At 47.9% G+C, this 57,671-nt stretch carries 49 protein-coding genes and 5 tRNA genes (2 of these 54 only partly in view); 35 read left to right on the plus strand and 19 right to left on the minus strand.

Going from position 1 to position 57,671, the window contains the following annotated elements; genetic code table 11:
* A protein-coding gene (locus tag DFR28_RS12690; RefSeq protein WP_425455480.1) for an alpha-amylase family glycosyl hydrolase crosses the window boundary here: on the minus strand, window positions 1-131 show its 5' end (the start). The gene continues 1,501 nt to the left of window position 1, outside the view; the window shows 131 of its 1,632 coding nt (coding positions 1-131); the start codon lies at window positions 129-131; the stop codon falls past the left edge of the window.
* Window positions 132-784: 653 nt separating this feature from the next.
* Here DFR28_RS12690 and DFR28_RS12695 point away from each other — a divergent pair.
* Together DFR28_RS12695 and DFR28_RS12700 are read left to right on the plus strand one after the other, a co-directional pair.
* Window positions 785-2,671, plus strand: coding sequence for a glycoside hydrolase family 13 protein (locus DFR28_RS12695; RefSeq protein ID WP_113954743.1), 1,887 nt, complete (start codon window positions 785-787; stop codon window positions 2,669-2,671).
* A gap of 41 nt (window positions 2,672-2,712) precedes the next feature.
* Window positions 2,713-4,233: an MFS transporter gene (locus tag DFR28_RS12700; protein ID WP_113954744.1), complete on the plus strand. Its 1,521-nt coding sequence runs from the start codon at window positions 2,713-2,715 to the stop codon at window positions 4,231-4,233.
* Window positions 4,234-4,251: 18 nt separating this feature from the next.
* Here the strand turns inward: DFR28_RS12700 and DFR28_RS12705 are convergent, their stop codons facing one another.
* Window positions 4,252-5,292, minus strand: a complete 1,041-nt coding sequence (locus DFR28_RS12705; protein ID WP_113954745.1) for a LacI family DNA-binding transcriptional regulator — start codon at window positions 5,290-5,292, stop codon at window positions 4,252-4,254.
* A gap of 358 nt (window positions 5,293-5,650) precedes the next feature.
* Between DFR28_RS12705 and DFR28_RS12710 the strand changes: the two genes are divergently transcribed.
* Complete coding sequence (locus DFR28_RS12710; protein WP_113954746.1) at window positions 5,651-6,904, plus strand: sugar MFS transporter; 1,254 nt, start codon at window positions 5,651-5,653, stop codon at window positions 6,902-6,904.
* Window positions 6,905-6,983: 79 nt separating this feature from the next.
* Here DFR28_RS12710 and glk read toward each other — a convergent pair whose 3' ends face one another.
* Window positions 6,984-7,955, minus strand: coding sequence for a glucokinase (gene glk, locus DFR28_RS12715; protein WP_113954747.1), 972 nt, complete (start codon window positions 7,953-7,955; stop codon window positions 6,984-6,986).
* A gap of 342 nt (window positions 7,956-8,297) precedes the next feature.
* Here glk and zwf point away from each other — a divergent pair, with 342 nt between their 5' ends.
* From zwf to DFR28_RS12740, 5 genes are all read left to right on the plus strand, one after another.
* On the plus strand, window positions 8,298-9,758 hold the full coding sequence (zwf, locus tag DFR28_RS12720; protein ID WP_113954748.1) for a glucose-6-phosphate dehydrogenase: 1,461 nt from the start codon (window positions 8,298-8,300) through the stop codon (window positions 9,756-9,758).
* A gap of 3 nt (window positions 9,759-9,761) precedes the next feature.
* On the plus strand, window positions 9,762-10,487 hold the full coding sequence (gene pgl, locus DFR28_RS12725) for a 6-phosphogluconolactonase (protein WP_170132088.1): 726 nt from the start codon (window positions 9,762-9,764) through the stop codon (window positions 10,485-10,487).
* Between the two features lie 18 nt (window positions 10,488-10,505).
* Complete coding sequence (edd, locus tag DFR28_RS12730) at window positions 10,506-12,308, plus strand: phosphogluconate dehydratase (protein ID WP_113954750.1); 1,803 nt, start codon at window positions 10,506-10,508, stop codon at window positions 12,306-12,308.
* 60 nt (window positions 12,309-12,368) lie between these two features.
* Window positions 12,369-12,995 carry a bifunctional 4-hydroxy-2-oxoglutarate aldolase/2-dehydro-3-deoxy-phosphogluconate aldolase gene (gene eda / locus DFR28_RS12735; RefSeq protein WP_113954751.1) on the plus strand — a complete coding sequence of 209 codons (627 nt, stop codon included), beginning with the start codon at window positions 12,369-12,371 and terminating at the stop codon, window positions 12,993-12,995.
* A 207-nt stretch (window positions 12,996-13,202) separates the two neighbouring features.
* A complete protein-coding gene (locus tag DFR28_RS12740; RefSeq protein ID WP_113954752.1) occupies window positions 13,203-14,174 on the plus strand; it encodes a DUF2333 family protein in 972 nt (323 codons plus the stop codon).
* A gap of 84 nt (window positions 14,175-14,258) precedes the next feature.
* Here the strand turns inward: DFR28_RS12740 and DFR28_RS12745 are convergent, their stop codons facing one another.
* The 3 genes from DFR28_RS12745 to DFR28_RS12755 all read right to left on the minus strand — a co-directional run bounded on the left by DFR28_RS12745 (window position 14,259) and on the right by DFR28_RS12755 (window position 19,973).
* Window positions 14,259-15,653 carry a sugar porter family MFS transporter gene (locus DFR28_RS12745; protein WP_113954753.1) on the minus strand — a complete coding sequence of 465 codons (1,395 nt, stop codon included), beginning with the start codon at window positions 15,651-15,653 and terminating at the stop codon, window positions 14,259-14,261.
* A gap of 228 nt (window positions 15,654-15,881) precedes the next feature.
* Entirely contained in the window at window positions 15,882-17,363 is a 1,482-nt protein-coding gene (locus tag DFR28_RS12750) for an alanine/glycine:cation symporter family protein (protein WP_113954754.1), read from the minus strand.
* A 123-nt stretch (window positions 17,364-17,486) separates the two neighbouring features.
* The gene (locus DFR28_RS12755) at window positions 17,487-19,973 is read right to left on the minus strand and encodes a TonB-dependent receptor plug domain-containing protein (protein ID WP_113954755.1); all 2,487 of its coding nucleotides are present in this window, start codon (window positions 19,971-19,973) and stop codon (window positions 17,487-17,489) included.
* 368 nt (window positions 19,974-20,341) lie between these two features.
* Between DFR28_RS12755 and nhaC the strand changes: the two genes are divergently transcribed.
* A complete protein-coding gene (gene nhaC / locus DFR28_RS12765; RefSeq protein WP_211316991.1) occupies window positions 20,342-21,829 on the plus strand; it encodes a Na+/H+ antiporter NhaC in 1,488 nt (495 codons plus the stop codon).
* Window positions 21,830-21,860: 31 nt separating this feature from the next.
* Here nhaC and DFR28_RS12770 read toward each other — a convergent pair whose 3' ends face one another.
* The 7 genes from DFR28_RS12770 to DFR28_RS12800 all read right to left on the minus strand — a co-directional run bounded on the left by DFR28_RS12770 (window position 21,861) and on the right by DFR28_RS12800 (window position 27,108).
* Entirely contained in the window at window positions 21,861-22,580 is a 720-nt protein-coding gene (locus DFR28_RS12770) for a formyl transferase (RefSeq protein ID WP_113954757.1), read from the minus strand.
* Window positions 22,558-23,070 (minus strand): YehS family protein, encoded by a 513-nt coding sequence (locus tag DFR28_RS12775; RefSeq protein WP_113954758.1) that lies wholly within the window; start codon window positions 23,068-23,070, stop codon window positions 22,558-22,560. The genes DFR28_RS12770 and DFR28_RS12775 overlap by 23 nt, the downstream gene beginning before the upstream one ends.
* Window positions 23,067-23,708 (minus strand): methionine biosynthesis protein MetW, encoded by a 642-nt coding sequence (gene metW, locus DFR28_RS12780; RefSeq protein ID WP_245941759.1) that lies wholly within the window; start codon window positions 23,706-23,708, stop codon window positions 23,067-23,069. The genes DFR28_RS12775 and metW overlap by 4 nt, the downstream gene beginning before the upstream one ends.
* On the minus strand, window positions 23,701-24,852 hold the full coding sequence (metX, locus tag DFR28_RS12785; RefSeq protein WP_113954760.1) for a homoserine O-succinyltransferase MetX: 1,152 nt from the start codon (window positions 24,850-24,852) through the stop codon (window positions 23,701-23,703). The genes metW and metX overlap by 8 nt, the downstream gene beginning before the upstream one ends.
* A gap of 3 nt (window positions 24,853-24,855) precedes the next feature.
* The gene (locus DFR28_RS12790) at window positions 24,856-25,407 is read right to left on the minus strand and encodes a YggT family protein (protein ID WP_113954761.1); all 552 of its coding nucleotides are present in this window, start codon (window positions 25,405-25,407) and stop codon (window positions 24,856-24,858) included.
* Between the two features lie 67 nt (window positions 25,408-25,474).
* Entirely contained in the window at window positions 25,475-26,293 is an 819-nt protein-coding gene (gene proC / locus DFR28_RS12795) for a pyrroline-5-carboxylate reductase (RefSeq protein WP_113954762.1), read from the minus strand.
* Between the two features lie 122 nt (window positions 26,294-26,415).
* Window positions 26,416-27,108, minus strand: coding sequence for a YggS family pyridoxal phosphate-dependent enzyme (locus DFR28_RS12800; RefSeq protein WP_113954763.1), 693 nt, complete (start codon window positions 27,106-27,108; stop codon window positions 26,416-26,418).
* Between the two features lie 72 nt (window positions 27,109-27,180).
* Between DFR28_RS12800 and DFR28_RS12805 the strand changes: the two genes are divergently transcribed.
* Window positions 27,181-28,218, plus strand: coding sequence for a type IV pilus twitching motility protein PilT (locus tag DFR28_RS12805; protein WP_113954936.1), 1,038 nt, complete (start codon window positions 27,181-27,183; stop codon window positions 28,216-28,218).
* Window positions 28,219-28,276: 58 nt separating this feature from the next.
* A complete protein-coding gene (locus tag DFR28_RS12810; RefSeq protein WP_113954764.1) occupies window positions 28,277-29,407 on the plus strand; it encodes a PilT/PilU family type 4a pilus ATPase in 1,131 nt (376 codons plus the stop codon).
* Between the two features lie 122 nt (window positions 29,408-29,529).
* Here DFR28_RS12810 and pyrB read toward each other — a convergent pair whose 3' ends face one another.
* The 4 genes from pyrB to gshB are packed head-to-tail and all read right to left on the minus strand — an operon-like array spanning window position 29,530 to window position 32,760.
* Window positions 29,530-30,447, minus strand: a complete 918-nt coding sequence (pyrB, locus tag DFR28_RS12815) for an aspartate carbamoyltransferase (protein ID WP_113954765.1) — start codon at window positions 30,445-30,447, stop codon at window positions 29,530-29,532.
* Window positions 30,448-30,482: 35 nt separating this feature from the next.
* Window positions 30,483-30,908 carry a Holliday junction resolvase RuvX gene (ruvX, locus tag DFR28_RS12820; RefSeq protein WP_113954766.1) on the minus strand — a complete coding sequence of 142 codons (426 nt, stop codon included), beginning with the start codon at window positions 30,906-30,908 and terminating at the stop codon, window positions 30,483-30,485.
* A 5-nt stretch (window positions 30,909-30,913) separates the two neighbouring features.
* Window positions 30,914-31,816 (minus strand): energy transducer TonB, encoded by a 903-nt coding sequence (locus tag DFR28_RS12825; RefSeq protein ID WP_113954767.1) that lies wholly within the window; start codon window positions 31,814-31,816, stop codon window positions 30,914-30,916.
* Between the two features lie 2 nt (window positions 31,817-31,818).
* Complete coding sequence (gene gshB, locus DFR28_RS12830) at window positions 31,819-32,760, minus strand: glutathione synthase (RefSeq protein WP_113954768.1); 942 nt, start codon at window positions 32,758-32,760, stop codon at window positions 31,819-31,821.
* Between the two features lie 104 nt (window positions 32,761-32,864).
* Here gshB and DFR28_RS12835 point away from each other — a divergent pair, with 104 nt between their 5' ends.
* Window positions 32,865-34,745, plus strand: coding sequence for a dipeptidase (locus DFR28_RS12835; protein WP_211316992.1), 1,881 nt, complete (start codon window positions 32,865-32,867; stop codon window positions 34,743-34,745).
* 17 nt (window positions 34,746-34,762) lie between these two features.
* Here the strand turns inward: DFR28_RS12835 and DFR28_RS12840 are convergent, their stop codons facing one another.
* Window positions 34,763-36,136: an SLC13 family permease gene (locus tag DFR28_RS12840; RefSeq protein WP_113954938.1), complete on the minus strand. Its 1,374-nt coding sequence runs from the start codon at window positions 36,134-36,136 to the stop codon at window positions 34,763-34,765.
* Between the two features lie 102 nt (window positions 36,137-36,238).
* Between DFR28_RS12840 and DFR28_RS12845 the strand changes: the two genes are divergently transcribed.
* From DFR28_RS12845 to DFR28_RS12860, 4 genes are all read left to right on the plus strand, one after another.
* The gene (locus tag DFR28_RS12845) at window positions 36,239-36,463 is read left to right on the plus strand and encodes a hypothetical protein (RefSeq protein ID WP_147251019.1); all 225 of its coding nucleotides are present in this window, start codon (window positions 36,239-36,241) and stop codon (window positions 36,461-36,463) included.
* 311 nt (window positions 36,464-36,774) lie between these two features.
* Window positions 36,775-37,794 carry an OprO/OprP family phosphate-selective porin gene (locus tag DFR28_RS12850; protein ID WP_113954770.1) on the plus strand — a complete coding sequence of 340 codons (1,020 nt, stop codon included), beginning with the start codon at window positions 36,775-36,777 and terminating at the stop codon, window positions 37,792-37,794.
* 220 nt (window positions 37,795-38,014) lie between these two features.
* On the plus strand, window positions 38,015-39,610 hold the full coding sequence (locus DFR28_RS12855; RefSeq protein WP_113954771.1) for an ABC-F family ATPase: 1,596 nt from the start codon (window positions 38,015-38,017) through the stop codon (window positions 39,608-39,610).
* A 17-nt stretch (window positions 39,611-39,627) separates the two neighbouring features.
* Complete coding sequence (locus tag DFR28_RS12860; protein ID WP_113954772.1) at window positions 39,628-40,449, plus strand: alpha/beta fold hydrolase; 822 nt, start codon at window positions 39,628-39,630, stop codon at window positions 40,447-40,449.
* Window positions 40,450-40,454: 5 nt separating this feature from the next.
* Here DFR28_RS12860 and DFR28_RS12865 read toward each other — a convergent pair whose 3' ends face one another.
* Window positions 40,455-41,162: a hypothetical protein gene (locus DFR28_RS12865; protein ID WP_113954773.1), complete on the minus strand. Its 708-nt coding sequence runs from the start codon at window positions 41,160-41,162 to the stop codon at window positions 40,455-40,457.
* Window positions 41,163-41,374: 212 nt separating this feature from the next.
* On the opposite strand from DFR28_RS12865, the gene DFR28_RS12870 reads away from it, so the two are divergent.
* The 19 genes from DFR28_RS12870 to rpoC all read left to right on the plus strand — a co-directional run.
* Window positions 41,375-42,571: a M48 family metallopeptidase gene (locus DFR28_RS12870; RefSeq protein ID WP_113954774.1), complete on the plus strand. Its 1,197-nt coding sequence runs from the start codon at window positions 41,375-41,377 to the stop codon at window positions 42,569-42,571.
* A gap of 135 nt (window positions 42,572-42,706) precedes the next feature.
* Window positions 42,707-43,393, plus strand: a complete 687-nt coding sequence (locus tag DFR28_RS12875) for a phosphoadenosine phosphosulfate reductase domain-containing protein (protein WP_113954775.1) — start codon at window positions 42,707-42,709, stop codon at window positions 43,391-43,393.
* 83 nt (window positions 43,394-43,476) lie between these two features.
* Window positions 43,477-44,442: a biotin--[acetyl-CoA-carboxylase] ligase gene (locus DFR28_RS12880; protein WP_147251020.1), complete on the plus strand. Its 966-nt coding sequence runs from the start codon at window positions 43,477-43,479 to the stop codon at window positions 44,440-44,442.
* Complete coding sequence (locus DFR28_RS12885; protein ID WP_113954777.1) at window positions 44,439-45,176, plus strand: type III pantothenate kinase; 738 nt, start codon at window positions 44,439-44,441, stop codon at window positions 45,174-45,176. The genes DFR28_RS12880 and DFR28_RS12885 overlap by 4 nt, the downstream gene beginning before the upstream one ends.
* A 76-nt stretch (window positions 45,177-45,252) precedes the next feature.
* Window positions 45,253-45,957: an SPOR domain-containing protein gene (locus DFR28_RS12890; RefSeq protein ID WP_113954778.1), complete on the plus strand. Its 705-nt coding sequence runs from the start codon at window positions 45,253-45,255 to the stop codon at window positions 45,955-45,957.
* A gap of 119 nt (window positions 45,958-46,076) precedes the next feature.
* Window positions 46,077-46,152 (plus strand) — tRNA-Thr (locus tag DFR28_RS12895).
* A 129-nt stretch (window positions 46,153-46,281) separates the two neighbouring features.
* Window positions 46,282-46,366 (plus strand) — tRNA-Tyr (locus tag DFR28_RS12900).
* A 38-nt stretch (window positions 46,367-46,404) separates the two neighbouring features.
* Window positions 46,405-46,478 (plus strand) — tRNA-Gly (locus DFR28_RS12905).
* A gap of 101 nt (window positions 46,479-46,579) precedes the next feature.
* Window positions 46,580-46,654 (plus strand) — tRNA-Thr (locus DFR28_RS12910).
* A 215-nt stretch (window positions 46,655-46,869) separates the two neighbouring features.
* A complete protein-coding gene (gene tuf / locus DFR28_RS12915) occupies window positions 46,870-48,054 on the plus strand; it encodes an elongation factor Tu (protein ID WP_113954779.1) in 1,185 nt (394 codons plus the stop codon).
* A gap of 329 nt (window positions 48,055-48,383) precedes the next feature.
* A tRNA-Trp gene (locus tag DFR28_RS12920) sits at window positions 48,384-48,459 on the plus strand.
* A gap of 158 nt (window positions 48,460-48,617) precedes the next feature.
* Window positions 48,618-48,983: a preprotein translocase subunit SecE gene (gene secE / locus DFR28_RS12925; RefSeq protein ID WP_113954780.1), complete on the plus strand. Its 366-nt coding sequence runs from the start codon at window positions 48,618-48,620 to the stop codon at window positions 48,981-48,983.
* 117 nt (window positions 48,984-49,100) lie between these two features.
* Window positions 49,101-49,628 carry a transcription termination/antitermination protein NusG gene (nusG, locus tag DFR28_RS12930; RefSeq protein WP_113954939.1) on the plus strand — a complete coding sequence of 176 codons (528 nt, stop codon included), beginning with the start codon at window positions 49,101-49,103 and terminating at the stop codon, window positions 49,626-49,628.
* Window positions 49,629-49,791: 163 nt separating this feature from the next.
* A complete protein-coding gene (rplK, locus tag DFR28_RS12935) occupies window positions 49,792-50,223 on the plus strand; it encodes a 50S ribosomal protein L11 (RefSeq protein ID WP_113954781.1) in 432 nt (143 codons plus the stop codon).
* 2 nt (window positions 50,224-50,225) lie between these two features.
* Window positions 50,226-50,915, plus strand: coding sequence for a 50S ribosomal protein L1 (gene rplA, locus DFR28_RS12940; RefSeq protein WP_113954782.1), 690 nt, complete (start codon window positions 50,226-50,228; stop codon window positions 50,913-50,915).
* Between the two features lie 214 nt (window positions 50,916-51,129).
* Entirely contained in the window at window positions 51,130-51,654 is a 525-nt protein-coding gene (rplJ, locus tag DFR28_RS12945) for a 50S ribosomal protein L10 (protein WP_113954783.1), read from the plus strand.
* Between the two features lie 120 nt (window positions 51,655-51,774).
* Entirely contained in the window at window positions 51,775-52,143 is a 369-nt protein-coding gene (gene rplL / locus DFR28_RS12950; RefSeq protein WP_113954784.1) for a 50S ribosomal protein L7/L12, read from the plus strand.
* Between the two features lie 242 nt (window positions 52,144-52,385).
* Window positions 52,386-56,480, plus strand: a complete 4,095-nt coding sequence (rpoB, locus tag DFR28_RS12955; RefSeq protein WP_113954785.1) for a DNA-directed RNA polymerase subunit beta — start codon at window positions 52,386-52,388, stop codon at window positions 56,478-56,480.
* Between the two features lie 32 nt (window positions 56,481-56,512).
* Window positions 56,513-57,671, plus strand: the 5' end (the start) of a protein-coding gene (gene rpoC, locus DFR28_RS12960; protein WP_113954786.1) for a DNA-directed RNA polymerase subunit beta'. 3,083 nt of this gene lie beyond the right edge of the window; 1,159 of the gene's 4,242 nt are visible here — the first part of the coding sequence; the start codon lies at window positions 56,513-56,515; the stop codon falls past the right edge of the window.

Raw genomic sequence — 57,671 nt, forward strand, 5'->3', positions numbered from 1 at the left:
TAGTCGAGCTTGTTGATTATTCCTCGGATGTCACCAATGCCGTCGCCGCTGGTATCACAAAAGCTGCGGGGATAGACTTGATAAATCACCGCGCCTCGCCACCAATCTTGATTGATCGAGTGCTGCTTCAAGCTGGTCGCGGATGAGTCGACGGTAACATTAGATTTTTCAACGGCTGATTTCAAAACGAATTTATATTGTTATTGTCTGCAAGGTTTCTTATTTACATTTGGTTGTAGGCCGCTGTCATTTACGTTCGAGCGTGTCCGAACTACTGCGCTTGGTTCGATAAGAACTGTATGTTTTGCGCCATGGCACGCTTGCAATTTCCGCCCCACAGCAACTCGACATCCAAATATTTTTTCAGATTGCATAGTAGTGGGATATTGCGTGATTGGGGAGTCACCTAAGCTCTGAATACGTATGTAAAGAGGTTGATGCTTTATGAATACGTATGTAATCGCTTCCTGCGCTGGCAAGCTGTGAGTAGCATGTGACTATGTTATTGGTAGCGGTACTTCCACCGGGCTTGAATTTATGTGCAGCGTCTCTCAACTTGCCGTACTGTTTAGTGTAAATCTCGATGGAGCAACCGCTACTATGAAACATAATTCATATCGTATGATTTGAATCTCCCTTTAAAATTTGATCCCGTTGGCTGGTTTTGGTCGCGGGATTTTTTTTGATAGTGGTGTGACTCAAGCATTGAGCTTGCCGGTAGAGCAGGCGCCGACATTTAATAACATTGATTCATATTGTGGATCGACGTGGAGTGAGAACAAGCATGTATGACCTAATCAAAACGGCAGTTAGTGGCGGTAAAACGATTCTATTATTGACCCTGCTTATTTTGCCGTTACAAACCTCAGCGGCAAGTGTTGAACGCATAGAGCCCCCGTTTTGGTGGGCCGGTATGGTGAGCAACAAATTACAGTTGATGGTTTCGGGGCCTAATGTTGGCAAAATGCGTGTGTCCACCGCGGCGCCGTTTGTGAAAATTAGTCGACAGTCCGAAGCGCAGAGCCCTAACTATTTGTTTGTCGATCTGGAATTGCTTAACGGTCACACAGCCGGACGTGTAGCATTTGAATTTACTGCAACCGATGGTTCTGTCAGCACGCATGAATATGAATTCAAGCAGCGACGAAAGGACTCTGCGAATCGTACGGGTTTTTCTGCGAAGGATGTTATTTATCTTGTCACGCCAGACCGCTTTGCTAACGGTGATCTGGCTAATGATTCGGTTGCTAGCTTGCGTGAAGCGGCCGATCGAGGTAACCCTGATGGTCGACACGGAGGAGATCTAATCGGATTGGCTGACAATTTGGAGTATCTAAATCAACTCGGTATAACGCAGATTTGGCTAAATCCCCTGCAAGAAAATGATCAAGAGCGTTATTCTTATCATGGTTACTCTGTCAGTGATCTATACAATATTGATGCGCGGCTAGGTGGCAATGCGGCATTACTCGCGGTTACGGCTAAGGCGAAAAGCTTGGGTATCGGTCTGATTATGGATACCATTCCCAATCACATAGGTCTTAATCATTGGTGGATGAATGACTTGCCAAGTAGTGATTGGGTCAATAACGATGGCGAATTTTTTCAAACTTCGCATCGTCATGAAATGGTGCAGGACCCGTACGCGCCGGCCAGTGATAAGCGGGAGTTTAGTGATGGTTGGTTTGTGCCGACTATGCCCGATTTAAATCAACGTAATCCCTACCTTGCAAATTATCTTATTCAAAACAATATCTGGTGGGTTGAATATGCCGACTTAACGGGCCTTAGAGTCGACACTCTGCCCTATGCTGACAAACACTTTACACAAGAATTCAGCAATCGCTTGTTGAGTGAGTATCCCGATTTCAATATCGTCGGTGAGGAATGGTCTACCAATATAAGCTTGGTGTCTTACTGGCAAAGAGGTAAGCGCAATCAAGACGGGTTCGACGCAAATATTCCGAGTTTGATGGATTTTCCATTGCAAGACGCGTTAATTAAAGCGCTGACCGAACCCGCTACTGAACCTAACTCTGCGACGACTGGACTGCTTCGCATACACGGCGTTCTGGCTAATGATTTTCAATACCCAAAGGCTGATGATCTTGTTGTCATTGGTGACAACCATGATATGAGCCGACTCTACACTTGGCTCCACGAAGATATTCGTTTGTACAAAATGGCACTCAGTTTTTTAATGACAACGCGAGGTGTTCCACAGTTATTTTACGGTACTGAGATTTTGATGAAAAACCCCGGCACCGAGGAACACGGTATTATTCGCAGCGATTTCCCTGGTGGATGGCCGGATGATCAGCGCAATGCGTTCACCGGTGAAGGTATGGCCGAGTCTGAGTTGCAGGCCCAAGCGTTTGTTCGAAAGCTACTTAATTGGCGTAAACAAAGTGCAGCGGTTCATTCCGGCGCGCTGGTGCACTACTTACCACGCGATGGTGTTTATACCTATTTTCGGCAAACAGCCGATGAATCTGTGATGGTGGTTATGAATAATAGTGAGCAAGTTAAAGAGCTTGAGACGCAACGTTTCTCGGAGTCGACCCGCGGTTATTCCAGTATGCGTGATGTGTTTATTGGCAGCCAGCAGCGTATCGCTTCGACTATTAAGGTGCCCGCAAAATCAGCACGTATCTTCGAGCTTATTAAATAGCTTGGCGCGATCTATTAAATACAATAATGACGAGACATTGAATGAACGCACAATTAACGGCGAAGCCAACACTGAACTTTTGGCAAATATGGAATATGTGTTTTGGGTTTTTAGGAATTCAGTTTGGTTTTGCGCTGCAGAATTCCAATATTAGTCGAATTTTTCAAACACTCGGCGCTGACATGAGCGCGATCCCAATATTATTCATCGCCGCGCCGCTAACGGGGTTGCTAGTGCAGCCGATAGTAGGGCACTTTAGTGATAAAACATGGAACCGTCTGGGGCGTAGACGGCCATATTTCTTATGGGGCGCTTTGCTCACGACCGGTGCGTTAATTTTTATGCCGAGTTCGCCAACTCTTTGGGTTGCCGCTGGTATGTTGTGGATTCTAGATGCTTCGATTAACGTCACTATGGAGCCGTTCCGTGCGTTTGTCGGCGATATGTTGCCAAGTAAGCAGCGTACGTTTGGTTATGTTATGCAAACCTTCTTTATTGGGGTTGGAGCGGTAGTAGCTTCGATGATGCCGTGGATATTCACCAATCTGTTAGACGTGTCGAATACGGCTCCGGCAGGGCAGATACCAGACTCGGTAAAGTTTAGTTTTTATTTAGGGGCAGCCGCAGTGGCTTTGACTGTAGGTTGGACTATTTTGCGAACCAGAGAATACAGCCCCGATGAGTTGGCCTCATTTATTGAGCCGGAAATTGCGGCTCAGGCGAGTCAAACACAGCATGAATTGGATGGTAAATCGGTATTCAGTCAGACAGCCGCTTTTATATGGTGCGCTGTGGGTCTATTGGCAACGATTGCGGTTTACCTCGGTCGCTGGGACGCTCAGTTGTATATCCTTAGTGCCGGTGCGGTTTGCTACGGCCTCATTCAGTTATACGCCGCCACCATTGAAGCGCGTGGCGGCGCGGATAATGGATTTTACGAGGCCTGTCGGAATGTGGTGTTAATGCCAAGCACCATGCGTCAGCTGGCATTAGTTCAGTTCTTTTCATGGTTCCCGTTGTTTGCCATGTGGATTTACACCACACCGGCGGTTACGTCTTTTCACTACGCAAGCTCCGATCCACAGAGTGCGGCTTACAATACCGGTGCGGATTGGGTTGGCGTGCTATTTGCGGGCTACAATGGATTCTCGATTCTCGCTGCGCTGCTGATACCCGTAGCGGTAAAGCTGATCGGCCTAAAAGGCACTCATCAACTTAATTTGTTGTTGGGGGCAGCCGGCTTGGCGTCAATGTTAGTTATTCGCGACCCGCATTGGTTAATGCTTTCGATGGTCGGCGTTGGCTTTGCATGGGCATCGATTTTATCCGTGCCGTACGCCATTTTGTCGGATGCCTTGCCCTCTAACAAAATGGGCATTTACATGGGCGTATTCAATTTCTTTATTGTGATTCCGCAACTGGTTGCGGCTAGTTTGCTGGGATTGGCATTAAAGTATTTGTTTGGTGGCGAACCGATACTGATTCTGGGCTTGGCCGCGGGTCTTTGGGTGGTTGCGGCGCTTGCTATGTTTTTCGTTAAGTATCAAGACCCAGTGGCGTGATTTGACGAAAAGATGGGCTTAGAGTGATATTTTCGCGCCGCTAGAGTCTCGAATGATCAGTCGAGTGGGCAATAATTTGGATTCACCTGTTTCGCCGTTGATTGAGCGAATCACGCTGTCGACCAATGCTTGGCCGGCCGCAAAAGTGTCTTGCTGAATGGTGGTTAGTGATGGTGCCAAGTGTTCGGCGGTGGGAATGTCGTCAAAGCCCACAATTGCTTTGTCTCGAGGTACTTTGAGGCCATGCTCGCGTAGTGCTTTGATTGCACCAATAGCAATTAAGTCGCTGGCACAGGCAATGGCTGAGAATTCCACGCCGCTAGTAATTAAGGTGTGAGCTGCGCGATAACCGCATTCTTCGGAAAAGAATGCATTTACGCGAAGCCTAGGGTCTACCTCAAGGCCGTGTTTGGCATGGGCTCGACAATAACCTGCGTAGCGGTCTCGGAACTCTGGGTAGTCATTTGATTCATCACCGAGAAAGGCAATGCGGGTATGTTCCAGACGAATCAAGTGATCGGCGGCTAAGAACCCGCCGAGCTCGTTGTCACTGCCGACGAACAGTCCAGGTTGATCTTCAATGACTGGGCCCCAGGTGACAAAGTGAGCGCCTTCGTGATCGAGTTTGGAAATGCGTTTGATGTAGCTGGTGTAGTCGCCGTAACCGAGGAATATGATGCCGTCGGCTTTGTTGGCGTCTTCGTATTCAGCATTCCAGTCATCACTGAGTTGTTGAAACGATATGAGTAAATCGTAGCCTTGTTGCGCTGATGCGCGGGTAATGCTGCCTAGCATCGATAAGAAGAAGGGGTTAATAAAGGCTTCGCGCTCACCGCTGTCTTCAAACAAAAGCAAGGCTAAGGTATTGGTACGTTGTGACCGTAAGTTGCGGGCATTAACATCGACTTTGTAATTCAAGTCACGCGCAATTTGTTGTACTCGTTGGCGTGTCGCGAGACTCACCAGCGGGCTATTGCGCAAGGCACGCGACACCGTGGGCTGTGAAACGCCCGCTAAGTGTGCAATGTCGACCGATGTCGGTTTGTTCTTACCTTTCATTAAAAATCTATTTATGTAAATAAATTACATTTTCATGACTGCTAGCTTGTAACTTAATGACCATCTTATTATTCTCACAGGCGGAGAGAGGTGCTCGCTGACGCGAGTAAATACGGTATATCTGTGTGTTACTGCTGGACTTTATTATTGTTGCTCCAGAGTAATGCTCAATACATCTGTAAGCAAGCATTGTAGCGTTAGTAAAGCGGGTTTACCCAGCACAATGTATAGGAGGCGGTGAATAGGGAGCGATCAAAATTCAAATGATCGTTATTTGTTCGCCAAAATTGATCGGTTGTCAGTGACGGCGTGTCTGTCACCAATCAACGATAAAACTAATAACATAAGAGATCTAATAATGGCTCAAGCACCTATTGCGGACACCTCCGCGAGCGCGACCGATGCGCATCAAAATAAGAACTACCTCGTTCCACTGATTATTTTAGCCACACTATTTTTCATGTGGGGCTTTTTGACGTCGCTAAACGATATCCTTATTCCTTACTTTAAGAAGTTATTTGAACTTAACTATACTCAGGCGTTATTGATTCAATTTTGTTTTTTTGCTGCTTATGGTGTTTGTAGTATTCCGTCAGGCACCTTGGTTAAGCGTATTGGCTATCAACGCGGTGCTGTGATTGGCCTTACAATTGCTGCGGTGGGTTGCTTTCTATTTGTGCCTGCTGCGAATCAGCTTAGCTACAATTTGTTTCTTGGCGCACTTTTCGTGTTGGCAGCGGGTATCACCTTATTGCAGGTATCGGCTAACCCGTACGTGGCTCAATTGGGCCCAGCAGCCACTGCTCCGCGACGCCTGACATTAACTCAAGCGTTTAACTCGCTAGGTGCCTTTTTAGGGCCTAAGACTGGCGCGGTATTGTTACTCGGCGCGGCGGCCACTCAACTTGAAATGAGTGCTGAAGCGGTGAAGATGCCGTATGTGCAATTGGGCGTTGCCTTGCTGGTTATGGCAGTGGTGTTCTTTTTTATTAAACTGCCTAAATTAAACGACGATGCAGAAAGCGGTTCGTATGTTGATTCGTTGAAATACCGTCATTTAGTACTCGGTGTGATCGCTATTTTTGTCTATGTTGGTGCCGAGGTGTCAATTGGCAGTTTGATTATCAACTTTATGGCCGACCCGCTGATTGCTGGCATGCCAGAAGCAGAAGCCGCCAGTTTCGTGTCGTACTATTGGGGCTTGGCTCTGATCGGAAGATTCGTCGGTGTGGCGCTCATGTTCGTGATCTCCGGGAACCGCATGTTGCTGATAAATGCGCTATGCGCGGTGGCGCTATTAGTGGTGGCCATTACCACTGAAGGGCAGTCTGCTTATATCGCATTGGTCGCTGTTGGCTTCTTTAACTCGCTAATGTTTCCAACCATCTTTAGTTTAGCGATTGCTAAGTTAGGCCCGCTTGCGAGTCGTGGTTCTGGTTTGTTGTGTACGGCTATTATCGGTGGTGCGCTGATTCCATTGGCGCAAGGTATCGTTGCTGATACTTCTGGTTTACAGATTTCGTTTGTTATTCCTGCGGTCTGCTATTTGTATATTGCGTTCTATGGTGCGACTGGCTGGCAACCTAAAGGTCCAGCTCTTGAGCAAGGTTAGGCGCAGACTGTTTATCTAAAAAGGCCTCGTCGTGATGAACGCCGAGGCCTTTTTAGTTTGAAGGAATGCGGTGCCTGCGTTAAAGCAAGGTTTGGGCGTATACGCTGGCGCCAAGTAAGCCTGGATTTTTGTGCATTATTAACCAGGTTGGAATGTTGCGCATTAGATAGCTGTGGCGACCTTTGTTCTCGAACCCTTTGCGGAACCGACTCTCGATGAGTTGTTGTGGATAACGTTGGCATATCCCACCGCCGATAAACACGCCTTGGTCGGCGCCAAGTGCCAAGGCGATATCGCCTGCGACCTGCCCGAGCACTTCAAAGAATAAGTCGAATGTCTCTTCGCATATGGGGTCTGTTTTATTGATCCCGGCTACCGCAATGTCGGCAGCGATTAATCCGGGATTTTCCTGACCGTGTATTTCGCACAATGCTTCGTGAATGTTGACCAAGCCTGGGCCTGAGAGCAACCGTTCGCGGGAGATTCGGTCGTCAAATTTCTGATGTAGGTAAGCTAGAATCTCGCCTTGTAATTGATTCTCAGGTGAAAAACCAGCGTGCCCACCTTCGGTGACTAACGGAATCAATCCGCCATTGCGTCGTAATAAACCCGACATACCCAATCCGCTACCAGGGCCTAGCGCACCAACCGTATAGTCGCCGTCAGGTAGGCCGTTCCACTCGCCGCCAATGTTGATCAGGTCATCTGCTCCGAGGCAACTAAGGCTGTATGAAATAGCCTCCCAGTCATTCAACAGCCTTACATGTTCGGTATTGTATCGGGCGCGCAAGTCCTTGCAGTCGATCGCCCAATGGCTGTTCGGGAAAGATACTTTGTCGTCGCGAATAGGGCCTGCTACCGCTAATGAAATGCCGTTAAGTTGCTTGACGTTATGCGAATGCAAATAGGTGTCGATGGCATCAGATACATGTTCAAATTCGGCGGCTTCTAAGGTTTGGGCCTGCATAAAGTAGCGCGGTGCGTCGGCGGTGAGTGCGAATCGTGCATTTGTTCCGCCAATATCGGCAATCAAAGTGGGGTTGTCGCTCATGGTCCTCGATCCTGTTCGCTGCAATCCTATTTTTGGTTACAGTCTGGGTATGGTTAGTGAGTGTTCGGGTTGGTGTGGCAATATCTATCGTAGAGTTTGACCAACGGTCAATGTCGCTTATCGTTAACCCGGTTTGAGTGTAGTCTATCGTTGCGGTACGCGAAATAAATGAAAATGTGCTACCAACAATCTCTTTTTGTAATTTAATAACATTAAGTTTGAATTAATCTAACATTATCCCTAAAATATGTAAATTAATTACATATTTATGATCTACTCGGTGAGCAACCTTTACCTCTTGGTAAAAGCCCAAACTAGGTCGATAGTGGATCGGAGCTAAGCATGCTAAAAACCTGTAATATCGTGATCGTTGGAGGGGAAGGCGATCTCGCGTTTAGAAAGCTATATCCTGCTCTTTATAGTCTACACAAGGAGTCTCTGCTCGCAGAGAGCTCAAAAATAGTTGGCTTTGGTCGAGGCAAGTTTACGCCAGAAAAATTTATCGCAAATATGCGAAAGTGGACCGAAGAGAGTGATTATGTCAACAATGTCGATGATGAGTCATGGGCTAGCTTTAGCGAGCGCGTACTACATTTCGTGGGAGATGCCACCGACCCTAAGGATATTAAAAAGCTCCAAAAGGAAATGGGTGATGGCGAGATAGTGTTCTACTTGTCGACGCCGCCGTCGATTTTTGCGCCGATCTGTAAAGCAATGGGCGAGGCTGGCGCGGTCGCTGACACTACACGATTGGTGGTGGAAAAGCCGTTGGGTTCATCACGTGAGTCGTTTAACGACATAAATAATACGCTGTTCGAGACCTTCGAGGAGCACCAGATCTACCGCATCGATCATTACCTTGGTAAAGAGACGGTACAGAACTTACTCGCGTTGCGCTTTTCCAATATCTTTTTTGAGCCATTGTGGAATCGTCACTATATCGACCATGTGCAAGTCACCGTGGCTGAGAGCGTTGGTGCTGGCGGGCGTTGGTCGTACTACAATGAGTCTGGCGCGCTTCGCGATATGGTGCAGAATCATTTGTTGCAGCTTGTGTGCTTGGTTGCCATGGAATTTCCATCGCGCAATAAAGCGGACGATATTCGTGACGAAAAGCTCAAGGTGATTCGTAGCCTCAAGCCGATTGACGCCTCGAATGTTCAAACCTTGACGGTCCGTGGGCAATACACTGAGGGTTCTGTCAGTCAGAAGCTCGTGCCAGGCTATCTGCAAGAAAAAGATGCGCTACCGGCGTCCGACACTGAAACGTTTGTTGCGATCAAGGCTGAGATTCAGAATAACCGTTGGCAGGGAGTGCCGTTTTATCTGCGCACTGGCAAGCGGATGGCGGAGCGTTATTCAGAAATCGTTATTCAGTTTAAGCCGGTAATTTTTAAATTCATCGACATTGACCCAAATGCAATTAATAACAATCAATTAGTTATTCGTTTGCAGCCTAATGAAGGTGTTGAAATGAAGTTGATGAATAAAGTGCCTGGTTTGAGTGAAAAAACCACCTTACAAAACGTCGGCTTAAACTTGTCGTTTGAAGAGGCGTTTGAAGAGCATCGCAGCCCGAGTGCTTACGAGCGCTTAATTTTGGATGTGACGCGCGGTGACCAAACCTTGTTTATGCGGTCAGATGAGTTACGCGGCGCCTGGCGTTGGGTCGACGGCATGATCGACGGATGGGAAACCGTCCAGCAAAAACCACAGAAGTATAAATCTGGATCCGCGGGTCCAGACGACGCACTCGGCTTACTGATTAAAGATGGCCGCAAGTGGCAGGATTACGAGGGATAAATAGTGGAACCGAATTATCAATGGCATGAGGGCAGTGACGCACAGAGCTTGGCCGAAAACCTAGCCGGCGAGCTGGTGATTAAAATTGGCGACGCGATTTCAGAACGTGGTCTGGCGGTGTTGGCGTTGTCTGGTGGGTCAACGCCCAAGCCGCTGTTTAAGGCGCTAGCCGAGCACGATATTGAGTGGTCTAAGGTGATTATCACCTTGGTCGATGAGCGTTGGGTAGCGCCGAGTCATGAATTGTCTAACGCGGCGTTTATGCATCGGTTCTTGCTTGATGCGTTACCGGATACCGTTCGGTTTGTGCCGCTTTATCAGGCCGCGGAATCTGTGCAAGAGTCATTGTCTTCAGTGCTTGGCAATTACTGCCATGTTACTCGTTCGACTATGGATCAACCGCGGCCATTTGATATTGTGATTTTAGGTATGGGCGAAGATGGGCACACCGCCTCGTTTTTTCCCGATGCTGACAATATTGCGCAACTGGTCGACCCACTCAGCGATGAGTTCTTAATGTGCTGTAGCAGTCCTAGTACGCAGGTTCCTCGAGTGACTTGGAGTTTGCCGCAACTGTTAACTGCCCCCTTTTTAGCATTGCATTTCACAGGTGAATCAAAGCGCGCTGTATTTGAGCGTGCTTGTGGCGATAGTGATGCCACTACGTTACCAATTCGCAGTGCCATTTTTCAAACACGCGTTCCTTTGAATGTGTACTACGCCGCCTAAGCGTGAGCGCAACCAACTATGACCATTAAGCAAATTACCGACAAGATTATTGAACGAAGCAAGGCTAGTCGCGCTGAGTATCTCGCGATGGTGGACGAAATGCGCAATGCGCCGCCAGCACCAGATCGACTGTCATGCAGCAACTGGGCGCATGTGGTGGCGGCTGAATCGGAAGCGGATAAGAAATCAATGCCAGCCGGTCAAGGAGCTAACATTGGTATCGTCACGGCTTATAATGACATGTTGTCGGCTCATCAGCCGTTTGCGAATTATCCTAATGTCATCAAATTGACCGCTCGAGACATGGGCGCTACCGCACAAGTGGCGGGCGGTGTTCCTGCTATGTGCGATGGCGTGACCCAAGGCCAGCCCGGCATGGAATTAAGCTTATTTAGTCGAGACGTTATCGCGTTAGCGACAGCGGTGTCTCTGTCGCATGATGTCTATGATGGAATCATGTGCCTCGGTGTTTGTGACAAAATTGTGCCTGGTTTAGTGATAGGTGCGTTGCAATTCGGGCATTTACCGGCGATGTTTGTGCCAGCTGGACCAATGCCTTCGGGCATTCCTAATAAGGAAAAAGCGCTTGCTCGGCAAAAGTTCGCGACTGGAGAAATTGATAAAGCCAAGCTGTTGGAATCCGAGTCAGCTTCGTATCACAGTGCCGGCACCTGTACTTTTTATGGAACAGCCAATACCAATCAAACCTTGATGGAAGCGCTGGGACTACAGCTGGCCGGCACATCGTTTGTTAACCCTGGTACGGCTTTGCGAACGGAGCTCACCAAAGAGTCGGTCCGACGCCTTCTTGATCAAACTGGTAAGGGGTCTAACTATCGTCCATTGGCTGAAGTGGTGACTGAAAAGTCTATTGTGAATGCCATGGTGATGATGATGGCCACCGGCGGGTCTACCAATCTAACCCTGCATCTAATTGCTATGGCTGCCGCGGCAGGTATCCAGATTAATTGGCACGACATGGATGAGATCTCGCGTATTACACCCTTGTTAGCGCGGGTCTACCCGAATGGGCAGGCCGATGTGAATCATTTTGAGCGAGCTGGTGGCTTAGCGTTTCTGGTAAATCAATTGCGATCTAATGGCTTGCTGAATGAAGACGTCGTAAACGTAATGGGCGAAGGGCTGGATGCTTATGCGCGTAAGCCTGCGCTCAATGATCAAGGCTCAATTGAGTGGGGCAACACCGTCACGGAAAATGGTGACGCTACAATTCTGTCGACAGTGGAAGAACCTTTCGCTGCTGAGGGAGGTATGCGTACCGTTACCGGCAACATTGGAACTGGTGTGGTAAAAATCTCTGCGGTTGATGAGCAGTACCAGGTAATAGAAGCACCTTGCAAGATTTTTGAGACACAAGAAGCGTTGAAAAATGCCTTCGATGCAGGTGAATTAGCCAGTGATCATATAGCCGTGGTTAGGTTTCAAGGACCGTCAGCCAATGGCATGCCCGAGCTGCATAAGCTGACCCCGTATTTAGGGATTTTACAAGATCGAGGATTTAAGGTGGCATTGGTCACTGATGGGCGGATGTCTGGTGCGTCAGGTAAGGTATTAACCGCCATGCACGTTAGCCCTGAAGCTAAGAATGGCGGCTTATTGGCCTATTTGCGCGAGGGCGATGTAATCAGAGTGAATTGTCACACTGGCGAGTTGCAGGCATTGGTAGAAGAGTCTGTGCTTAGTGCGCGTGAGCCCGCTGCAGAGCCAGTGACTCCAAATACCTTGGGGCGTGGTCTATTTGAGAAAATGCGTGCCGTAGTAGGAGACTCTACGCATGGCGCTTCGTTTATTGGAAAGTAGTAATACTCGAGTCGGTGTGGAGCCGGCTATGGAAGCAAGTAATTTAATAGAGGAAAACAGGTGAAGAATCAACCAAGCGTCGGCGATTTGCTCGGCGATCAAAAAGTCGTGCCAGTGGTGGTGATTGATAACGAAGAGCAAGCTCATGGCTTGGCGCAGGCGTTACTCGATGGTGGTGTTAAGGTGATTGAAATTACCTTACGTAATGCCTACGGTGTGCATGCCATCGAGCTAATTAAAAAGACTTACCCTGAGATGATTGTGCTCGCCGGTACGGTCAATTCGGCAGCGCAATTAGTCGCTGTGGTACAGGCTGGCGTCGATGGCATTATCAGCCCGGGAATTACCGCAAAGTTAGCTGAGGCGGCTCGAGAACAAGGCATACCTTATTTGCCTGGAGTAGCTACAGCGTCTGAAGTGCTGCTGGCTATTGAGTACGGCCTGCGTGAATGTAAATTATTTCCAGCAACGGTAGTTGGCGGAATTGGCGCATTGAAAGCTTTGGGAGGTCCATTTCCAGCAATGCGTTTTTGTCCTACCGGCGGTGTGAGTGAAAGTAATTATCAGGACTTTTTGGCGTTGCCGAATGTAATGTGTGTCGGTGGTAGTTGGATTGCGCCAACCAGTTTAGTAAATGCTGGGAAATGGAGCGAGATTACGGCGCTATGCAAAGCGGTCACCGCATAGGGCAAGTCTGAGCTGTGTTAGTGCTGTAAGTTAAGCTAGTTTGGCTATGATTAGTTCCTGAGCTGCTGCTTGTATTGGTCATTCGGCACCGTTAAACCTTGTTTTAATATTGCCGTTTGACTTGTAATTGTTCATGATGCTCTTATCTTTACTGTAGGTTAAAGTAGCAGGCGTTTTGCCTGCCACTCGACAGTACTCGGAGCGAATATGGCCATTTTGAAAAACCCATTTGTGATCGGCATTGTGTCGATCTTAGTCTTTCTTCTACTCTTGGGCTGGTACCTAGATGACGAGCCAGATTTTATTCAGTTAAGTAGGGCAACGGCCGTTGAGCAACAGCCTGTCATCGGCGCGGCGACAACTTCGATGTTGATTAAGACGGCTGAGACCTTGCTCAATAAGCGTGGTGGCTATATGACTAACGACAAGTTGCCGCCGACTACACTAATGGATAATGTGCCGAACTGGGAGTTCGGTGTGTTACAACAAATCCGTGATTTGGTTAAGGCAATGCGCAATGATTATAGTCGTTCACAGACTCAATCATTGGCGGATCCTGATCTAGAGGTGGCCGAGCCAAAATTCAATGTTGACAGCGATGCGTGGATGTTTCCATCTGCCGAAGGTGAATATCAGAAAGGGATTGATGCGCTGGAAAAATATTTAGTTCGGCTGAATGATGCCTCACAGCAAAATGCGCAATTTTATGCTCGGGCCGATAACTTAGGTGAATGGTTGGGGCTTGTCGAAAAACGTTTAGGTTCGTTGTCTCAACGTTTGAGTCAGGCACGTCCTCAAGTGCGTATTAATACTGACCTGGCCGGAGATGCTAATGCACAACAGTCCACGGCCGCTGCAAGTGAAATATTGTCGGAAGCCTCATGGTTTGAAATCGATGACAGCTTCTATGAAGCGCGCGGAACGGCTTGGGCCTTGATTCACTATCTTAGAGCTGCCGAAGTCGACTTTGGGCCGGTGTTGCGCGATAAAAATGCAATACCAACTCTACGGCAAGTGATTCGCGAGCTAGAGTCCACACAGCAAGAAGTTGATAGCCCAATGATCCTCAACGGCAGTGGAATGGGAATGTTTGCTAACCACTCATTGGTTATGAGTTCGTACATAGGGCGAGCCAATTCTGCGATTGCTGACTTGCGGCGCTTGCTGGCCGATGGCTAAGCCATAACAGTGGACTTAACGTCCTAAAGCAATAACAAAAAAGTCAGCCTAGGCTGACTTTTTTGTTGAGTGCGACACACCTCGTTAGCCGCGCATGTCTTCCAAACTGATTCCGCGTGTCTCTCGAATCATGCTTGCGACAAACCAAATGGATAGGGTGGCGAAAAACGCATAAATACCATAAGTCGCTGCGAGCCCGATACCGGCAAGCATGTAGGGAAACGTCATGGTGACGGCGAAGTTAGAACCCCATTGGAATAAGCCGCTAACCGCCAAGCCAGTGCCTCGAATCTGATTTGGGAACATCTCACCTAACATGACCCACATCACAGGGCCCCATGAGAAGTTGAAGAATACGACGTAGGTGTTAGCAGCAATAAGCGCAACCACGCCCATCTGGTCACTCAACTGAAGCGTACCGTTTTGCAGACTGCCAGTAGCGAAGGCATAAGCAACAACGGCTAGCGTCGCTGCCATACCTATTGAGCCAATCATTAACAAAGGCTTGCGCCCAATACGGTCAATCAGTAGCAGAGCGGCAACTACCGCGCCAATACTTAAAAGACCCGAGAGTACATTGATTTGAAGTGCGTCATTTTCAGAGAAGCCGACCGATTGCCACAGTACAGATCCGTAATAGAACACCACATTGATGCCGACCAGTTGTTGAAAGGTTGCGAGTCCAATGCCAATCCAGACAATGCGCCGAACTTTGCCTGCTTGAAACAAGTCGCTAAGGCGTGGTGCATGATGATCATCGGCGAGCGAATCACTGATCTCTTGGATAAGTTTCGGCGCTTGGTCTGTGCCGGCTAGCCGATCGAGAACTTGGCGAGCTTTATCTTGTTGGCCTGTAAGTACTAAATAGCGTGGGCTTTCGGAAATCAGTAATAAGGTGATTGCGAATAATGCTGCCGGCACCAACTCAATCCAAAACATCCATCTCCAGGCCTCGTAGCCGAGCCAAAATACTGCTTTTGATCCGCCTGCGGCATCGGCTAACAGGTAGTTCGAAAAGAAGGCGGCCGATAAGCCGCAGATTATCGCGACTTGTTGAACCGAGCTTAATCGACCGCGGTATTCGGATGGTGCGATTTCACTGATATAGGCTGGTGCCATTACGCTAGCGGCGCCCACTGCGAGACCACCGAGTACGCGATACAAGATAAACCATGAGCCGGTATCGGCGATGCCTGATCCCCACGCGCTCACAATAAAAAATAATGCGGACACGATGAGTAGGGTTCGACGTCCAAACTTATCGGCTAACACGCCAGCAAAGAATGCACCAATGGCGCAACCAAGCAGCATTGAGGCAACATTAAAACCGGTGCCGATGCTGTTTGAGTTAAAAGCGCTTTGTAGTCCGTCGATGGTGCCGTTGATGACACCGCTGTCAAACCCAAACAAAAAGCCGCCGAGTGTCGCGACACAGCTGGTAGCAATAATGAGGGGTAAGTTATGTCCTGCTTGAGCCATACGAGCTCTCCTTTGAGGTAATAATTATCGGTATTATTTTTATGTTGAGCGTTTGCTCTTGCTGAGTTTAGCAAGAACTGATCGTTTGACGCGGCGATCTTGCAAATTTGCTCAGCCGATTCGTTGATTCGGTCAGTCATTATATATAAAAAAAGCCCTCGCTCTGATTGAGCGAGGGCTTCGGTCTTTGGGTCGCCGCAATCCTTTGCCGTGACTCTACGCTACAGGCTACTTTTTATGTCGTTTAACCCAGTAGTCGGCATTCTTAATGCCGAGCGATTCTGGGTCGAAGGTGTAATGCTCGACGCCTTGCTTGCGTTGGCGCTCATAATCTTTGAGTGCCTTGAGCGCGGGCTTGCCCATAAAGAAGATAATCAATATACCGATAATGTTGATCCATGCCATCAGGCCAACCCCGATGTCACCGAGTGCCCAAGCGAGACTGGCTGCTTTCACCGTGCCGTAAAATACCGCGGCGATTAACGCAAACTTTAGCAAGGTTACGGCGCCGGGAATGTTGATAGAGCGTTTGATGTACGCAACGTTGCTTTCGGCAATATAGTAGTAGGCCATTAGCGTGGTAAACGAGAAGAAGAACAAAGCAATCGCCACGAATGGGTTGCCAATGCCTGGCATAACGCTTTCAATCGCCATTTGAGTAAACGCTGGGCTGCTGATTTCGGTAGCGGCTGCAACATTCTGCACGATTAGCGTATCGCCGGGGCCGGCTACGTTATACATGCCGGTGATCAGAATCATAAATGCCGTGGCGGTACACACGAACAAGGTATCAATGTAGATCGAAAAAGACTGCACTAAGCCTTGCTGTGCAGGATGCTCAACTTCGGCAGCTGCCGCCGCGTGTGGAGCGGTACCTTGGCCAGCTTCATTGGAATACACGCCGCGTTTCACGCCCCAACCAATCGCCGCACCAAAGCCAGCCATGGGGGTAAATGCATCACCGACGATCAACATGAAGATACGTGGTAATTCAGTTAGGTTGAGTGCGATGATCGATAGAGCAAAGATCACATATGCTAACGCCATAAATGGCACGACAATTTGCGCAAAGTTGGCGATACGTTTGACGCCGCCGAAAATAATGAAGCCCAGTACTAGAACGATGATTGATCCAGTAATGATTTTAGTTGAGCTGAGTGTACCCATGGCGGTTTCCACCATGGTGCCTTCTCCTAGCGTTTGCACTACTGCATTGCCAATCGCGTTTGACTGTACTGTCGGTAATAACACGCCACAAGCAAGAATAGTGGCAAGCGCGAATACCCAGGCGTACCATGTCTGACCCATGGCTTTCTCGATGTAATAAGCAGGTCCCCCGCGGTACTCACCGTCATTAACCTCTTTGTAGATTTGCGCGAGGGTAGCTTCGATAAACGCGGTGGCGGCGCCAAAAATAGCAACAACCCACATCCAGAATACCGCGCCAGGACCGCCAAAGCCGATAGCCGCAGCGACGCCGGCGATGTTACCGGTACCAACTCGCCCCGATAAAGAAACGGCCAGCGCTTGGAATGGCGAAATGCCTTTCTCTGAACTCTTGCCAGACTTGATTAATCGAATCATTTCCCCGAATAGTCTGACCTGCATGCCGCGAGTCAGTATCGTGTAGAACAGTCCGGCGGCTAAGCAAAGATAGATCAGAGCGGGGCTCCAGATAATCCCATTTAGAAAATTAATGGCGTCTTGCATAAGAAATGTTTATCGTTGTTATTCGGAGTGCTCAGTATACGGGAATTTTGAATTAAGTCAGCGGGCAAAAAAAACGAGCGCCGCGAGGCGCCCGTTTTTAAGCACTAAGCTTCTAAGCAGAAATTAGAAGTTGTAAGTAGCGCGGCCGTACAAGAATGTACCGTTGAAGCCAAATGGAGAGAATTGGCTATACGGTAAACCCAGTGCATTGGCTGGTGTGCCACCACAGACGTTGGTTGAACAGCCTTGCTCGTCAGTCACGTTGCGTGCACCAATGGTGAACGTGAGCGCATCCGAGAAGTTATAACCGGCTTCTAAGTCAAGTAGGATGTTGTCATCGAACTCGCCGCCAGCTTCGTTGTCATAGAATTCGCCGTAGTAACTAAAGCGAGCTAGTAAACGAACTTTTTCCATCTGGTGGTTAGCCGTGAAGTTCCAGCGTGTGTCGGGAACACCGTTCTCAATCAGATTAACGCGGTTGTCATTCAACAAGGTTGGGTTACGGCGTGTTACTTCGGTATCGGTGTAGTTAAACGCCAAGTTCCAAGTTGTTGAGCCGTTTAACCAATCTGTGTTCCACGTCGCAACGATATCGTAACCTGAGGTGTTGGTATCGAATTGGTTGGTGAAGAAACGAAATTGAGAGATATCCGATGCATCAATGCCTTGTCCGGCTAAGGTAGCTAAATCTTCTGCAGTCAACGCAAAGTCATTGGACAAGCTTAGACGGTTCTCCACATCAATGTCGAAGTAATCAACGGTAATATCGACTGGCCCGGCTGACATGTAAGCGCCGAGTGTCAAGTTAGTTGAATCTTCTGGATCCAGTGCGCCGCCACCACGCAACTGAGCTGCTGGGCTGTTTGGTGGAATCACACCTTGGTTAGTTAACACGCCTTGAATGATCTGTGTAGAGATATTCGATGCATTCGATTGACCCGGTGTTGGTGCTTTGAAGCCGGTACTGACTGTGGCACGCATACCAAAGTTATCGGTGATCGTATAGTTGGCACCTAACTTATAGTTGGTGGTACTACCAAAATCATCAAAGTCCTCGTAACGCACCGCGGCGGCAACCAATAATGAATCAGTGGCTTGCCATTCTAGATCGGTGTAAATCGATGTGTTGGCACGGTCAAATGCACCGGCAATGCTTGGCGAAAAGCCTGGAAACCCATTGCTTGAGGTTGAGAACCCTTGGGTTCCTAAGCCGCCATCAATGTATGATTCTTCTTGTCCGGCAATGATCGAAAATTCTTCGTTACGATATTCCGCACCAAATGCCAATGATACGTTGTCAGACAGCGGCATGCTGAAATCCACGTTCAAGTTAAGGTCAGCTTGCTCATAGGCGCCTGGGTTAAAATCGCGTGGTGAATTCGGGCCAAGGCTCGCATTAACTGTATTGTTAATGAAGAAGTCGGCTTCGTTTTTGCCGTAGTAACCACTGACTGACCAGAACATGCCGCCGTCTGTTTCTCCGCGTAAGCCGAGTAATAGAGACGTGTCTGTCACTTCGCCACCAAAGTTAGGTGTAAAGCCGCCGGGGATTGTTTCTTGGAACGAAAAGCAGTTTGGATCAGCTTGTACTTGAGCGTAAGCAACTGGGTCAGGTGTAACACCATTCAAGGTAACTGTTGGGCAGCCGACACCGTCGTTAGGTGTCAAATCACCAATCAATAGCTCAGCGCCATCACCGTAAACGCCACCGCGGTTGGTTGGATTCCGATAGTAGAAACCGCCAGTTACTTCTTTGGTGTTGTAGTTGGCATTACCGAAAAATTCGATGCTTTCAGTTACTTGAGTACCAAAGTTAGCCCACAATTTAATGTCACCATCGACTTCAGGTGAGCCCCAAACTTGCGCGGGATCATTAACGCCTTGGTATCCGGCATTGATTAAATCTTGTGCATCTGAGCGTTGCACTGAGCGATCTGTCGCTTCAGCTTCTGCGAATTCAGCGGTGAGGTTTAGAAAACCATCGCCAATTGCAAAACCTTGATTGACTGCTACTGAGTATGAATTTTCGCCTTCAGTATATTGGCCATAGCGTACTTCGAGCGAGCCTTCGGAGTCAGAGTTCTTAAGATTAAAGTTGATCACGCCAGCGATCGCGTCAGAACCGTATTGTGCCGCAGCACCATCGCGTAAAACTTCGACGCTTTGTAGTGCTAAAGCTGGGATGGCAGCGATATCAGGGCCTTGTGAGCCGTCAGATAGGCCGTTGCCAAGCCAACTAATGACCGCTGCACGATGGCGTCGTTGTCCATTAACTAATACTAGAGTGTGGTCGGGAGCCAATCCGCGCAGGTTAGCTGGGCGAACAAGGGTTGCTGCATCTGAAATTGGCTGGTCGTTAACGTTGAAGGAGGGAACTACGTTACGCAATAAATTGGCTGTGTCTACGCCACCTTGTGAGGTGAAATCACTGCCGGAGATTACGTCAACAGCAGCAACTGAGTCGGTTGCGGAGCGTGGCTTGCCCCGTGTACCAATGGTAACAATCTCTTCGATTGCGCCCTCTTGTTGAGCGAATGATGGAGTTGATACCGTGCCAACGGAAGCCACCGCAATGGCCAGAGCTAACGCTCGGGGTTGGAACTTTCTCATAACTTTCTTTTCTCCTGTGAGCAATTAAGCTCACTGTTATTAGGACGGGTCTGGAAATCTTGTTGTTTTGAGGTCAAGTGTTGCAACAAAACCACCAACTTTCAATCCTACGCCGTTTTGAGCCGCTCAACAAGATAAATGTCAAGCTTTGCTGGCGTCATTTCATGGTTTGATGGTTGTTGCGAGGTACAGCGACCGTTTTGTGAAAGGCGAACTAAAATTTTTTCTGGTTGTTTATTTAGCGATTCGTATATGATGAATCGCTCAACTAGATTGAGAGTCAGTACTGTTTTTATTGCGCCATTCGATACAAATGAAGTGGCAGCAATAGAAATCCACTACTCAATAACTAAAAAAAATTAAAATTTATGGACTCTACCGCCCCAGATTCAAGTCGCCCGAGTAATGACATGCCATTGTGGTTAGCGTTGCTCCCCGTTTTTGTGCTGATATCGGCATTATCTTGGAATGTTTGGATCTATGGAGATAACGCTTTAAGCGGCTCCAGTCAGATGATCATTATTCTCGTAACTGGTTTCGCAGCGGCCATTGGTCTGCTGCGGGGAACTAGCTGGAAACAGCAACAGGTCAGCGTTGTTTCGACCATAAGCAATGCTATGCCGTCGATCCTAATTTTGATGTTGGTCGGGGCCTTGGCTAGTATATGGTTGTTATGCGGTACCGTGCCGATGTTGGTTTACTACGGGGTTAAGATACTGAACCCGACGATATTCTTATTGGCATGCTGTATAGCGTGTGCGCTGACATCATTGGTCAGCGGCAGCTCTTGGTCTACCGCGGCGACCATTGGGGTTGCGATGGTCGGCGTGGGCCGAGCGTTGGAAATTCCTGATGGCTTAATTGGTGGTGCCATAATTTCGGGCGCCTATTTTGGCGATAAAGTTTCGCCGTTATCTGATACCACCAATCTCGCGGCAGCGGTTACTGAGACGCCGTTGTTTACCCATATCCGTTACCTATTTTTGACGACTGGTCCATCGATTGTCATCACGCTAATTTTATTTACTGTGATTGGCTTTAATATCGATACCACATCGACCGAAGTCGATGTGCAGAACGTATTAGGTGCGATTGAGCAACGGTTTAATATTAGCCTATGGCTTCTGTTGCCGCCGGTGATCACCTTGGGGCTTATTGTGCGCAAGGTTGACGCAATACCTGCGCTGTTTGCCGGCGTATTGGCGGGTATCGTGTGCGCGTTGATTTTTCAGCGTGAGTTAGTTGCAGATCTGATGCAGGGCGCCGATAAGTATGCTCTGTATTCCATCATCATGAACACGCTCTACGGTGGTGTGGATATCTCGACCACCAATACTATGTTGAATGACTTGTTCAGTGCTTCAGGTATGCGTGGAATGTTGGAAACCGTTTGGCTAATTTTGGCCGCTATGTCGTTTGGTGGTGTGATGGAAGCCTGTGGCATGTTGCAGCGTATTATGGACTCAGTGAAATCGTTGGTAAGCGGTTTCTTTAGTCTGGTTGCGTGTACTGCTGGAACTTGCTTGGTAACTAATTTGAGCACTTCTGATCAGTATATCGCTGTTGCGATACCGGGTCGGATGTACGCAGGTTTGTACAAGGAAATGGGTTATAAGTCAGAGAACCTTAGTCGTACGCTGGAGGATACTGGCACGGTCACATCGGTGCTGATCCCGTGGAACACTTGTGGTGCGTACCATGCCGCGGTATTGGGGATTGGTACGTTTACCTATCTGCCATTCTGTTTTTTCAACTTGCTTAGCCCGCTGATGACCCTCTTGTTTGCCTGGTTTATGATTAAGATTCGACGCATTGAGCCAGATCAGCAAGAAGGCCTGTCAAGCGTGACCGCTTAGCGTGAAGTTTTAGTTTGAAGGCGGTAGTTGATTAACTGTCGAGCCAGTGTTTTAAAGAGTCGTTCGCGTCCCACAGCGGGTACGCGAATGCTGCTAAGGCGGCGTGATCTGGGTATGAGTAATAGTGGCCAGGGCTCGCCTGTGGTGTGGCGTTCGGTTTGCTTGCTTCGGCTAGCTGATTCACGGTTTGCGCAATCGCTGCGCAACCGGCGGCATACAGGTTGCACACATTCCAAAAATACGATTTTTCATATCGAACCGGCTGTTGGGTACTTGTGATAACCGCCCCTTTATCAATTTGTGAGCTGTCTATCCAGTGCAGGCTAGTGCCGATTTGTGACGCTCTATTTTGCATTGCCCAGAAGGTAGCCATAACGCCTTGGTAGTCTGGCAGTATTCCGCTATGCAGGTTGATGATGCCGTGCCTAGGAACGGCGATTACCGCGTCTTGTAAGATCGACATATGTCGAACGCTAATCACTAAATCGGGTTCACTGCGTGTGAATTGTTCGAAGTCGTGCGTGTTGATGGCATTTAAGCGTTTTGCGTTCAAGCGCTCGAATACCTTTGTGTCCCGGGTTAAGCAGGCGGCTTCGAATTCGGCAAGATTTTGGAGTGCAACTGGGTTGCTTGCACGACTGGGTTTGCGCGTAAAAAAGACGCTTAGCTCGTGCGCGGCTAAGCTCTTTTCCAAATAGCTCAGCGCTAGCGCGGCAGCTGGGTCGTGATTAACCAGTAGGGTTATCTTCATTCATTTCGTCTCGTAACGTGAGCGTTAAGCCTTTTATGAAAGCTCTTAATACTTGGTTGCCACAGGCGCGGTAGTGTTTGTGGCTGGGGCTGCGGAATAATGCACCAAGTTCGCTTTTGGATAGCTCTGTGCCACCAAGCTTTAGCATTTCTAGCATTTGTTGCTCTTGAAAGCTCATGGCAATCCGTAGTTTTTTGAGAATGTCGTTCTTGCTAAGTCGTGACGCTTTCGAGCTCGGTGCCGCCGCAGCGGGCAACGGAGTTTCTCGTAAACCGCGCTTAGTGACGATTAATCCATCGAGAAATGCCGCTAATTCTGTGTCGCTGCACTCGACAAAATCGTCATCGTCATCTTTCGCCAGCCTTGCTAAAAATGCCGCTTGCGTCATGGTCACAGAGGAGCTTGGATCGAGTGCGAATAGTGAAGTGGCCTGCTTGTTGGAAAAGTCAAAGGCAAAGCGTAAGCGCCGTAAAATATCGTTATTGTTCATAGTTTCTCATTGGAGTGTTTTTTACTAAATCGGCATAGCGCGATTTCGCCAAACAGGTTGGGCATCAACCGTAGTCTTATGCTTTGACTGTTAGTGCGGTGTACGGCGATCGATGATTCAATAGTGAAATCAAGTTGTTCGCACAGTTCGTGAAAATCTTGAATTGTGCAAAGGTGGATGTTCGGAGTGTCGTACCATTTGTAGGGTAGTTCATCGCTCACTGGCATAAACCCGCCTAAGCCAATTTGTAGGCGATTGCGCCAGTAGGCAAAGTTAGGAAATGTCACAATGCCTTGTTTGCCAACGCGCATCATTTCTTGCAATAACGCCTTTGGATTTCGCATGGCTTGTAGCGTTAGGGACAAAATGACGAAATCAAATGCGTCAGTACTGAAGTGATCCAGGCCGCGATCCAAGTTGGTTTGTATGACGTTCACGCCGTTTTCTATGCATTGAGCAATCTTCTCAGGATTTAATTCGACTCCGTAGCCGGTTACTTGCTTTTCGCGCTGTAGGTGCTGGAGCAGTGCGCCGTTGCCGCATCCGAGATCCATGACATGACTACCGGGCGTAATCCAATCTGAGATGACTCGAAGGTCGTGGCGCGACAGGCCATTTTGCTGCATGATTTTATTCACTGTCGGCCTCACATTCATTGGCTATGCGCGTCATATAGGCGCGTAACACGTCAATATAATTGTCAATTTCTAACAAGAATGAGTCATGCCCGTGAGGGCTCTCCACTTCGGCATAACTTACTGCTAAGCGATTACTTTGCAGTGCGCGCACAATTTCACGTGAACGTTCGACCGAGAAGCGCCAATCACTGGTGAAGGATACCACCAAGAAGTTGGCTTTGACGGGTTGCAGCGCAACGTTCAATTGCCCCTCATGTGCGGCTGCCGGATCGAAGTAGTCGAGGGCTTTAGTCATCAGCAAATAGGTATTGGCATCGAATCGATTAACAAATTGGTCGCCTTGGTATCGCAGGTAGCTTTCGACTTCAAACTCGGGCGTGAACTCATAATCAAATTGTGCTTTTTGGCGCAGACTTCGGCCAAATTTATGTGCCATCGAGTCATCTGACAAATAGGTGATATGCCCAAGCATCCGCGCGATTCGTAGCCCTCTCGTTGGGCGCGTGTTGAATTGGTAGTAGTTGCCGTCATGAAACTCGGGGTCGGTGCGAATTGCTTGTCGAGCGACGTCATTAAAGCCGATGTTCTGAGCCGTAAGCTTCGCTGCTGACGCGATCACCACCGCGTGTTTAAGGCGCTCTGGGTAGGTAATGCTCCATTGTAGGACCTGCATGCCACCTAGACTGCCACCAATCACCGCGGCCCATTGTTGTATGCCTAATGTTTCGCTCAGTCGGGCTTGTGATTCAACCCAGTCTCGAACCGTAACGATCGGAAATTCAGGGCCGTATGGCTGGCCAGTTTTTGGGTTAATTGAGCTGGGGCCGGTGCTGCCGCTGCAACCTCCTAAATTATTGCTGCAGACCACAAAAAAACGATTGGTGTCGATGGCTTTGCCGGGGCCAACTAAGGCGTCCCACCAACCCGGGTTTTTGTCGCTCTCATGGTGTCGGCCGGCCGCATGATGGTCGCTGCTAAGCGCGTGACAAACCAAGACGGCATTGCTGGCGTCAGCATTGAGTTGACCGTAGGTTTCATACACCAGTTGGTAGGTCTCTAGTTGCCCGCTGCTGCTAAGCAGTAGCGGTTCGGTAAACGTGGCTACCTGAGGCGTAACAATTCCAATCGAGCTTGGCGCGTGCATAGCTTACAGCGGTAGTGGGAGTAGATATGCCCGGATCAAGTGTAAGGTAAATTGCAGTAGTAGCAGTACAATCACCGGCGAGAAATCCAGTCCAGCGATCGGCGGTATAAGCCGTCTAGCAGGATCCAGTAGGGGTTGGCCAATAGAGTTCGCTACCGCCAACACTGGATGATAGCTGTGTGGGTTGATCCAGCTTGCGATGATGCCAATGATAATGCTAGCGAAGAACAAATGAATGCAGTACTTCAACACTAAGCCGATACTCATCAGGAGCAACATGGCGGGTTGGGTTGAGTAGCTAGTGAGCGCAAAAAACACTAACAACTTTATTAGTGCGACAATCAACGCCAGCGCCAGTGTTGCGCTGTCAATGGTGCGAATGCTGGGGAGTAGCTTGCGTAGCGGAATCACAACAGGGTTAGTTAGCGTAATCACAAATTGGCCTAGCTCATTACGAAAATCAGCTCGAACCCACTGCATCCAGAAGCGCAATAACACAATGTAAAGCGCCAGCGACAGGATGGCTTGAATCAGAAAATTGGTGGCATTTTGCATAATTCTATCTATATTCCTCGTTACATGCAGATGGTTGATCGTTACATGTGACTCATTGTTTGAGTTGTTAGGCTAGCTCGTTGGCTAGTTGCTCGGAGCGATTTTTAGCGGCTGCAAAAGCATGGCTCACGATATCTTGTAATTGGGCGCCTTCGAACGCTAGAAGCGCTTGCTCAGTAGTGCCACCAGGTGAGGTGACATTGTCGATTAAGGTGCTTAGTGGCTCATCGCTGCGGGAAATGAGTTCGGCGGCACCGGCAGCAGTCTGCACCGCTAAGCGTAGCGCCGAGTCTCGATCTAAACCGGCTTTACTAGCCGCGTTTACTAAACATTCAATAAATAGCATGAAATACGCTGGTCCGCTTCCTGACAAGGCCGTTACGGCGTCAATATCCGCCTCTTGTTCGACCCATTCGCATATTCCGACTGCCTGCATAAGCTTTTCGGCTTCATCTTTTTGTGATTCCGTTACGCTGGTGCTGGCAAAGAGGCCGCTAGCGCCGCAGCCGACTAAGGCTGGGGTATTCGGCATTACGCGGACTACCGCGTGATTATACTCCAACCAGTGCTGAATTGAGCTAACGCGAATGCCGGCGACAACGGACATGATTAATGGCTTGGATTGCGCAAATGATGCGGCTAGTGGGAGCACAACTTGTTGCATTATTTGTGGCTTAATTGCCAGCACCACAATCTGTGAGTTTTCGATCACTTCAGCATTACTGGAGCAAGCGTGCAGACCAAGTTCTGCGGCTAAGTTTTCGACCTTTGCTTGGTTTGGGTCGTAAACGTATAGATGGCTTGCAGCTAAACCGTTTTCAATAAGGCCGCCAATAAGGCTGGATGCCATATTGCCAGCGCCAATAAATCCAATGTTTGTGGTCACGATTATTTAGGTAAGTGGGCTCAAGCCCCGATGATCAATGTTTGACTAATTGTAACGGGAATCAAGCAAGCATGAAATCAATGCGAGCAGTATTCTGCTGGTTTGCCACAAGATATTCTTGCTTATTGTCGCGCCCCAAATAGATCTGTGCCAACCCGCACCATGGTGCTGCCTTCGGCGATAGCGGATTCCACATCGTTTGACATTCCCATTGATAGTTCATTCATACCTAAGCCGTGACGTTGATTGGTAAGGCTTAACAGTTCGCGGGCTTTGGCAAAGGTGGCGCGTTGCGCATGACTGTCGGTTTGTGCTTTAGGTATCAGCATAAAGCCAACCAGTTGAGCGCCATCTAGGTTAGCGATTTGGGCGCATAAGTCGGGGGCTTCGGAGTACGCTACGCCGGCTTTGCTGTCTTCGTCATCGATATTTATTTGCACCAACAGCTTGGGTTGTTGTTCGCGCTCATTGTGTTGCACGATACGGCGAGCAATTTTGAGTCGATCGATGCCGTGTATCCACGCAAAATGATTGGCAATGAGCTTAGTCTTATTAGATTGGATCTGGCCAATGAAGTGCCATTCCAAACGGGTGTCCGTTAGCTCGGCTTGTTTGTCCAGCGCTTCCTGTAGGTAGTTTTCACCAGTGTGTTTCAGGCCGCAATCGTAAAAAGCGCGGATTAGATCGGGTGTCTGTCGCTTAGAGGCGCCGATCAAGCGAACGCTATGCGACTCCCTATTGGCCTCTGTGCAGGCATTATGTATACGGCTCAATACCTTAGACAGCTGTTGTGATGCGTAATCGTGGTTACTCATTGGTTGATTTTGTGGTTATACTTGCTTAACTCTAGAATTTTAAATTGTATCGTACAAATCCTCGGAGAAGGTATGGACATAGCAGAACTGCTCGCGTTTGCGCAAAAAAATAAAGCCTCTGATTTACATCTCTCATCAGGCTTACCTCCTATGATTCGTGTTGACGGCGACATGAAACGTATCGATTTACCCATGTTGGAAGCGGAAACCGTGATCAGCATGATTTTCGACATCATGAACGACCAACAGCGTAAGACCTATGAGGAGAACCTCGAGGTGGATTTCTCGTTTGAAATTCCGAATGTGTCGCGGTTTCGTGTGAATGCCTTTAATCAAGATCGTGGGCCAGCGGCGGTGTTTAGAACCATTCCGTCGGTGGTGCTTAGTTTGGAAGATCTTGACGCACCACAAATTTTTCGTGAGTTAGTACAAAAGCCACGCGGACTGATTTTAGTTACTGGGCCGACTGGTTCAGGTAAGTCAACGACCTTGGCGGCGATGGTTGACCATATTAATGAAAAGCAGCGCTCGCACATTCTGACGGTTGAAGACCCAATCGAATTCGTACATAAAAGTAAACGGTGTTTGATTAATCAGCGTGAACTTCATAAAGATACTCACAGTTTTGAAAATGCCCTAAAGTCGGCTCTGCGTGAAGATCCAGACGTTATCTTAGTCGGCGAGTTGCGTGACTTGGAAACCATTCGGTTGGCCATGACTGCGGCCGAAACGGGTCACTTGGTGCTAGCCACCTTGCATACCAGTTCAGCCCCGAAAACTATCGACCGTGTGGTTGACGTATTTCCGGCTGAAGAAAAATCAATGGTGCGTTCAATGCTGTCGGAATCAATACAGTCGGTTATCTCGCAAACACTGATTAAAAAGGTAGGCGGGGGGCGAGTTGCCGCACATGAAATAATGGTAGGCACGTCAGCGATTCGGAATTTGATCCGTGAGGATAAGATTGCACAGATGTATTCGATGATTCAAACCGGCCAAAATGAAGGTATGCAGACCTTGGATCAGTGTCTTGAGAAATTGGTGCGCGACCGCTTAATCACTCGTGGTGACGCCCGATCTCGTGCCGTCGACAAGAGTAAGTTCTTGTAAAGTAGAAATATAGATATGAATTTAGCGGAAGTTGAAAGTAATAGTGGAGTGGTAAAGCATGTATAAAATGGCAGATCTTTTGCGCGCGATGGTGGTGAAAAACGCGTCCGACTTGTTTATCACCGCTAACGCAACACCAAGTTTTAAGGTAGACGGTAAAATATTTCCGATTGCGGGAACTCCCCTGGATGGCAAAGATTCGCAAGAGCTTTGCTACAGCATTATGAACGAGGAGCAACGGCGCGTCTTTGAAGGCACTAAAGAGTGTAATTTTGCGATCCATCCAAAACAAATTGGTCGTTTCCGTGTCAATGTATTCATTCAGCAAAATTGTGTCGGCATGGTTTTACGTGCAATTAAGACCAATATTCCGACTACCGAGGAGCTGCAAATTCCTGATGTCTTGAAAAAGATGATCATGAAGAAGCGTGGTTTACTGATTTTTGTTGGTGGTACCGGTACTGGTAAAAGTACCTCAATGGCCGCATTGGTGGACTACCGTAATCGGAATGCTCAAGATCATATAATCACCATTGAAGATCCGATCGAGTATATGCATACGCATAAAAAATCGATCGTGACGCAACGCGAAGTGGGCGTCGACACCGACTCTTTCGACAGTGCTTTGATTAACGCGATGCGACAAGCACCAGACGTCATCCAGATTGGTGAGATTCGGACGCGTGAAACGATGGATGCGGCGATTGTGTTTTCCGAAACGGGTCACTTATGTATTGCTACGTTGCACGCTAACAACTCCTACCAAGCCTTGGATCGAATATTTAACTTCTTTCCAGCGGATCGTCGTGATCAGCTGGCAATGGATCTGTCTCTCAATTTATACGGACTGGTTTCGCAGCGCTTGCTGCCGGTTAAAGATCGCGAGGGACGAGTGCCTGCGGTGGAAGTACTAATTAACAGTCCAATGATTGCGGATTTGATTAAAGATCATAAAATTAATGAGATTCGCACCGCTATTCAAAAGTCAACCGAATGGGGTATGCAGACGTTTGACCAATCGTTATTTGATTTGCATGAACGTGATTTGATTACTTATGAGGATGCAATTAAAAACGCCGAGTCAGAGAATGATCTTCGCTTGGCTATTAAGTTACGTGGTAAAGGTGCGGGATCAACGGAGTTTGGAGAAACGCTCGCAGATGTGGCCATTCAAGAGGATGACTACTAAACTGCCAACGTTAGGCGCCTTTTGATAAAGGCGCTTGCTTAAAGGCGCTTGCTTGAAGGCGCTTGCTTGAAGGCGCTTGCTTGAAGGCGCTTGCTTAAAGACAGTTTGCGAGTGCTTTGAGATTACATTTTGTCGAGCAGCATGGCTAGTAGTGCCATTCTTACCGGCACGCCATAGCTTGCTTGCTTGAAGTAGACCGCGTTCGGGAGATCGTCGACCTCAGTGCAGATTTCATCGATGCGCGGTAATGGGTCGAGAATCAAGCAGTTAGAGCCTTCGACATCTGGGCGCGTCAAGCGATACTTTCGACGGTTGCGCTCGAATAGGTCTCGGTCAACAAAGCGCTCTTCCTGTAAGCGATTTACGTAAGCGACATCATAGCCGTCATGCAGGTTGACCTGCGATTTTACTTCACATTCCACTTCAGCCGCGCGTAATTCATCCAACATGCTTTGGCTAGGTAGTAACTCAGCTGGGCCGGTAAACGTAAAGCGATTGTTGGCGTATTGTGATAACAAGCGCGATAGAGAATGAATACTTCGAGATTGAAGTGAATCATAGCCAAACACGATGTCGAGGTTGTCTAGGCGACCCTTCTCTTTATAAATGGTGTAGGCGTCTATTAACGCTTGGGTTGGATGTTCATTGCCTCCATCACCAGCGTTAATAAATGGCACCGCACTTGTTTGTGCCGCAATCGAGGCGCTACCGGGTAACGCATGTCGCATCACGATAATGTCCGCATAGCTCTCGACCATACGAATCAAATCTTCCAAACTTTCGCCTTTTTCAAATGACGTTGAACTGGCGTTTTGGGCAAAGACCATGCCAGCCTTGAGTCGCTGGGCGGCGCTCTGAAAGCTCATCATGGTGCGTGAACTGGGCTCAAAAAATAACAATGCCACAACTTTGTCATCGAGCAAATCAATGCGGCCGTCGCTTACTATGCTATCGGCCATCGTGTCGGTTGCGGCAAAAATCAGTTTAATTATATTCGGAGTTAACTGTTGCGAGGAAATCAGAGACTTAAACGGGAGCATGGCGCGACCTCAACGAGAAGATGCGGCGAAGAATATCACAGCGAAGAAGGTGACAGCGAGCGAAAATAGGACTCTAGAATTAGGCACGCTGCAACTTGATCGCGAAGTTCAATCTTTCGCTCAGTGCTCAGACGTTGCTGACTTAATTCGGCGTTGGCGGCGACCGAGGTCAAGCGCTCATCTACTTCGACGATCGGAATTTTATGTTGCTGTTGTATGTGACTTTTAAATCGGTTGACCAGTTTGGCAAGGTGCGGATCATCCGATTGTGGGTCGCCAATGACGATTGTTTTTGGTTGCCACTCTTGGATGAGGGCATCTACCTTGCTCCAGTCAAGCCGCCCTCTGCTGGCCGTTAATAGCCCGCACGGCGTTGCGCTACCGGTAAGTGCTTGACCGCTGGCGACACCGGTTCGTTTGAGCCCCAAATCAAAGGCTAATACCATCGAAAAATTTGTCATTCTGGCTATTTGCGTGGCAGTGACGCCGCGGTGCTGGTGAAACGATTGTCAGGCAAGAAGTGAACCGTTCGAGTGATAACTAAGACGTCGGTCTTGCGAAAAAAATCCTCATCTGGAAATACTGCAAACGGCGACGCATCACGCATGATGCGCTTGGCCGTTTCATTTAAGATTTTATGTTTAGAGGGCTCATTGATGTCTATGTCGCGTATTGTCCCGTTCGCGTTAATCTCAACCGTGATAATTAAACTGCCGTGAATTGCATTCGCTTTGATCTGTACTGGATAATTTGCGTTGCCAACAGCCGTAACCCGTTTCTTCCAGGCGTCGAGATATTCAGCGGCACCGTGTGCTTTGGTGAGCGGCGACAGAAACTCTTTCTTGGGCCTCTCGTTATACTCTTTTTGCGCCTGAGCTAGTTTTGCGACCAATCGCTCACGTTCAAGTTGCCGAGCATTAATAGTGAATTTGTCCGGCCCAACGACCGCCTCACTGGATTCCAGTTTAGTTTTTTCGGGGTTAAGGCGTTGCACCACCAATTCGCCGTCTTGCGCGGTAATGTATTGATCTGGTGTCAGGCTTGAGCTGGCTTCTTGATTAGCGGTCTTCTGGACTGACTGGATTTTCGATGGGTTGACGGCTTTCCATGGCAACGGCGATTCGGCTGCTTGGTCATCATCGCCGCCACCTTCGTTGTCGGTGCTTGACACCACGTTGGCGTCTTCGACTGGGCGGTTATTTGACGAATTAAGCAGCACCACGTCTAACGTGTTGTCGGTGCTGGCACGCGACCCTATTTCGGGTAGTTTAAAACTAATGCCGAGAATAACGACAGCGTGCAACAGTGCCGAAAAAAAAGCGGTAACACTGAGTAAATCAGTCTGTGAACTACTTGAGTAATTACTCATGTCTAGCCAATCTTTGCCTGGATCGCCTGCAGTAGATCAAGCGCGATGTTGGTGTCGTATTGTGCGTTAATTTCTTTGATGCAGGTTGGGCTAGTAACGTTGATCTCAGTCAATCGGTCGCCGATGACATCTAGGCCAGCAAACAAAATATTTCGCTTAATTAGCTCTGGCCCCACGGTGTTAGCTATATGTAGATCGCTATCACTTAACTTCAGTGCCACGCCTGAGCCACCTGCAGCAAGATTGCCGCGAGTCTCGCCTTTGGCGGGAATGCGCGCCAAGCCGTAGGGTATGGGCTTGCCGGCAACCATTAAGATGCGCTTATCACCTTCGCTTATCTCTGGAATGAAACGTTGCGCCATGGCGTAGCGAGTGCCATGTTGGGTCAAGGTCTCGATAATTACACTGATATTGGGTGAACCCAGTTGCACACGAAAAATCGATGCGCCGCCCATGCCATCAAGGGGTTTTAAAATAATATCTTTGTGTTCGGCTAAAAATGCTCTGAAGTCTTGATCGTTGCGGGTTATCAAGGTGTCCGGACATAAATCCGGAAACCACGCGCAGTAGGCTTTCTCATTGCAGTCGCGCAAGGCGCTAGGAGAGTTAACGACTAATGCGCCTTGTTCTTCTGCAAGCTCTAAAATATAGGTCGAGTACACGAACTCCATATCGAATGGAGGGTCTTTGCGCATCAGGATTGCATCAAGGCTACCTAATTCGATGGTCTCTTGCTGGCCTAGTTCGAACCAGTGATCGGCATCCTGAAAGGCAGTGAGGGCGCGGGCTTGGCCCAGAGCTCGACCATTTAGGATGGATAGATCACGCATTTCAAAATAGACGACTTGCCAGCCAAGTTGCTGGGCTTGCCAAATCATTTCGAAGGTACTGTCTTTCTTTATATTGATGGATTCAATTGGGTCCATCACAACGCCTATTTTCATGCCTTGTAAATTCTCGAGTAGGTAGGATGTGTCATCACGGCTTGGGCGCCTATGTTACCGCGAAAAGTTGCGAAAGTAACTGTGCGAGTGAGGTGTTAATATTGATGAAGGCCGAGAGCACGCAATCAGACCCAGATAAACAAGTTGTGCAAGTGCTGTACACTTTAGTTTTGGTGCTGTTGCACACAACTTTAATCGTTTACTTTGATGATATGACCAGACCGCAATTAGATATTCCCAAATCCTTCATCGCGTTGGCAATCATGGTGGCAATGGCATGTGTCGTGGCGCCGAGTCATGCTGATCCATTGCAAACGAATATAGCGCCTGAGGTAGCAAGTAAGGTTCTTGAAAAATACCAAGGCAAAGAGTTTAAAGACTTTCGTGAATTTGTTTTTGAAGTGTATTTGAGCGGAAAAGTTCTATTTACTCGTCATGAGCATCACACATTAGGTGATTATGTAGCGCATCGTCAGTTGAGCTCGAAGCAGCAAGCGTTAATTGCTCGGATGCTCGGTCTTTACACGCGAATAAAGTATCAAGATGAGGCGCTTGATTTGCTTGCTCGATTGGTCTCAATTGAAACAGCTCGAACCGACGATGTGGCGCAGCATGACAACTCAGCTTTTGTTGAAATGGAGCAAGTGCTGGCTGATGTTGCTACTGACTTTGGCCTCGATTATCGAAATATTGATGGGCGCGTGTATGAAGTAACTGTGCCTGGTAATGAGCGCGGGAAGTTGATTGGGCTGCATGCGCATGCCGATGTTGTGCCGGCCAATCCGCAAGAATGGGGTTTGGACGATGGTACCGAATTGTCTCCGTTTACTGCGCAATTAATCGCTGGCCGAGTGTACGGAAGAGGGACTCAAGACGATAAAAACGGGATCGTTGCCGTATTGTTCGCGATGCGAGTTATTCAACAAGAAAATATTAAATTGTTTAACACTATGCGCCTAATCGTAGATACCACGGAGGAAACTACATCTACCGCAGTGCCGTATTATCTGGAGCGGAACCCTACGCCTGACTACAATATTGCGCTTGATGGTGACTATCCGGTGATTATTGCGGAAAAGGGCTTCGGGGTGGTTAAGGCCGTGTTTCCAGTCCGGCCTGCTGAAGGGCTCGGTGGTGAACTTGTGTCGCTGACCGGTGGTCTGGCATACAACCAAATTCCGGCTGTTTCACGCGCGGTTATCGAAGCGCCGGGTGCGCCGGCATTGAGCGACCAAGTTCAGCAGCTTGCCGAGCAGTTTATTGCATCTTATGGTAATGATTTTTCGATTGAAGTTGCAGCAAATGCCGACCGCTTGGAGCTGGAAGTTCGAGGCGTGTCAGCGCATTCTTCTGCACCGGAGAGTGGTGTTAACCCCGTGTCGCGAATGCTGTTGTTTGTGCACCTGCTGAACGGCGCCGAACTCTTGAAGCAGAACCATATTACCGATGCGGCGCGGTACGCTCAGGATAATTGGGGGTTGGATTTTTACGGAAAGAGCATGGGTATTGATTTTTCTGATGATTTTATGGGGCCTCTTACCGCGGCGTTTACTAAAGTTGAGCTCAGTAACCAGCACTTAGAAGTCGCGGTCAACCTTCGTATTCCCGTTGGGAAACCGTTGCCGGTCTTAGAGCAGCAAGTAAGGGCTGCGCTGGGGGCGTGGCAGAAAACAACCGGTACCGCTATGCAGCTCGAGTATTTGTCGAAGGCTCCGATGTATCGCAACCCTGATGGCGCTTGGGTCAATACTTTATTGGACGTGGCGAGTGAAAATCTTGAGTTGGCGAGAGAGTTTGGTTCCTCCGCCGGCGGAACGTCGGTGCATGACCTACCCAACGGTGTCCAGTTTGGTCTTGCGATGCCCAATGAAAAATACACTGGCCACAATGCCAACGAATTTAAATCGCTCAAGCAATTCCAGCTTGATTTGCAAATTGTGGTCGAGATGATGGTTCGTTTAGGTCAGCAGCAACAGCTAGACTGATCGGGTATCGAGCGAGTTCAAAGAATCACATAGCACAACGCGCTAATGATGAATGCAAATAGAATATTTAACACCAAGCCTTCACGCAGCATTTGCCGCACGCTGATCTGTTCTGTTGCGTAAGCGATGGCGTTAGGAGCGGTTGCGACCGGCAACATAAATGCACAAGATGCCGATATGGTGGCCGGTATCATTAATAACTCTGGGGCCATGCCAGTGCTGGCGGCGGTGGCAGCTAAAATCGGTAGCACTAATGTGGTGGTGGCTAGATTTGAATTGATTTCGGTGAAAAAAGTGATGCCCAAGCAGATCATCAGCATTACCACGTAAATGGGGAGCGCGCCAACCACGCCACTCATTTGTGCGCCGATAAGGTCGGCAAGGCCACTCTCAAAAAAAGCTTTAGCGATGGTGATTCCGGCGCCAAACATAAGTAAGATACTCCACGGAATCGAGCGAGCAGTCGGCCAGTCTAGCAAACCGCCGCCACGCTCAGAGCGGACCACGAACATTAATGCGGCACCTAACAAGGCCACGGTAGAATCCCCAATGCCGCTGGCGTCTAATAGCCCGGTCCAACCACCAAAGGGCTGAGAGCGAAATATCCATAGAAAGACGATTAACGCAAAAACCCAAACCACGCGTTTTTCATCGTTGCTCCACGGTGTGGCGTTGGGAAGCGTGACTGAGCATTCCCCGCTCACATTGCGAGTTAGCCATAGCCAAGTTACTGGTAGTAGTACAAGTACCACCGGTACGCCTATTTTCATCCAGTCGAGAAAGCCAAATTCGCGTCCGATGACTTCAACGAATACACCGGCGAAAATCACGTTTGGCGGGGTTCCCACCAGAGTGGCAATGCCTCCAATTGAGCACGTATACGCGATAGCAATAATCAACGGGGCGGTCAGTTTGGGCTGGTTTACTTGTTTTAAGCATGCGAGCGCAATGGGCATTAGCATTAAGCAAGTTGCAGTATTGCTGACCCACATTGACAGCAACGCTCCTGACAACATAAACGCGGCAACCAAGCGTTTTGCGCTATTCGGGCCGACGCGCCGCAAGATCAATACGGCAAAGCGCTGATGAGCGCCCGTGCGTTCTAGTGCTTTTGCCATCATGAAGCCGCCAAGCATTAACATAATGATATGTGAGCCAAGTCCAGATGCGGCGGTTTTATGGTCGAGTACGCCCATCAGCGGGAATAAGGTGAATGGCAATAGCGAGGTGGCTGGAATTGGTAATGCCTCGGTAGCCCACCACCAAGCGGTCAGTAGCGTGATCGCAGCGGTCGCGCAGGCCGAGTGGTTCAGCCCATTGCTGAGCAGAATGGTGTATAAGCTCAGCGCCATAATTGGCCCCAGTAGTAGATGGCTTCGTAGGTTTAACATTGTATGCATGGAAGAGATTGTCTGGAGTGGATGACTATTGTGCAATTTTTGCTATTATACCCGCTCAATTTTGCGACCATAGAAAGCCATAGTATGTCGAATATGATTACACGAACAGTTGTCACCGCCTTATTTGCCTGTTTACTCGCTAGCTGTGGTGGGAAAAAAGTAGCGGAGTCCGAGATTGCTCCAGTCGCGGATATTACGCGCCCTCCAATTATGACAAAGCAGGCACCTAAAAACTCCGCAGAACCAGTCGATCCGAACGAGACGATCTCTTATGAAGAGTGGCTTAAACGCCAAGATGAAGAGAACAATAATCCTTAGTTTTAGGCATTCGACACGAGCTGCCGGTCATTATTTAAAGCCTGCGGCCAGCTTACCTGTAGTTAAAGCCGGAGTTCTCCGGCTTTTTTTGTGTCGCTCATAAGGTGGTGTGCTGGTGTATTGATATGGCTGGCTGTGCATTGGTGCGCCTTCAGGGGATTTCCACCATTGTCATAATTCTGTAACCGTGCCTAGTGAGAATACCCTCGTCTTAAGTAATTAGGCACGATAGAAGTAGGTCGGAGGTTTGTGGCGGAACTTTCCACGCCATCCAGGCCGCTTCATTCCCAATAATTAGAGGTTTGAGTTAAATGAAAATTAAATTGATCGCGGCTCTGGTAGCTGCAACTACGATGGCGTCAACTACCGCCAATGCAGAAGTCGAAGTGTCTACCAAAGGCGGCTTGAAAGTCACTAGTGGTGACTATAAGTTCGAGGCAGGCGGCCGAATCATGTATGACTACAACCGGTCTGAGTTGAACGGTGAAGTTGATGAAAACGATCTAGACCTACGTCGCGGACGCATTTTTGTAAAAGGTAATGTGTCTAAGAATTGGGCGTTCAAGTCACAATTTAATATCGACGGCAGTGGTATCGAAGATGCTTACTTGCGTTACACAGGTTGGGGTAAAGGCGCGACGGTTACTATTGGTAACCAAAAAATGCCTTTCGGCCTAGAAGAGCTAACGTCATCGAAGGACATCAGTGTATTAGAGCGTTCTGCGATTACTGAACGTTATGCGGTTGGCCGTGCAGAAGGTGTACAGCTGTCTGGTAAAGGTGGCAAATCAACTTACGGCATTGGTGTCTTTACCGATGATGAAACAGATGCTGACATCGGTTTTGCTGCACGTTACACGTTTGCGCCGCTTAAGACTGACAGTTCAGTATTTCACTTAGGCATTGCGTACAAAGACATTAACGAAGATTCAGCACTCGGTTTCGAAGCTGCCTACGCTACCGGACCATTTCACATTCAAGCCGAGATTATTGATGGCGAAGAAGGTGACGCCGATGATTTGAGTGGTTACTACGTTCAGGCTGGGTATATTTTTACTGGCGAGTCTCGCCCGTATAAAGACGGTGTGTTCAAGCGCGTAGAGCCAAAGGGCAAGGCTGGGGCATGGGAAATGGTCGCTCGCTACGAAGACGGCGATGGCAATCACTCCGATATTGAACTTGGTTCAGATGACGCGTCGGCCTACACCTTGGGCGTGAACTACTACGCACATAAGAACGTTAAAATCGGTGTTAATTACACTGATGGCGAAAGTAATACCTCGAGCGACGATGGTAGTGAGTTTCGTGTGCGCTTTCAGTTGACGTTCTAACGTTGACTTAGAAAACCTAAAGAGAGCCGGTCCATGTGGCCGGCTTTTTTTGTGGCTGGGCGAGTAGAATTTGCTTGGTATGTGCTGCTGAAGCAGCAGTAGAGGCTTTCGCTGCTGGCATAAGTACTAACAGAAACCCAAGATATTTGAGTTACCCGCTTTGCTCGGTGGGCACAAATCAGTACACTACGCAGCTTAATTTTTAGCCAATAATACTCTCATGATTTCGACCGCAAATATCACCATGCAATTCGGCGATAAGCCATTGTTTGAAGACATCTCTGTTACATTTGGTGACGGAAACCGCTATGGCCTAATTGGCGCGAATGGCAGTGGTAAATCAACCTTCATGAAAATATTAGACGGTTCTCTCGAGCCGACTAATGGCAATGTCTCTATCACGCCTAATGAGCGCATCGGCAAATTGAGTCAGGACCAATTTGCCTATGAAGAATTTACTGTGGTGGACACTGTTATTATGGGTTACCCCGAGCTGTGGGAGGTTAAACAAGAGCGAGACCGCATTTACAGTTTGCCCGAAATGAGTGAGGAAGAGGGAATTAAGGTGGCTGAGCTGGAAATGGAATTTGCCGAAATGGATGGCTATACCGCTGAAGCCCGAGCTGGTGAGTTGCTGATGGGCGCAGGGATTCCGATTGAGCAGCACTTTGGCTTGATGAGTAAGGTGGCGCCAGGCTGGAAGTTGCGGGTATTGCTTGCTCAAGCATTGTTTTCTGATCCGGATATTTTATTTCTCGATGAGCCGACCAATAACCTAGACATTCACACTATCCGCTGGTTGGAAAAAGTACTGCAAGAACGCAGTAGTACGATGATTATTATTTCGCATGACCGACATTTTCTGAATTCGGTTTGCACGCATATGGCGGACTTGGATTATGGTGATATCAAGTTATTTCCAGGCAACTACGATGAATACATGACGGCCGCTGAGATGGCCCGTGAGCGTATGTATTCAGAGAACGCGAAGAAAAAAGCACAGATTGCTGAGCTGCAAACGTTCGTGAGTCGATTCTCGGCCAATGCTTCAAAAGCTAAGCAAGCTACGTCAAGACAAAAGCAGTTGGATAAAATCAAGTTAGATGAAATTAAGCCTTCTAGCCGAGTAAATCCATTCATTCGTTTCAAGCAAGACAAGAAGCTGTTCCGCAACGCGCTCGAGGTTGAGCAATTGACAATGGTCTATGACGAACCATTGTTTGAGAATCTGACGTTCAATGTCGAAGTCGGTGATCGAATTGCCGTTATTGGTCAAAATGGTGCGGGTAAGACGACCTTATTGAAAAATTTGCTTGGTGAAACACCGCCAAAGTCGGGTGTTGTGAAGTGGTCAGAAAATATTGAAATTGGTTACTATGCGCAAGACCATGCTGATGATTTTGATTCTGACATGAAGGTGTACGAATGGATGTACCAATGGCGCAAAAACGGTGAAGACGAGCAGTTTGTGCGTGGGGTCTTAGGTCAGATGTTATTTTCCAAAGACGATATTAAGAAGCCGGTTAAGGTGTTGTCTGGTGGTGAAAAAGGGCGAATGCTGTTTGGCAAAATCATGATGCAGCGGCCGAATGTCATCATTATGGACGAACCTACCAACCACCTTGATATGGAGTCGATCGAGTCCTTAAATCTGGCTCTGGATAATTATGATGGTACATTGATTTTTGTGAGCCATGACCGAGAGTTTGTTAGTAGTTTGGCGAATCAAATCTTTGAGCTTGAAGATGGCAAAATCGAGCAGTTTGTTGGTAGCTACGATGATTTTCTGGCTCGCAAGGATGCGCAAGCAACCTAGCATATGCAGGCTTGTTAATGAAAGCGTTTGAAATTGGCACTAAGCACACAATAGTGTTCTATTTGCATGGTTTGAGAGGCCATGCATTTGCGCAAAAGGCTGCGCTCGAACATATGGTTAAAAATCTTGGTGTGAGCGTGATTTCTTTGGAGTTGCCGGGGCATGGTGAAGATTCGATTGAAGAGCACTGCATGGTGCCTTCCTATGAAAAACTAGTGCAAATGATTGTCGATGAGATTTCTCGTCAGGCGAAAAAAGCTGAGCAAGTAATTCTTATGGGGTACTCGTTCGGTGGTGCGCTAATGACCTTGGTAGCTAAGCAGCTCAATGACAATAAGCAGTTTGCACCGGAGGTAGCTGGTTTGATCGGGATTAGTGCGGCTTATTCGGTGGGGCATAATGTGCCGCGTTGGCAACTTTGGTTGGCGCGAATTATTGCGCCAGTTTCGCGGTTCTTGTACTACAAACTTCCGCACTACAGTCACATGCTCACGATTCGTGAAATGGATGTCTCGTTGATATCGCCCCAAGCATCAGTGCAGGAAGCAATTAATAATGACGAATTGGTTTACAAAGGTCGAATTCCCTTGAACACCTCAGCGCAAGTGTACCGAAGTAGTATCGTTGCCCGTTCGGTATTAAATAAGCTGTCAATTCCAGTGTTGTTGCTGCATTCACGAGATGATGCTATTGCCTTGCCGCCGCGAGCGACGAGCTTGGGTGGGAATGTGGACTTGAAGTTGTTCAAAAATTTGCGGCACAACTGTATTGATGGTCTAGCTCGAGAATCGGTGATAGCGCGACGAACGATTACTAAATTCATTGTCGGTAAGTTGTAATAGCTTTAATCTGCCGCTAGCCAGTCGATTAAGGCGTCGGTAGCGGGTCCCTTATTGATGTGAGCGTGCACGGCGACCGCGTCACTCGAGATGGGTTGGCATTCACACTGCGCCACATCCAGCGAGTGATGCTCCAAAATATCAAAGCTAACGATGTCACGAAAAGGTATGTTCACTTCTATCCGCATTCCTGCAAATGGCGGAGGGTCCATCAGTGCTGCGGCTACCTCGGTAGAAAACATCTCTTCATGCCTGACTTCGCAACCGTAACCGGCGTTAAAGCCGAGTGGAAAGTCGAAGCTTTCGAGGCGTTCAATAAATGCCATTAACTTGTCCTTGCTGCACTCGGGGAAAACCACTAGTTGGTCTGAAAAGGTGCTGCCTGAGCCGGAGCAGCACTGAATTGCTGTGTCATTGACAGGTAGCTGTGTGCGAATAAACATATCGTGATCATGCAGTGCTATGGGGAATTCGAGTCCGGCGCGAACCATTTGTCCGAGCCCTAAATATTTAGCAAACATGGCGTAAGGTTTAGAAAATTTGGTGGGAACCTGAAGCTGGATAGCGCTCGGATAATCGATGTTGGTTAAGATGATTTGATGGCCGCCAAACCGCGTTTTAGTATAGTGCTGAAGATCAAAATATCGCCTTAACGCATCACGTCGGTCGCTCGCCATGTCATCGGGTGCCCAATAGCTAACTACATAATTCATTCATTAGTGCCTGTTTTTATAGATGTTGCCAGGTTTTAAGTTATTGAGTATTACGCTAGATGATGCTCTGCACAAGCTGAGTGACGATATGGTGTGATTGTTTTTGAGGCCTTAGCTGGGGCGGCGTTGGATGTTACGAGGCAAAATTCACTGACCTTCGAGGCGTCTGATGTTAATCTCGTTAACCACGTTAAAGACAATCCTTAAATAAAATGAATGCTGCCGATATTCGTTGTGCTAACGACCTTGCGCTCTATGAAAAATTAATCACAGCTAAAGATGTGGTTCGTGTTAATGAGCAGATAGCGCGACACGAAGCAGAAGGACCCACCGGAATTCGTCGTAATTTGCTTTCTAGCGCCGTACGATTGACTCCGAGTATGGCGCCAGAAATTGCACAAATGGCCGATGAGTGTATTGAGAAGTTGGGGGTTGTCTTGCCGCTCGAGATGTTTGTCTACTCGAGCCCACAGTTCAATGCGGCCTGTTTTAAGCCGGAAGACGAGCGCTTATATGTGATGTTTTCCTCCAGTTTGCTCGAAGGGTTCAGTCAGTCAGAGCTAAAGTTCGTGATGGGCCATGAGTTAGGCCATCATGTCTATAATCATCATGCGATTCCTATCGGGTACCTGTTGCGAGGTGATGCTCGACCTGATCCTCAGTTAGCGTTGGAGCTATTTGCTTGGTCTCGTTATGCCGAGTTGTCTGCTGACCGCGCCGGAGCGCATTGCGCGCAAGATATGGACTCAGTGGCGAGCGCTTTGTTTAAATTGTCGTCAGGTCTGACCTCAAAAGTTGTTGAGTTTAGTTTGGACGATTTTGTGTCTCAAGCGGATGATATGGTGTTGGTCGATCAAGAGCCTGGGAAAGGGGCTCCGAAGTCAGATTGGTTCTCGACGCATCCCTTTAGTCCTTTGCGGGTTAAAGCGTTAAAGCTATTTGAAGGGTCTGAGCTATATGGCGGAAAGGATTCGCGAGAATCTCTAGAGGTCGGTGTGCAAGCGATTTTGAGTCTAATGGAGCCGAGTTATCTTGAGGCTAAGACTGACACTGCTGAGTCTATGCGGCGCTTGTTGTTTGCCGGCCTGATTGCAGTAGCGGATGCTAAAGACGATATTTCGGCGGAAGAGCTTGGTGTGTTCGAGCGCTTTTTTGGAAAATACGCGTTCTCTGATAAGTTGGATTTAGAGAAAACTAAGGCCACGTTAGAGCGACGCAGCAAGGAAGTCAAAACACGAGCGACCGAGACGCAGGCGATGCAAGTGTTGCATGATCTTTGTTTGATGGCGAAAGCTAACGGTGGTGTTGAGCCGGAAGAGCGTCTGGTGTTGGAGCAAGTTGCGAAGGTGTTAACCATTCCTAGTGCGTTTATTTGTCAAACTATTGAGCAGGCTAGCGACCTCGATTAGAGGCTTTGTCGGTTGTATAGATTAAAAATGTATATGTAAATACGTTTTTAGTATTTTTTCTTATATGTAATCAACCCTATACTTTATTTATTGATAACACTATGGCGCCGCAATTTTTGCGACAGGTAGTAAACCATGAGCATAGAGCTGGTTAGAGCATTGAAGGAAAATAAATCAGAACAAGAAACTGTTTTTCACAATGGTGCCGATTTGATTGGGCTTAATAAGCGGTTCCAAGACAGTAGGCCGAGTGAAATAATGCGTTTCACAATTGAAAATGCCGAGAATCCGGTCATTTTCACAAATTTTCGTCCGCTTGCTGTGGCCTTTTTGCATCTGGTGACCCAGCCGAAAAAGGATATTCCGGTGATCTGGGTAGATCATGGGTTCAATACTCCCGAAACGTACCGACATATTGAGCGTGTAGTTGAACGACTTGAGTTAAATCTACAGGTCTATTCCCCACGCATGTCGGCGGCGCATTACACTGCTGTTTATGGTCAAATTCCTCCGTTAGATACCCCTGAGCATGATCGTTTTTCTGAGATAGTAAAGCTAGAACCATTTAATCGTGCAATGAGCGAGTTGAAGCCGGATGTTTGGTTGAATGGGATTCGTCACGATCAGAATGCTCATCGCAAGAGTTTGAATGTTTTTACCTCGGGCAGTCATGGCACGGTTCGTGTCGCGCCGATGTTTCATTTGAGTGAGCTGGATGTCGAAGAGTATATTTATGATCGAGACTTGCCAGATAATCATGACTATTTTGATCCAACTAAAGGCGAAGAGCACCGAGAGTGCGGGTTGTTGCTGCAAAAATAAGCATTATTGATCGTTAAATATTAGCGTCGACGATAAATTACTCTTTGCTGCCATTGGGGGCAGGGTTTGGTAATATTGGCGCTATGCTAGATAATGATCAATTACTACACCTCCTAAACCGGCACTCGAGCAGCGGTGTGTCCGGTGCGATGCTGGGCGAAGTGCTGGGTGTATCTCGTGTTACGGTGCAAAAGCGAATTCAGGCCCTGGTCGACAACGGATTGCCGATTAAAGCCGTGCCTGGCGTGGGTTATATGCTGCCAGAAGGCGTTTCCATTCTGAATGAGCAAGATTTGCGAGCAAATCTTAATGTTGCTCAAGTCTCTGATATCTCCGTGCTGCAAAACGTGGGGTCGACCAATAGCTACCTATTAGGTCGGGCAATTCATCAGTCGCTAGGGTCGCTTTGTGTTACTGAATCTCAGGCTGCCGGTCGAGGTAGGCGCGGAAATGATTGGCAGTCTAAACCTTATCGAAATGTCATGATGTCACTCAGCTGGGGGTTCTCGCGTTGGCCTGAAACTATTACCGGCTTAGGGTTGGCTGTGGCATTGGTGGTTTGCGAGCATTTGCGCGAGCAGTTTGAGGTTGATGTTCATATAAAGTGGCCTAATGATTTATTGGTGAATGATCGTAAATTAGCGGGTGTGTTGATTGACGTGGCTGGCGAGGCGTCGAGTGCTTGCAATGTTGTGATTGGTTTGGGTTTAAATGTTCATCAGCCAGATTGGTCGACTGATGGCGCTTATGAGTGGCAAGATTTAGCAGGCCTTGGTGTTCAATGCGACCGCAATGTGTTGATTGCTGGATTGACCGATAAATTGGTGTCAATGTTGCAGGATTTTGAGCGCGATGGGTTTTCTCCGTTGATGCGGCGTTGGCATGCGCTGAGTACTTTTTCGGAGAGGCGCATTAAGGTGATTGGGGGTGACGGCATAAACGAGGGTGTAATGGCTGGCGTCGATTCCATGGGGGCTTTGTTGTTGAGAGGTGATGATGAGCAAATTCATCGTTTTACCGACAGTAATGTGAGTGTTCGCTTGGTATGAGATTATTCATTGATATTGGTAATACTCGTACTAAATGGCTTTTAATGGATGGCGATTTGCCGGTTCGGCGCGGTGCGATAGATAACTCTCAGGTAGATCAAATTGATCTGGGTTGTGGCAAAGCGGTTAGTCGTGCGTGGGCGTCTTGTGTGGCTCAAGAAGAGATATTTCAGCGATTGGCGAGTATCGTGGAGGCTGATTGTGGTGTGCGTTTAAATCGGGCTGCTGTTGAGTCGAGTGTGAATCACATGGTGAACGCATATTTAGCCTTAGATCGCTTAGGAGTGGATCGGTGGTTGGCCGCCCTAGGCGCGCGAGACTTGATTGCAGCGGGCGACCTGGTTGTGATTGATGCGGGTACGGCAGTGACTGTTGACTTGGTGTCGGCCAAGCACTGCTTCGAAGGCGGAGTTATTCTGCCTGGTGCTCGTATGATGCACGATGCATTGGTTGGGCGTACCGTTGGAATTATTTCTGAACGTAGCGAGGTGGATTCAGTCGTTGGTCGAACGACGCAAGAATGTGTTAATGCTGGCGCGCTATATGGGTTGGCTGGCGCGATCGAGCGGATTGTGCTCGAAATGCAAAAACGCTTGCTGCATACTGATAAGCTATCAGTCTTGTTGTGTGGTGGTGATGCTGAGCGCCTAGCTGCTGTGTTGCCTGATCATTACCGTGTTGAGTTGGATTTGGTTTTTTATGGCTTGCAGGTGATTGATCGAGCTAAGAGTTGATTGGGTTGGTGGATGAGAGAGTGTTGATGGTAGTCGAGTTGATTGAAGCGAGTTACAGTATGAGGATGGGGTCTAAATGAGATTTGTAGCATATGGTGTTGCGATATTGCTTTTGTCAAATGTCGCTATTTTTTTGTGGCCGGACCGTTCTGTTTCAGCGCCTCACGTGTTTTCTGAAAAAGAAGACGTTAATCCTCATTTCGTTCGATTGAATAAAGAAATTGAAGCGAAGTTTTTTAGTCAGGTTGCGATCGAGCCGGAACAATCTCCCTCGTCTGGCGGTTTGCAAATCTCGGCTATTTCAAAATCGGGACAAGCGTGCTACCGACTTGGGCCGTTTATGCACAAGGAGAACTACGAATTAGCGCAGGCGGTGTTACTAAATGCCAATTTAGAGTACCGCAAGTCGAAGCGGGTGAGTAAGTCCTCCGATGTGTATCGAGTTTTTCTTGGGCCTTTTGAAAGTCAGTCTCTCGTTGCGGATGCGCGCTTGGATCTGAAGCGGAAAAATGTGCTCGATCACTTTGTGCGCAAGCAAGGGGATGGTACGTATATAATTTCTCTTGGAATTTACAGTACGCTTGAGTCTGCCGAAATGGCCGTTAGTTTGTTTGATGGGACATTGACCGATGTGCAGAAGCAAAGTGAGACAGTCGTGTTGCCAGACAGCTATTGGCTGCATTTCTCTATGTCTGATCAAGAATCGGCGCGCTTGCAGTTGGGTGCAATGGATTGGGGTGAGCAGTCGGCAAAAATGGGCTTATACCCATGTAATGGGTAAGTTTTGGCGTGTTGTAAAATGCTAAAAATTTAATTCCACGTAAATTATTGTTTTTTTTTACGAGAACCGTTGTATTTAAGATAAACACGCCCTAAAATGCGCGACCTGAACGAGGTTATGCCTGCATAGCTCAGTAGGTAGAGCAACTGACTTGTAATCAGTAGGTCGTTGGTTCGATTCCGACTGCAGGCTCCATTTTCGTTTCTTTGTCATTAATTGTTTGATTGATGGCATAGGCGCGCAAATGGCGTGACTTTAGATTTGATTGGCGTGTTAGTTTTAATTCGCATCGATCAATCTAGTGTCGTTCAGATATTAATGTATGGTGGGGTGGCCGAGTGGTTAAAGGCGACGGACTGTAAATCCGTTCTCTCTGAGTACGCTGGTTCGAATCCAGCCCCCACCACCATTTTATTAGTCTTGATTTCGTCAGTGTGCGAGTAGCGTGCGGGTGTAGTTCAACGGTAGAACCTTAGCCTTCCAAGCTAATGGTGTGGGTTCGATTCCCATCACCCGCTCCAATCGTATGTCTGCATTTTATTTGGGTGGGCCTGGTTTAGGTTTGCCGCGAGGTTAGACCCTCTGATGTGGCGTCGCCATTGTTTGGTTGATGCGCTGTATTGCCCACGTAGCTCAGGGGTAGAGCACTCCCTTGGTAAGGGAGAGGCCATCGGTTCAATTCCGATCGTGGGCACCATTGAGGATGACTGTAATAAGGTTTTTGGCCGTAGATGCGAGTGTGTCTGCGGCATTGATTATTTAGCGGAATGCGTTTGTCATTAGTTTGTCATATGTATCTGCGATAAAGCGCGATTATCCATTGGGTAAGCCGCAAAATGATTACCGGCTAGTCCCGGTATCGTGTTTAGTTGGTAATTGTTTAACGAAAGAGTGAATAGATAGGTTAATACTATGTCTAAGGAAAAATTTGAAAGAACCAAACCGCACGTTAACGTCGGCACGATTGGTCACGTAGACCACGGCAAGACCACGTTGACGGCAGCGATCACAAAGTGTTTGTCAGAAGCATACGGTGGTACAGCGGTCGATTTCGCAAACATCGACAACGCTCCAGAAGAGCGTGAGCGCGGCATCACTATCTCGACAGCGCACGTAGAGTATGAGACGGAAAACCGTCACTATGCTCACGTAGACTGCCCGGGTCACGCGGACTATGTAAAGAACATGATTACTGGTGCAGCCCAAATGGATGGCGCTATTCTTGTTTGTTCAGCCGCTGATGGTCCAATGCCACAAACGCGTGAGCACATTTTGTTGGCACGTCAAGTTGGCGTTCCGTACATTGTTGTGTTCTTGAACAAAGCAGACATGGTTGACGACGAAGAGTTGTTGGAATTGGTTGAGATGGAAGTTCGTGAACTTCTTGATTCATACGAATTCCCAGGCGATGACACGCCAATCGTGATCGGTTCAGCATTGAAGGCGTTGGAAGGTGAAGCGCAGTACGTTGAGAAAATCATCGAGCTAGGCAAAGTATTGGATGAGTACATCCCTGAGCCAGAGCGCGCGATTGACGGTGCTTTCATTATGCCAGTAGAAGATGTGTTCTCGATCTCAGGTCGTGGAACGGTTGCGACGGGTCGTATTGAGCGTGGCATCATCAAGGTTGGTGAAGAAATTGAAATCGTTGGTATTCGCGATACTTCTAAGACAACGGTTACGGGTGTTGAGATGTTCCGTAAGTTGTTAGACGAAGGTCGTGCTGGCGATAACGTAGGTATCTTGTTGCGTGGAACTAAGCGTGAAGATATCGAGCGTGGTCAAGTATTGGCAAAGCCAGGTTCAATCAACCCACACACAAAGTTCGAAGCTGAAGTTTATGTGTTGAGTAAAGAAGAAGGCGGACGTCACACTCCATTCTTCAAAGGCTACCGTCCACAGTTCTACTTCCGTACAACTGACGTAACGGGTGCTTGTGAATTGCCAGATGGTGTTGAGATGGTTATGCCAGGCGACAACATCAAGATGCAAGTTGAGTTGATTGCTCCAATCGCGATGGAAGAAGGTCTTCGTTTTGCGATTCGTGAAGGTGGCCGTACTGTTGGTGCGGGCGTTGTAGCGAAGATTACTGACTAAGACAGTTTTGTCCGAGGTTGTTGATACTGAACCTGGCTGAATTCGTCATTTTGTTTATTGGTTAACGCTGGTAGGTGAGTGATTTAAGTTAGCAAGGTTTGGTATCGGCGCTAATGGTTCGGGCAAAATCTTAGGCGCGCTTGTTCTAGTGTTTTGATCTGTTTGATTGAATTGCTAGTTTAAAATGCTTACGCCGAGTAAGTGTTTAGATAATTGGGTGTGCAGGGCTAGATAATCTCGGTGTGCTAATGTATATTAGCGCACCTTTTTGCGTATATAGTGTCTGGGGATATCGGCTAATTAGCTGATTTTAAATCAAATTTTAGTTTAGGCCAGTAGCTCAATTGGCAGAGCGACGGTCTCCAAAACCGTAGGTTGGGGGTTCGATTCCCTCCTGGCCTGCCACTAACTAAGCGTTTTGATTTATTTCAGGCAGTGAAATGAATAAGTTTTCGCATTGAATTCGAAGCTTCGAATGTTTGTCGGGTTGAGTTTTTGCTGTTGTGGCGATGCTCAGGTGGTAGCGTTAGTCGATTTCGAACCAATCAATAAGAGAAAAGTTAATGATAGATAAAGTCAAAATAGTTGCTGCTGTTGCAATCGCCATCGCAGGCATTTATGGCTACTACCAGTTGCCTCAGTATATGGGGCAAGACGTATCGATTTTGTTGCGCGTTGGTCTGATGCTAGTTGCATTGATTGCCGCAGTCGGTGTGGCTATCAGTTCAGAGTACGGTGCTTCATTTGTTGGTTTTGCCAAGGGTGCGCGCACTGAGTTACGCAAAATGGTGTGGCCAAGTCGTCAAGAGACTACGCAAACCACCATAATCGTTCTAGTGCTTGTTGTACTGGTGGCCGTGTTCTTATGGCTGATCGATATGGCCGTATTTAAGATTATCTATGGTTGGCTTCTCGGTGTTGATGGCTAGTTATTTGTCGCAACCCTAATTAGAAGACCATACTCAGAATAAAGGTAAGTAATGTCAGACAATTCCATTATTGATCAAGACGTAGATAGTCAGGCAGAAGCCGATAGAAAGGCGGGTATGCACTGGTATGTCGTGCAAGCGTTCTCGAATTATGAGAAGCGCGTTAAATTGACGCTTGAAGAAAGTATTCATCGTCATGGTATGCAGGACTTATTTGGTGACATCTTAGTGCCGACCGAAGAGGTCGTTGAGATGAAAGCTGGTCAAAAACGGACTAGCGAACGAAAATTTTTCCCAGGTTATGTGTTGGTTCAGATGGTTATGAACGACGAAACATGGCACTTGGTTAAAAGCACTCCAAGGGTGTCAGGGTTTATTGGTGGCAAAGCCTCTGATCCGACCCCGTTGACGGATGCTGAGGCGATGGGTATTTTGCAGCAGGTGCAAGATGGTACAGACCAGCCTAGACATAAATTCTCATTTGAGCCAGGTGAAGTTGTTCGAGTGACCGAAGGGCCATTCGCTGACTTTAATGGTACCGTTGAGGATGTCAATTACGAGAAGTCCAAGTTGCGTGTTGCGGTATCTATTTTTGGTCGTTCCACTCCTGTTGAATTGGACTTTTCTCAAGTTGAAAAAGGATAGTTGAGCGCCTGCTAGCTCGCTGTTATTAGGCAAGAATTACGATAGTGAATGATGTGCGTTGTGGTCGTTTGGCTGCTGCGCATGGCATGTTTTTAAACGGGGAGCCATAGCGGCGTTTGTACCCAAACAAGAGCGCTTACTAGTAAGTGCTTCGGAGTATAAGATGGCTAAGAAAGTCGATGCTTTAATAAAGCTTCAGGTGCCCGCTGGTGGTGCCAATCCAAGTCCTCCTGTTGGTCCTGCATTGGGTCAGCACGGCGTAAATATTATGGAATTCTGTAAGGCGTTTAACGCTGCGACACAAGAAATGGAAAAGGGCCTCCCGGTTCCTGTTGTGATCACAGTATATAGCGATAAGAGTTTCACCTACATCATGAAGACGCCTCCGGCGGCCGTGTTGTTGAAGAAAGCTGCTGGCATTCAGAAAGGTTCAGGCGTGCCGCACACTGATAAAGTGGGCAAAGTGACACGCGCACAGCTAGAAGAGATTGCCACAGTCAAAATGGCAGACCTTAATGCATACGATCTAGATCAAGCAGTAAAAATTATTGCTGGTTCGGCGCGTAGCATGGGTATTGAGACGGAAGGAGTATAATTATGTCAAAACGTTATGCAGCGGTCGCTGAAAAAGTAGACCCAGAAGGCTTTTACTCTTTAGACGAAGTGTTTGCTATGGCTAAAGACTCCGCGTCAGCAAAATTTGATGAAGCGGTAGATGTAGCGATCAATCTCGGTGTTGATGCGCGTAAATCGGATCAAGCTGTTCGTGGTGCTACTGTGTTACCTAAGGGTACTGGTAAAACAGTTCGCGTCGCCGTTTTCACTGATGGTGATAATGTTGACAAGGCGATAGAAGCCGGAGCTGACATCGTCGGTATGGACGATCTTGCCGCTAAAGTTAAGCAAGGCGAGATTGACTTCGATATCGTGATTGCTAGCCCAGACGCTATGCGAGTAGTTGGTCAATTGGGTCAGATCTTAGGCCCTAAAGGGTTAATGCCAAATCCTAAGACCGGCACGGTTGCAGCGGATGTTGCGACAGCCGTGAAGAATGCTAAAGCAGGTCAAGTTCAGTATCGAATCGACAAGGCTGGCATCATTCATTGTACGGTTGGTAAGGCTTCTTTTTCGGCTGAAGACCTAAAAGAAAATTTCATTGCTCTTTTGACTGCGCTTAATCGATCTAAGCCAGCAACTGCAAAAGGGCAGTACTTTAAGCGTGTTTCTGTGTCCACCACTATGGGCCCAGGAATTCGTGTTGATCGTCAAACTTTGCCGCAGTTCTAAAGTAAAAGTTTAGCGATTGACAATGGGTGTTTGGCGACGATCTCGGTTGTCGTCAAACGTGTCAAAGACCGTAGGTGAGTTTGGGTTTATTAGTTTTAGCCTAAATGCTTAATGTCCTACGTAGATGGTGTCCCAGACAAGTTTTGTATTGTTGTTGCTTCGGCAGCAGTTTGTGAAACTGATTTAGGGTGCCAAAACTGGAGGTAGCTCTGATATGAGCCTAAATCTTGATCAAAAGAAACAGGTCGTTGAAGACGTCTCTGCCGTAGTTGGTAATGCACAAGCAACCGTTGTTGCTGAGTATCGTGGTATGACCGTGGAGCAAATGAAAGTTCTACGCCGCGAAGCTCATGAAAATAACGTGTACTTGAGAGTGGTGAAAAACACACTTTTACGTCGCGCTGTGCAAGGTACTGACCATTCATGCTTGGACGAATTACTTGTTGGTCCTTTGGCGTTTGCTGCATCGGAAGATCCGGTTGCTGTGGCCAAAATACTCGATAAGTATGCGAAACAGTATGACTCCTTACAGATTAAAGCCGGTTCTATGCAGGGCAAGCTTTTATCAGAAGGTGATATCAAAGCACTAGCACAACTTCCGAGTCGCGAAGAGTTGTTGGCGAAATTGTTGGGGACCATGCAAGCACCGGTCGCCAAGTTCGTTCAAACGCTCAACGAGATTCCAACCAAGTTTGCACGTGGTTTGGCTGCAGTAAGAGACGCGAAAGAAGCTGCGTAGATAATTTGCTGGGGAGTGCGCGTCACTCCTTGTCAGTATTTATTCGGATTTTAGACGATAGGTTTCAACCAGTTTTTACATTTTATTTGGACGAAAAGTCCTACTTTTGAGGTTTTACAAATGAGTAAACAAGATATCTTAGACGCGATTGCGTCAATGTCAGTACTTGAACTTTCTGAATTGATTTCGGAAATGGAAGAGAAATTCGGCGTTTCTGCAGCTGCGGCTGCTGTTGCGGTTGCAGCACCTGCTGGTGAAGCGGCTGCGGCAGAAGAAAAAGACGAATTTGACGTTGTTCTTGCAAGTTTCGGTGACAACAAAGTTGCTGTAATTAAAGCCGTTCGCGCAGCGACTGGCCTAGGCTTGAAAGAAGCGAAAGAAATGGTAGAAAGCGCTCCAGCAACGTTGAAAGAAGCGGTTGCTAAAGGCGAAGCTGAAGAGCTGAAGAAGACTCTTGAAGAAGCTGGTGCTTCTATTGAGTTGAAGTAAGGGATTGTTGTCTCTTGCTGGTCGCGCTGGGTTTGATGCCTGTCGCGACTACTTCTAAGCGAGAACTGCACTAGGGCTGACCGGAAAATTCCGGTCGGCCTTATCTCGCTTCTAGACGTCAAATAATATGACGTCTTATGTAAGTGCGATGTAATGAATTTTTCGGAGTAGGCAACGAACCTCGGCGAGTATGAACTAGCCAGTCGTTGATGCTCTCAGGCTTGTAAAAAACGAGGTTATCCATGGGCTACTCTTTTACTGAAAAGAAGCGTTTACGTAAGAGTTTTTCAAAGCGTCCTGAAGGCGTTTTACCAATTCCTTACTTACTACAGACTCAGCTTGAGTCATATCGGAAGTTTTTGCAAGCGGATGCTGATCCGGATGGACGTAATGAGAAAGGTCTACAAGCAGCTTTCCGATCAGTGTTTCCAATTGAAAGTTTTAATGGTAGCGCGGCACTGGAATTTGTGAGCTATCGCTTAGGCGTGCCACCTTTCGATGTTCGCGAGTGTCAGCAGCGTGGTTTGATCTTCGCGGCTCCTTTGCGTGTCAAGATGCGACTTGTTATTTATAACAAAGAAGAAGGGAAGTCTACTGGTGCTAAATCGGTAAAAGAAATCAAAGAGCAGGAAGTCTATTTAGGCGATATGCCGTTAATGACGGATAACGGCACCTTTGTAATAAACGGTACTGAGCGTGTAGTGGTTGCACAGTTACACCGTTCTCCTGGCGTATTCTTTGACCATGACCGAGGCAAAACTCACTCGTCAGGCAAGTTATTGTTTTCTTCTCGAATCATTCCTTACCGTGGTTCATGGTTGGATTTCGAGTTTGATCCTAAAGACTTGTTGTTTATTCGTATTGATAGACGCCGCAAGCTAGCCGCCACCATCTTGTTGAGAGCCTTGGGCTACACTACGCAAGAAATATTGGAAATGTTTTTCAATAACGACACTTTCAATTTGTCGGCTAAAGAGATTTCTATGGAGCTCGTGCCATCACGTTTACGTGGTGAGCAGTTGGCGTTCGATGTTACTAAAAAACGCGGCGGTGTGATCGTTGAAGCGGGTCGTCGTATCACCGCTCGTCATATTCGCGAAATGGAAGAAGCTAAGCTGACTTCTATTGTAGTGCCAACTGACTACTTGGTCGGACGCACCTTGGCGAAAGATATTGCTGACAAAGAAACTGGTGAATTATTGGCTGAAGCCAATCAAGTTGTTACCGAAGAGTTAGTTGAAGCCTTTATCGAGCAAGGAGTTAAGTCAATTGAGGTGATTTACACCAATGACTTAGACGAAGGCCCTTATGTGTCTGAAACGCTTCGTACTGACCCGACTAGCAACGAGCTTGAAGCTCAGGTCGAGATTTATCGCATGATGCGACCTGGTGAGCCGCCGACGAAAGAAGCGGCTCAAGGCCTATTCGCAAACATGTTTTTCAATCCGGACCGTTACGACCTATCTACCGTTGGTCGAATGAAGTTTAACCGTCGTTTGAACCGTGAGTCGGATACCGGCGAAGGTGTTTTGAGTAAGCAAGACATCATCGACGTAATGAAAACCTTGATCGATCTTAAGAACGGTCGTGGCGACATCGATGATATCGACAACCTTGGCAACCGACGCGTACGTTCCGTTGGGGAATTAGTTGAGAATCAATTCCGTGTTGGTTTAGTACGGGTAGAACGTGCGGTGCGAGAGCGTCTAACCTTGGCTGAAGCCGAAGGCCTGACACCGCAGGATCTGATCAATGCCAAGCCGGTTTCAGCGGTAGTTAAAGAGTTCTTCGGTTCAAGTCAGTTGTCGCAGTTTATGGACCAGACGAACCCCTTGTCAGAAGTGACTCACAAGCGACGTGTATCAGCTTTGGGCCCAGGTGGTTTGACTCGTGAGCGCGCTGGTTTTGAAGTGCGTGACGTACATCCTACTCACTACGGCCGTGTATGTCCGATTGAGACGCCAGAGGGACCCAATATTGGTCTGATCAACTCGCTGGCGGTTTATGCTCGTACTAACGATTATGGTTTTCTTGAGACGCCATATTTGAAAGTAGCAAAAGGCAAAATGAGCGACGATGTGGTTTATTTGTCGGCTATTGAAGAACGTAAATATGTTATTGCGCAAGCGAACGCCGAAGTAGATGCTGATGGTAACTTGACCGATGAATTGGTTAACTGTCGACATCAAAACGAATTTTCGTTGGCGACGCCAGAGCAAGTAGAGTTTATTGACGTTGCTCCATCGCAGATTGTATCGGTAGCGGCTTCGTTGATTCCTTTCTTGGAGCACGATGATGCTAACCGTGCCTTGATGGGCTCGAACATGCAACGTCAAGCCGTACCAACAATACGCAGCGAAAAACCGCTTGTCGGAACTGGTATGGAACGCGTGGTTGCGGTTGACTCAGGTGTTGCTTTGACAGCGCGTCGTGGCGGTAAAGTTGAGTCGGTTGATGCGGCTCGAATCGTCGTGCGTGTTAACGAAGACGAGGTTGTCGCTGATACCGTTGGTGTTGATATTTACAACCTAACGAAGTACACACGTTCTAACCAAAATACCAATATTAATCAGCGTCCACTGGTTCGTGCTGGCGATGATATCGCGCGCGGTGACGTGTTGGCTGATGGTCCATCTACTGATATGGGTGAGCTTGCGCTTGGCCGTAATGTGATGTTGGCGTTTATGCCTTGGAACGGCTATAACTTCGAGGATTCAATTCTTATTTCTGAGAATTTGGTCAAAGAAGATGTCTACACCACTATCCATATTGAAGAGTTAACGTGTGTGGCTCGTGACACCAAGTTAGGTTCTGAAGAGGTTACTCGTGATATTCCTAACGTCGGTGAACACGCGCTTGGTCGTTTAGACGAAGCCGGTATCGTTTATGTTGGCGCTGAAGTAAAAGGCGGCGATATTCTGGTCGGTAAGGTAACTCCAAAAGGAGAAACTCAGCTCACTCCAGAAGAAAAATTATTACGTGCCATTTTCGGTGAAAAAGCGTCGGACGTTAAAGATACGTCGTTACGTGTGCCTTCATCAATGAAAGGTACTGTCATTGACGTACAAGTGTTTACTCGTGACGGTGTTGAAAAAGATACCCGAGCGTTAGCTAACGAAGAGTCTGAATTGTCTCGAGTCCGCAAAGACTTAAACGAACAGTTCCGTATCGTCGAGGAAGACACCTATGCGCGTATCGAGAACTTATTGCGAAATAAAGAAGTAGTCAAAGCGCCCGGCCTGAAGAAGGGTCAAAAGGTGACGCAGAGCTATTTAGATGAGATCGAACGTACTAAATGGTTTGAGATTAGTCTGACTAATGCTGAGGCTGCCGATAAGTTAGAGCAACTTCAGGAAAGTTTGGTGCAACAGCGTACCTTCTTTGACGAGCTGTTCGACGAGAAGCGTGGCAAACTTGAAGCTGGTGACGATTTAGCGCCTGGCGTCTTGAAAATGGTCAAAGTGTTTGTCGCGGTTAAACGTCGTTTACAACCTGGTGACAAAATGGCGGGTCGTCACGGTAATAAGGGTGTTATCTCTAAAATCGTACCGGTTGAAGACATGCCGTTTATGGAAGACGGTACCACCGTTGACATCGTATTGAATCCACTTGGCGTTCCTTCTCGGATGAACGTTGGGCAGGTTCTAGAGGTTCATCTTGGTTGGGCTGCGGCAGGACTTGGCAAGAAGATTGACAAGATGTTGCGTGAGCAGCGATCTGCTGAAGAACTCCGCGGGTTTCTAGACAAAGTCTATAACACCAGTGGCAAAATCGAAGACCTCAATTCGTTCACTGATAATGAAGTGATTGAAATGGCCGGCAATTTGCGTGGCGGTGTGCCAATGGCAACGCCGGTATTTGATGGCGCGGCAGAAAGTGAGATCAAAGGCTTATTGAAATTGGCAGGTCTGCCAGAGTCAGGACAAACCACGTTATTCGATGGTCGAACGGGTCAGAAGTTTGACCGACCGGTGACCGTTGGCTACATGTATGTTCTTAAGTTGAATCACTTGATCGACGATAAAATGCACGCTCGTTCTACTGGCCCATACAGCCTAATTACGCAGCAACCACTTGGTGGTAAAGCGCAGTTTGGTGGTCAACGATTCGGTGAAATGGAGGTGTGGGCACTTGAAGCTTATGGTGCCGCTTACACCTTGCAAGAAATGTTGACGGTTAAGTCCGATGACGTGAGCGGTCGTACGAAGATGTACGAAAACATTGTTAAGGGTAATTACCAAGTTGAGGCGAATATGCCTGAGTCCTTTAACGTACTCGTTAAAGAGATCCGATCATTGGGTCTTAATATCGAGCTACAAGAAGACCCAACTAACTAAGTCCGTTACCCGATCTAACAGAGGAAAAAACAATGCAAGATTTACTAAATCTATTCAAGCAACCGGGTGTGCCGAATGACGACTTCGATTCAATTCGAGTCAGCATCGCGTCTCCGGAAAAAATTCGCTCATGGTCTTTCGGTGAAGTTAAAAAGCCGGAAACAATCAACTATCGTACGTTCAAACCAGAACGTGACGGACTATTTTGCGCTAAGTTATTTGGGCCAATCAACGACTATGAATGTTTGTGCGGTAAGTACAAGCGCCTCAAGCATCGTGGTGTAATCTGCGAAAAATGCGGCGTAGAAGTGACTTTGGCTAAAGTGCGTCGTGAGCGTATGGGTCATATCGACCTAGCTTGCCCAGTTGCGCATATCTGGTTTTTGAAATCACTTCCGTCTCGCTTAGGTTTGATGTTGGACATGACTGTACGTGAAATTGAGCGTGTGCTTTATTTCGAAGCGTATATCGTTATTGATCCCGGCATGACGCCACTTGAAGCTAAAACGTTGATGACCGAAGAAGCTTATCTTGATGCTGTTGAACAGTACGGCGATGAGTTTAAAGCGGGTATGGGCGCAGAAGCGATCAAGGAACTACTGACGGCCGTTAATATTGATAAAGAAGTCATTCGCTTGCGTGGTGATTTGGGCGAGACATCGTCTGAAACGAAAATTAAAAATATCACCAAGCGTTTGAAAGTTCTTGAGGCATTCCAGTCGTCTGGTAATGATCCGTGCTGGATGATTATGGAAGTACTTCCGGTTCTTCCGCCTGATTTACGCCCACTAGTCGCGTTGGATGGTGGCCGCTTTGCGACCTCTGATTTAAACGATTTGTATCGTCGCGTGATTAACCGTAATAACCGTTTACGTCGTTTACTCGATTTGAATGCACCTGACATTATCGTACGTAACGAAAAGCGTATGTTGCAGGAGTCTGTGGATGCCTTGCTAGACAACGGTAGACGCGGTAAAGCGATTACTGGTGCGAATAAGCGCCAGTTGAAGTCGTTAGCAGACATGATCAAGGGTAAGCAGGGTCGTTTCCGTCAAAACTTACTCGGTAAGCGTGTGGATTATTCTGGCCGTTCGGTAATTGTGGTTGGACCAACACTGCGTTTACATCAGTGTGGTCTGCCTAAGAAAATGGGTCTTGAACTATTCAAACCATTCATTTTCAATAAATTAG

It is taken from the genome of Arenicella xantha (assembly GCF_003315245.1).
Taxonomy (GTDB): Bacteria; Pseudomonadota; Gammaproteobacteria; order Arenicellales; family Arenicellaceae; genus Arenicella; species Arenicella xantha.

What these genes read in the sequence shown, in the direction of transcription:
- DFR28_RS12695 (WP_113954743.1), top strand. Translation starts at nt 785, where the DNA reads ATGTATGACCTAATCAAAACGGCAGTTAGTGGCGGTAAAACGATTCTA.
- DFR28_RS12700 (WP_113954744.1), top strand. Translation starts at nt 2,713, where the DNA reads ATGAACGCACAATTAACGGCGAAGCCAACACTGAACTTTTGGCAAATA.
- DFR28_RS12705 (WP_113954745.1), bottom strand. Translation starts at nt 5,292, where the DNA reads ATGAAAGGTAAGAACAAACCGACATCGGTCGACATTGCACACTTAGCG.
- DFR28_RS12710 (WP_113954746.1), top strand. Translation starts at nt 5,651, where the DNA reads ATGGCTCAAGCACCTATTGCGGACACCTCCGCGAGCGCGACCGATGCG.
- glk (WP_113954747.1), bottom strand. Translation starts at nt 7,955, where the DNA reads ATGAGCGACAACCCCACTTTGATTGCCGATATTGGCGGAACAAATGCA.
- zwf (WP_113954748.1), top strand. Translation starts at nt 8,298, where the DNA reads ATGCTAAAAACCTGTAATATCGTGATCGTTGGAGGGGAAGGCGATCTC.
- edd (WP_113954750.1), top strand. Translation starts at nt 10,506, where the DNA reads ATGACCATTAAGCAAATTACCGACAAGATTATTGAACGAAGCAAGGCT.
- DFR28_RS12740 (WP_113954752.1), top strand. Translation starts at nt 13,203, where the DNA reads ATGGCCATTTTGAAAAACCCATTTGTGATCGGCATTGTGTCGATCTTA.
- DFR28_RS12745 (WP_113954753.1), bottom strand. Translation starts at nt 15,653, where the DNA reads ATGGCTCAAGCAGGACATAACTTACCCCTCATTATTGCTACCAGCTGT.
- DFR28_RS12750 (WP_113954754.1), bottom strand. Translation starts at nt 17,363, where the DNA reads ATGCAAGACGCCATTAATTTTCTAAATGGGATTATCTGGAGCCCCGCT.
- DFR28_RS12755 (WP_113954755.1), bottom strand. Translation starts at nt 19,973, where the DNA reads ATGAGAAAGTTCCAACCCCGAGCGTTAGCTCTGGCCATTGCGGTGGCT.
- nhaC (WP_211316991.1), top strand. Translation starts at nt 20,342, where the DNA reads ATGGACTCTACCGCCCCAGATTCAAGTCGCCCGAGTAATGACATGCCA.
- DFR28_RS12770 (WP_113954757.1), bottom strand. Translation starts at nt 22,580, where the DNA reads ATGAAGATAACCCTACTGGTTAATCACGACCCAGCTGCCGCGCTAGCG.
- DFR28_RS12775 (WP_113954758.1), bottom strand. Translation starts at nt 23,070, where the DNA reads ATGAACAATAACGATATTTTACGGCGCTTACGCTTTGCCTTTGACTTT.
- metX (WP_113954760.1), bottom strand. Translation starts at nt 24,852, where the DNA reads ATGCACGCGCCAAGCTCGATTGGAATTGTTACGCCTCAGGTAGCCACG.
- DFR28_RS12790 (WP_113954761.1), bottom strand. Translation starts at nt 25,407, where the DNA reads ATGCAAAATGCCACCAATTTTCTGATTCAAGCCATCCTGTCGCTGGCG.
- DFR28_RS12800 (WP_113954763.1), bottom strand. Translation starts at nt 27,108, where the DNA reads ATGAGTAACCACGATTACGCATCACAACAGCTGTCTAAGGTATTGAGC.
- DFR28_RS12805 (WP_113954936.1), top strand. Translation starts at nt 27,181, where the DNA reads ATGGACATAGCAGAACTGCTCGCGTTTGCGCAAAAAAATAAAGCCTCT.
- DFR28_RS12810 (WP_113954764.1), top strand. Translation starts at nt 28,277, where the DNA reads ATGTATAAAATGGCAGATCTTTTGCGCGCGATGGTGGTGAAAAACGCG.
- pyrB (WP_113954765.1), bottom strand. Translation starts at nt 30,447, where the DNA reads ATGCTCCCGTTTAAGTCTCTGATTTCCTCGCAACAGTTAACTCCGAAT.
- ruvX (WP_113954766.1), bottom strand. Translation starts at nt 30,908, where the DNA reads ATGACAAATTTTTCGATGGTATTAGCCTTTGATTTGGGGCTCAAACGA.
- DFR28_RS12825 (WP_113954767.1), bottom strand. Translation starts at nt 31,816, where the DNA reads ATGAGTAATTACTCAAGTAGTTCACAGACTGATTTACTCAGTGTTACC.
- gshB (WP_113954768.1), bottom strand. Translation starts at nt 32,760, where the DNA reads ATGAAAATAGGCGTTGTGATGGACCCAATTGAATCCATCAATATAAAG.
- DFR28_RS12835 (WP_211316992.1), top strand. Translation starts at nt 32,865, where the DNA reads ATGAAGGCCGAGAGCACGCAATCAGACCCAGATAAACAAGTTGTGCAA.
- DFR28_RS12840 (WP_113954938.1), bottom strand. Translation starts at nt 36,136, where the DNA reads ATGTTAAACCTACGAAGCCATCTACTACTGGGGCCAATTATGGCGCTG.
- DFR28_RS12845 (WP_147251019.1), top strand. Translation starts at nt 36,239, where the DNA reads ATGATTACACGAACAGTTGTCACCGCCTTATTTGCCTGTTTACTCGCT.
- DFR28_RS12850 (WP_113954770.1), top strand. Translation starts at nt 36,775, where the DNA reads ATGAAAATTAAATTGATCGCGGCTCTGGTAGCTGCAACTACGATGGCG.
- DFR28_RS12855 (WP_113954771.1), top strand. Translation starts at nt 38,015, where the DNA reads ATGATTTCGACCGCAAATATCACCATGCAATTCGGCGATAAGCCATTG.
- DFR28_RS12860 (WP_113954772.1), top strand. Translation starts at nt 39,628, where the DNA reads ATGAAAGCGTTTGAAATTGGCACTAAGCACACAATAGTGTTCTATTTG.
- DFR28_RS12865 (WP_113954773.1), bottom strand. Translation starts at nt 41,162, where the DNA reads ATGAATTATGTAGTTAGCTATTGGGCACCCGATGACATGGCGAGCGAC.
- DFR28_RS12870 (WP_113954774.1), top strand. Translation starts at nt 41,375, where the DNA reads ATGAATGCTGCCGATATTCGTTGTGCTAACGACCTTGCGCTCTATGAA.
- DFR28_RS12875 (WP_113954775.1), top strand. Translation starts at nt 42,707, where the DNA reads ATGAGCATAGAGCTGGTTAGAGCATTGAAGGAAAATAAATCAGAACAA.
- DFR28_RS12880 (WP_147251020.1), top strand. Translation starts at nt 43,477, where the DNA reads ATGCTAGATAATGATCAATTACTACACCTCCTAAACCGGCACTCGAGC.
- DFR28_RS12885 (WP_113954777.1), top strand. Translation starts at nt 44,439, where the DNA reads ATGAGATTATTCATTGATATTGGTAATACTCGTACTAAATGGCTTTTA.
- DFR28_RS12890 (WP_113954778.1), top strand. Translation starts at nt 45,253, where the DNA reads ATGAGATTTGTAGCATATGGTGTTGCGATATTGCTTTTGTCAAATGTC.
- tuf (WP_113954779.1), top strand. Translation starts at nt 46,870, where the DNA reads ATGTCTAAGGAAAAATTTGAAAGAACCAAACCGCACGTTAACGTCGGC.
- secE (WP_113954780.1), top strand. Translation starts at nt 48,618, where the DNA reads ATGATAGATAAAGTCAAAATAGTTGCTGCTGTTGCAATCGCCATCGCA.
- nusG (WP_113954939.1), top strand. Translation starts at nt 49,101, where the DNA reads ATGCACTGGTATGTCGTGCAAGCGTTCTCGAATTATGAGAAGCGCGTT.
- rplK (WP_113954781.1), top strand. Translation starts at nt 49,792, where the DNA reads ATGGCTAAGAAAGTCGATGCTTTAATAAAGCTTCAGGTGCCCGCTGGT.
- rplA (WP_113954782.1), top strand. Translation starts at nt 50,226, where the DNA reads ATGTCAAAACGTTATGCAGCGGTCGCTGAAAAAGTAGACCCAGAAGGC.
- rplJ (WP_113954783.1), top strand. Translation starts at nt 51,130, where the DNA reads ATGAGCCTAAATCTTGATCAAAAGAAACAGGTCGTTGAAGACGTCTCT.
- rplL (WP_113954784.1), top strand. Translation starts at nt 51,775, where the DNA reads ATGAGTAAACAAGATATCTTAGACGCGATTGCGTCAATGTCAGTACTT.
- rpoB (WP_113954785.1), top strand. Translation starts at nt 52,386, where the DNA reads ATGGGCTACTCTTTTACTGAAAAGAAGCGTTTACGTAAGAGTTTTTCA.